This window comes from Streptomyces cyaneofuscatus, assembly GCF_000718135.1.
Lineage (GTDB): Bacteria > Actinomycetota > Actinomycetes > Streptomycetales > Streptomycetaceae > Streptomyces > Streptomyces cyaneofuscatus.
The window spans coordinates 1-55,924 of sequence record NZ_JOEM01000023.1 but is presented as its reverse complement, the minus strand read 5'-3'; the positions used below and the strand labels follow the sequence as shown (position 1 = coordinate 55,924).

The following is a 55,924-nucleotide window of genomic DNA, read 5'->3' as shown; positions in this document are numbered from 1 at the left end:
TACGCCTCGCTGCCGGCCCGGATCTGGTGGAAGCCCTGCGTGTACGAGACGACCTTCGAGGCGTACAGGGCCTGCTCGACCCGGTCCGCGAACGCCGACGCGTCCGCCCCCTCCAGCGGCTTCGCCACCGGCCCCGGCAGCTCCCGTGACGCCTCGCGCAGGTCCGCGTGGCCGGAGAGGGAACGCGCGAAGACCGCCTCGGCGATCCCGGAGACGGGAACGCCCAGGTCGAGCGCGATCTGCACCGTCCACCGCCCGGTGCCCTTCTGCTCCGCGCGGTCCTGCACGACGTCGACGAACGGCTTGCCGGTGGCCGCGTCCGTATGGGCGAGGACCTCGGCGGTGATCTCGATGAGGTACGAGTCCAGCCGGCCGGTGTTCCAGCTCCGGAAGGTGTCGGCGATCTGCGCGGGGGAGTACCCGGCGATCCGGCGCAGAAGGTCGTACGCCTCGGCGATCAGCTGCATGTCCGCGTACTCGATGCCGTTGTGCACCATCTTCACGAAGTGCCCGGCCCCGTCGGGGCCGATGTGCGCGGTGCACGGGGTGCCGTCCTTCGCCTTCGCGGCGATCTTCTCCAGCATCGGGCCCAGCGACGCGTACGACTCGGCCGATCCGCCCGGCATGATGCTCGGGCCGTGGAGCGCGCCCTCCTCCCCGCCGGAGACGCCCGCCCCGACGAAGTGGATCCCGCGTTCCCGCAACTCCTTCTCCCGGCGGCGGGTGTCCTCGAAGTGGGCGTTGCCACCGTCGATGATGACGTCGCCGTCCTCCAGCAGCGGCGCGAACTCCTGGATCACCGCGTCCGTCGGATCCCCGGCCTTCACCATGATCACCAGTCGGCGGGGGTGTTCCAGAGCCGCGACGAACTCCTCAGGGGTGTGCGCGGCGACGAACGTGCCCTCGTCACCGAACTCCTTCACGAGGGCGTCGGTCCGGGAGGCCGTGCGGTTGTGCACCGCGACGGTGAAGCCGTTGCGGGCGAAGTTCCGGGCCAGGTTGCGGCCCATCACCGCGAGTCCGGTGACGCCGATCTGGGCAGTGCCGGTCATCTGTGTGCTCCTGCGATTCCGGGGGGGGCGTTCGGTCAGGGGAGTACGGGACGGGGGACGGCGGCGTTCACGCGCCTTCGGCGGAGCCCCCGACAGAGCCCTCTACGGGGGAGCTGTCAACAGGAGCGCCGTCCTCGGCGGCACCGTCGACGAGCGCGCCGTCGGGCAGCGAACCGTCCAGAAGGCTCTCGTCGTCCCCCTCCTCGGGGATCACGTGCATCGCGGCTTCCTCGGCCGACGCCGCCGCGCCGTCGATGCCCACATCGCTGGCGGTGAGGGTGGCCGGGACAGTGCCGTCCGCCTGCTGGGTCAGCCGCCCGGCACGGGCGACGCCGACCTTGCCGTCCCAGAGCTCGCCGTCCCCGCCCGCCAGGTCTCCTACACCGTCGCCGGTGAAACCGGGAGTCTCGGGAACCTCCCTGGTCAGCCGGGTTTCGAGCGACTCACCCGTGAGGCTCTCGGCAGCCGTGGTGCCGAGGCCTTCGACCACCCAGGGGCGGTCCGGCGGTGAATAGCCCTCGTCGAGCGGATCGCCGGTGCCGGAGGGGTCCAGCAGCGTGTCCTCGGAGCCGAGCTGTTCATCGGGGTCGGCAGCCTCCTGCTCCTGAGGCTGGTAGACGTCGTCCCCCCAGTCGGTGTCGCTCATGGCGCGCATCCTTTCCTCGGGAGAACCACTGTCCCCTGTACGCAATTCCACTCCGGTCCCGCTCCGCCCGCAAAGGGAAGATCGGGCTCTGACATGTCCCGGCCTGCTCAGGGCGGGCCGGGACAGGCCGGGGCGGACGTACACTCGGCTCATGGGTCGTAGCGCCGAACTGGGGAAGTGCCCGCACCGGGCCCCCTCCGCGCTGCCCCCGGTCGCGGTCCCCGCCGCCGCACCGGCACCCGCCGACGCGGCTCCCGGAACGGGCCGTACCGCGCTGCACGGCCACGGCTAGCGGCCTTCGGCGTCCGCGGATCCGGGCAAGGGGACGCCCCGGTCCGCCGCCCCTCCCACGAACGAATCCGGCCTCTCCGCGCCGGAGAGCCGCCGCCCCCGGCGCGCGCGTACGTAACGCAACACCCACCACGTAACGCAACATCCGACACGTCACGCATCACGCATCACGCATCACGCGGCACAGGCGCACCCGCCCGTGCCGCTGACCGGCGACGGCCGCAGAGACGCGCCGAGCCGCACTCGAAGGGACCATCGTGAAGCTGAGCGACCTACTGGCCGGGCAGGACCACCACGTGCTGCAGGGAAGCCCCGAGCGCACCAGGATCACCGCCGGCACGACGTACGACGCGGACCGGGTCACGCCCGGCTCCGTCTTCGTCGCGGTACCCGACCACGCGGCCGGCGGTCCGGACGCCGTCGCACCGGCCGTCGCGCGCGGCGCGGCAGCCGTCGTCGTCGACGCCCAGGCACCACCTCTCCCCGCGGCGGCGGGCGACGTGTGCGCGATCCGGGTGCCGGACGCCCGCAAGGCCGCCGCCGTCATCGCCTCGCGCTACTTCGGTGAGCCGGGCCGTGCGATGGACCTGGTCGCGATCACCGGGACCAACGGCAAGACCTCCGTCTCGTACATGGTCGAGTCGGTGCTGCGGCTCGCCGAGGGCGCCCGGGTCGGGGTGATCGGCACGGCGGGGAGCCGGATCGGGGACGAACCGATCCCGATGCCGCCCTCCGCGCTCTCCACCCCCGAATCGCCCGACCTCCAGTACCTGCTGAGCCGTATGCGCGACAGCGCGGCCGGCAGCGTCGTCCTGGAGGCCACCTCGATGGGCCTGCTGACGCACCGTCTGGACCGGACCTTCATCGACGTGGGCGTCTTCACCAACCTGTCGCAGGACCACCTCGACGACCACGGCACCATGGAGCACTACCGCGATGCCAAACTCCGCCTCTTCCAGGGGCTCTGCCGGCGCGCGGTCATCAACGCGGACGACCCGGTCGGCGCCGGCATCCGGGAGCTGATGCCCGACGCGGTGACCACGTACGCCCTGGACGGCCCGGCGGACTACCGCGCCACCGACCTGTCGGTGGACGCCTCGGGGACGCGGTTCACCCTGCACCACGACGGCCGGAAGTACCCGGCGGCGATCCCGTCCCCGGGCCGGTTCTCGGTCTCCAACGCCCTCGCGACGGTGGCCGCCTGCCACCTGCTCGGCCACGGCCTGGCCGGACTCGTCGACGCGCTGGAGCGCATGCCGCAGATCCCCGGCCGCTTCGAGCGCCTCCACACCCCCGAGGGCACCTCGGTGATTGTGGACTACGCCCACTCGCCGGACTCCCTCAACAAGGTCCTGACCACGATCCGCGGCTTCGCCGAGGGCCGGGTCATCACCGTCTTCGGCTGCGGCGGCGACCGCGACACCACCAAGCGCGCCGAGATGGGCACCATCGCCGGTACCCACTCGGACCTGTGCGTGCTCACCTCGGACAATCCCCGGTACGAGGACCCCGAGGCGATCCTCGACCAGATCGCGCCCGGCATCGCGGCGACCGGAACGCCGTTCGAACGGTTCACGGACCGCCGTGCGGCCATCGCCTCCGCCCTCGCCTCGGCGGGACCGGCCGACGTCGTGCTCATCGCGGGCAAGGGCAGCGAGCCCCACCAGATCGTCGGTGACGAACTGCTGCCCTTCAGCGACATGGCGACGGTGCGCGAACTGATCGGCCAGTAGGCGACCGATTCCCGGACCCACCCCGCCCACCTGCGAAAAGGCGTTGGCGCGAGGGGCGTCCCGGCTGACATCCTGCCCACCGCACGCCCGAACGCCGGGCGGGTGGTCGGGCGGAGCAGGGCGGGGGAGCGGCAGCCGTGGATGTGTTCACCACGCGGGCGGGACGAGTACGAGGGCGGCGCTCCGAGCGGGACCCGGGGATCGTGACCGTACGCGGACTCCCTTACGCCGCACCGCCGTTCGGCGCCGACCGGTTCCGGGAGCCGCGTCCGGCGCAGCCCTGGGACGGCGTACGGGAGTGCACCGCGTACGGTCCCGTGGCGCCCCAGTCCGCCGAACTGCCCGGCTCCCCGGCCTGGTCGCCCGGGGACGAGGACATCCTCACGCTGAACATCTGGGCACCGGCCGACGGCCCCGGAGACCTGCCCGTGTTCGTCTGGATCCACGGCGGCGCGTACGTCTTCGGCTCCTCCGCCCAGCCCGACTTCGACGGCACCGCCCTCGCCGCCCGGGGGCTCGTCGTCGTCACGCTCAACCACCGCCTCGGCTTCGAGGGGTTCGGCCATGTTCCCGCCGGCGGCGAGGGGCCCGCCTGCCCCGACAACCGCGGGCTGCTCGACCAGATCGCCGCCCTGGAATGGGTACGGGACACCATTGCCGTTTTCGGTGGCTCACCCGGGCGCGTCACCCTGGCCGGACAGTCCTCGGGGGCCACCTCCGTGGCCTGCCTGATGGCAGCCGACCGGGCGCGCGGCCTGTTCCACCGGGCCATCCTGCACAGCGCCGTCAACGCCTGCGCCACGGTCGGACAGGCGGCCCGCACCACCGCCGAGGTCGCGGCGGCGGCCGGGGTGCCCGCCACCCGCGCGGGGCTGCTCGCCGCATCACCGCAGACGCTGGTGAGCGCGTCCGACCGGGTCGTCGAGCGGTACCGGCAGGACCCCGGCTCCGGGCAGCGCCACTACGATCCGGCGATCTACGGACCCGTCGCCGACGGGGACCTGCTGCCCTGCGACCCGCTGGAGGCGCGGGCCGCCGGGGCCGGAGCCGGCGCGGACGTGGAGCTGCTGGTCTGCCACACGACGGAGGAGTACTGGCTCCTCGACGCCGTGGGCAGCAGCGCCAAGGTGACCACGGAACAGCAACTCCACACGTTCGCCGCAGACTTCGGCCTGCCACCGCAGCTCGTCGACGCCTACCGCGACCGTCTGCCGGACGCCGCTCCCGTCCTCGACGTCTATCTCGCCCTGTACGGAGACCTCCTCTTCGCCGAATACAGCAGCCGGCTCGCCGAGGCCCACGCCCGGGCCGGCGGACGGACCTACCTCTCCCGCTTCGACCGCCGGAGCGGCGGGGACGCTGGGGACGGCGGCGACGGCGGGCGGGTCCGGGAGTGGCACTGCGCGGACATCCCCTTCGCCTTCGGGAACCTCCACGAGGAGAGCCTCCACTTCCTGATGGGCGGCCCGCCCGGCCCGGCCGACCACGAGCTGGCGCACCGCATGACCGGCGCCTGGGCCGCCTTCGCCGCCCACGGAGATCCGGGCTGGGCCCCGCTGGACGGCGGCGGAGAAGGAAGTGCGGTGCGGGTGTGGCGTACGGCCGGGGAGGAAGCCCGGGAGACCGACGCGTTCCGTGATCTGTGGGCTGCGGCGGGGCTGCCCCTGCTGGCACCCTGACGCGGCTCAGTACGGCGGCAGCCGCAGCGCCCCCGTACCCTCGCGCACGTCGTGCACGATGCGGATCTTCCCCACCGGGTTGCCGCGCTCGTCGGCCGTGACCAGGACCGCGTCGTCGCTGTTGACGCAGCGTCCCCGCTCGCCCGGCTCGGGGCAGAAGAGCAGATAGCCGGTCTGCCGGTCGGTCCGGCCCGGCTCCAGGCGCCAGACCCACTGATAGTCGCTCATGACCACGTTCGGGTAGGTGGCGCGCAGCTCCTCCCGTACGGCGTCCTGGACCGTCTTCCCGAACGCCTGGCTCTCCTTGAACGGCCGCACCACCCGGGCGCTGCCTGTTGTGTCCACCCGCCCGTCCACGATGTCGTAACTGGCCGAGTAGTAGGTGTGCTTGGTGAGCGAGGCGACCAGGTTGCTACGGGTCAGGCGCAGCAGGGTGGGCCAGGAGTCCTTGCCCCGGTTGCGCTTCTCGGCGACGGCGGGGGAGACCACGTTCACGTACGAGGCCTTTGCCTTCGCGAGCGGAGTGTCGGCTCCGCTCGCCGTGACCCAGCGCTGGACGCAGCCCCCGATGTCGGCGAGCACCCGCTGCACGGTGGCGTTGGTCAGTTCGGCCACCACGTAAGGCGGCGTCCCGGTGGGGCCGAGGGCGATGACCTCGTAGCCGCATGCGTCGAACGCGTCCCGCAGGGTGCGGTACGCGGCCGCGTCCGCCCGTCCGCGCGCCACCGCCTCCGTGAGGACCCCGGCGCACTCCTTGCTGTCGCAGGTGCCCTTGTCCGCGTCGATGCGCAGCCGGACCACGGCGTCCCGGTCGTCGGCCACGGCGAAGGTGACCTCCGAGCCTCCGGTGCCCGGGAAGAGTGTGCGTGCCCCGATCGCCTTGATCTGGCCGGGGAAGTGCTTGTCGGCCACTTCCTCCGCTGCCCGGCGGTCCTCCTTGGTGGTGACCACCCCGCAGGCCCCGACCAGGGCCACCAGCGAACCTGCCAGTACGCAGGTGGCGGCGGCTCTCCACTGCCTGCGGTGTGATCCAGCCATGGTCTGCTCCTCGGGGTGGTGCTGCCCTGTGTTCCTGTGACAGTAGGACCGGAAGCCGTGAGGCCGGATGAGTACGCCTACTCAAACCCCTCCGCACCACCTCCCGTCATTGGCATGGACCTGACTATAGAACTCCGCTACAGTCCGGGACGACGCATCTGAGAGCGCTCTCAAAAGCTCGATCCGATGTGCTCCCGGATGGATCCCGTTCCACCCCCACGTCGCTGGAACAACAGGAAGGGTCACTCCCTTGAGACACGCAACCGCCCTGCGGACCGGTCTGTCCGCGCTCCTGGTCCTCGGTGCCTGGACCGCCGTCGGCCCGTCGGCCGCATCCGCCGCCCCCACCGACTTCGCGGAGCTCCCCGCCTCCGCCGCCCTGCTCTCCGCCATGCAGCGTGACCTCGGCCTGACCGAGGGCCAGGCCCGTACGCGGCTGGCGCAGGAGAAGGCGGCGACGGCCCTGGAGCCGAAGGCGCAGCGCGCCGCGGGCTCGGCCTACGGCGGGTCGTGGTTCGACTCCGCGACCGGCAAGCTCACCGTGGCGGTCACCGACGCCGGCAAGGCCGGTGCCGTACGGGCCGCCGGCGCGCAGGCCCGGATCGTCGAGCACTCGGCCGCCCAGCTCGACGCCACCATGAAGCGCATCGACGCCCTGAGCGCGCCCGACGGGGTGGCCAGTTGGCGCGTCGACCCCGCCACCAGCCGCGTCGTCGTGAACGTCGTCGACTCCGCGCAGGGTGACAACGATGTCCGCGCCTTCGTCGCCAAGGCCCGCAAGGCCGGGCCCGTCACGGTGGAGCGGACGGCCGAGGCCCCGCAGACCTTCGCCGCCGGGACCGTCGGCGGCGACCCGTACTACACCGGCAACGTCCGCTGCTCGATCGGCTTCTCGGTCCACGGCGGCTTCGTCACCGCCGGGCACTGCGGGGGCACCGGACAGCAGGTCCGCGGCTGGGACAACTCCTACATCGGCAACTTCCAGGGCTCGTCGTTCCCCGGCGACGACTACGCCTGGGTGAACGTCGGCAGCGGCTGGTGGACCGTCCCCGTCGTCCTCGGCTGGGGCACCGTCCCGGACCAGCTGGTGCGCGGCTCGAACGAGGCCCCGATCGGCGCCTCGATCTGCCGCTCCGGCTCCACCACCCGCTGGCACTGCGGCCGGGTCCTCGCCAAGAACGAGACCGTCAACTACAGCCAGGGCGCCGTGCACCAGATGACCAAGACCAGCGTCTGCGCCCAGGGCGGCGACTCCGGTGGGTCGTTCATCAGCGGCGACCAGGCCCAGGGCGTCACCTCCGGCGGCTGGGGCAACTGCTCCAGCGGCGGTGAGACCTGGTACCAGCCGATCAACGAGATCCTCAACCGCTACGGGCTGAGGCTGCACACCGCCTGATCCGGGGGAGCCGCACGCCCGGCTCCCGTGGACGAGGTGAACGCGTACGACAGGTGTCCGAGCGGCCCCGCTCACGGGTGGGGCCGCTTCCGTGTGCCGGTGGCCGCCCGTACGCATACCCGCCTCGCCTCCGCCTCCCGGGCGATTCGGCACCCGCCGTCGCATTGGCCCGTTACCTCAACGCCCTTTGCGCGGCGCATCGTTCACAGGCTATTGACACCCTCTCAGCCTCGACGCAACACTGACAGCGCCTTGGAGAGCGCTCTCCCAGACAGTCTCCGGCCGCTTTCCGGCCTCGTGGACGCCCTGGGGCGGTGGCCCTTCCCGGCTGTACCACCAGCTCAACTCTCCCCCCACCGTGCACCCGATGTGCATGGATGCAGAGCGGCATGGAGGTCCGCATGGCGACAAGACTCAACAGAACGACCCTGGTGTCCACGCTGATCGTGGCGACCGCCCTGGCCCTGGTGGCCCTGGGGCTGACCGCGATCACGAACGCCGGGGCCACCACGGCCGCCGCCACCCGGTCCGCGGCCGATCAGCCCGCTGCGGCGTCCCACGTGATGCAGGGTCACACGATGCCGGCCGCCAAGCCCGCCGCCTTCGGGGACGACCCCGACGGCGACGGGTACATTCCGGCGAATCCGCCGGTCACCGGGGTGGAACCGTCCCGGGAGATACCCCCGCACCGCTACTTCCACGAGTTCCAGGCGAACTGTTCGGTCACCCACACCGCCCCGGACGACCCGATCGTCTACCCGGGCCAGGCCGGCGCGTCGCACGACCACACGTTCATGGGGAACGACACCACCAACGCCGGCAGCACCACCGCCTCGCTGAGCGCGGGCGGTACGGCCTGCGTGGCGCCGGGTGACCTCTCCGCGTACTGGATGCCGACCCTCTACAACGGGAACCAGGAGATCCGCCCGACCGGACCGCAGGTCATCTACTACAAGGCCGGGGTCACCGACTACCGCACGGTCCGGCCCTTCCCCAAGGGGCTGCGGTTCGTCGTCGGCAGCCCGACCCAGACCAAGGAGCAGTTCCGCGACCACCCCGGCATGGTCGAGGGGTACGAGTGCGGTGAGAGCTACCACAACTACGACTTCCCGGCGGCCTGCCCCACCAGCCCGGACACCCAGCTGAACCTGCGTATGCAGGCGCCCAGTTGCTGGGACGGGAAGTACCTGGACACCCCCGACCACAAGGCCCACATGGCCTATCCGATCGTGACGGGGGCCAATCAGGACGTCTGCCCGGCGAGCCACCCGGTCGCCCTGCCGATGATCGAGTTCAAGATGGCGTGGCCGGTCAACGGAGACATGTCGCAGGTGAGACTGGCCAGCGGGACCGGCCACTCCTTCCACTACGACTTCTTCAACGCCTGGGACGACGCCACGCTGAAGGCCCTGGTCGACCACTGTGTCGTCGGCGGCCTCCAGTGCAACGCCCGTGGCTACGACGAGAACAACCCCGGCCGGGGTGCCGCTCTGGACGAGAACTACGAGCTGCCCTGACCGCGGAGGGACCGCCTGGCGGACCCTTGAGCGCTCTTCCCCGTGGGCGCACCCTGCCTACGGGGGAGAGCGCTCTCCCTTCCCCCGGGCCCCTTCCCCCCGGCCCCTTCCCCACTGAGGAGCACTCCCCCCATGAACCTCCCCCCTCTCCGACGGTCACCCCGCGCACGGCGCCGGGCCACCGCACGCCTCGCCGCAGCCGCTCTCCTGGCCGGGGCCGTGGCCGCCCTTCCGGCGCCCGCCGCCCACGCGGCGGGCAGCGTGGTCGAAGTGACCGGCTCGCAGGGCGACTGGCAGCTGACCGTGGACGGTTCGCCGTACACCGTGAAGGGCCTGACCTGGGGCCCGTCCGTCGCGGACGCCGAGCGGTACATGCCCGATGTGAAGTCGATGGGTGTCAACACGATCCGCACCTGGGGCACCGACGCCACCACGAAACCCCTCCTGGACACCGCGGCGGCCAACGGCATCAAGGTGATCGCCGGCTTCTGGCTCCAGCCCGGCGGCGGCCCCGGCAGCGGCGGCTGTGTGAACTACCTGACGGACACCGCGTACAAGAACGACATGCTCGCCGAGTTCCCGAAGTGGGTGGAGACCTACAAGGACCATGAGGGCGTCCTCATGTGGAACGTCGGCAACGAGTCGGTGCTCGGCCTGCAGAACTGCTACAGCGGCGAGGCCCTGGAGCAGCAGCGCGACGCGTACACCTCCTTCGTCAACGAGATCGCCAGGAAGATCCACGACGTCGACCCGAACCACCCGGTCACCTCCACCGACGCCTGGACCGGGGCCTGGCCGTACTACAAGAAGAACGCGCCCGACCTCGACCTCTACGCCGTGAACTCCTACGACGCCGTCTGCGACATCCGCTCCACCTGGGAGCAGGGCGGGTACGACAAGCCCTACATCGTCACCGAGGGCGGCCCGGTCGGCGAGTGGGAGGTGCCGGACGACGCCAACGGCGTACCGGAGGAGCCCACCGACGTGGAGAAGGCGGCGGGGTACAAGAGCGCCTGGGACTGCGTCCAGGACCACCCGGGCGTCTCGCTCGGGGCGACGCTCTTCCATTACGGCACCGAGTACGACTTCGGGGGCGTCTGGTTCAACCTGCTCCCCGCCGGCCAGAAGCGGCTCTCGTACTACGCGGTGAAGGAGGCGTACGGTGCCTCCACCTCCGGTGACAACACCCCGCCCGTCATCAGCGGGTTCACCGTCGACAACGCCTCCGCCGTGCCGGCCGGGCGGACCTTCCGGGTGAGCGCCTCCGTCACCGATCCGGACGGCGACGCCCTCAGCCACCAGGTGCTGTTCAGTTCCAAGTACGTCGACGACAACGGCAGCTTGACGGAGGCGGAGTTCACCGACCGCGGCGACGGCACCTTCGACGTGACCGCCCCGGACCGGCTCGGCGTCTGGAAGGTCTACCTAAAGTCCACTGACGGCCATGGCAACGTCGGCATCGAGACCACGTCCTTCAAGGTGGTGCCGCCGCAGGTCGACGGGGACAACCTGGCGCTCGGCAGGACCGCCACGGCCTCGACCTTCCAGGCGGACAGCACCGGCTGCCCCTGCCCGGCGGCCAACGCCGTCGACGGGTCCTTCGACACCCGCTGGGCCAGTGAGTGGGCCGACCAGCAGTGGATCCAGGTCGACCTGGGCTCCACCACCTCCTTCGACCACGTCCAGCTGGCCTGGGAGGCCGCCTACGCCAAGGGCTACACCGTCCAGACATCGGACAACGGCGACGACTGGACCACCGTCCACACCGAGACCGCGGGCAACGGCGGCATCGACGACATCGACGTCGCCGGGAACGGCCGCTACGTCCGTGTGACCACCTCGGAGCGCGGCACCCCGTGGGGCAACTCGCTCTACGAGTTCGGCGTCTACCGCAGCTGATCCCGCCGGACTCCACGACGACCTGCCGCACCGTTTCTCCCCGCTGCCGGTGCGGTGGGACAGGCCGTGGCGGCCACGGAAATCCGTGGCCGCCACGGCCTTCCCCTTTGTACGGTGACCTCTTCCGGCTACGACAAGATCACTGCCTTCCGCCGGACGGAGAAGACGATGACCGACAGGACGGCCGTACGTACGGGCCTGCTCACGGTGGACGGCGCCACCCTCCACCACGAGGTGCGCGGCGAGGGGCCGTTGCTGGTGATGATGCCCGGCGGAAGCGCCGACGCGGGGATCTACGACGCGATCGCGGCGGATCTGGCGGACCGCTGGACGGTGGCCACTTTCGACCCGCGGGGCTACTCGCGCAGCGCGCTGGACGGGCCGGTGACGGACCAGTCGCCCGCGACGCACGCCGATGACATCGTCCGGCTGATCGACCTGCTGTCACCGGACGGAGCTCCGGCCGCGCTCTTCGGCTCCAGTTCGAGCGCCGTCGTCGCGCTGGCCGCCCTGGCCCGCCACCCCGCCCGGCTGAGCCGGGTCGTCGCCCACGAACCGCCCGTGGTCGCGCTGCTGCCCGACCCGGAGGCGGGACGCGTGCTCTTCGCGGCCGTACGGGAGGCCTTCCGGCGGGACGGGGTGGCGGCGGCGATGGCCACGATGGCGGCGGGGCTCGCGCCGGAGGAGGGGGCCTCATCGGGCCCGGAGGACCAGGCCCCCACCCCCACCCCGGAACAGGCCGCCACCTTCCGCCGGATGCACGCCAACCTGCCCGTCTTCCTGGAGCACGTGCTCTGCCCCTTCAGCGGTTACGTCCCCGACCTCGTGGTGCTCAAGACCGCCGCCGCGCGCCTGGTCGTCGGCGTAGGCCGGGACTCCCGCGCCCTCCTGCCCGCCGTCGCGGCCGAAGGGCTGGCCCGGCGCGTGGGCGCCGGGGTGGCGGAGTTCCCCGGCGGGCACATCGGCCTCACCGAGGCCCCCCGGGCGTTCGCAGCCCGCCTGCGGGAGGTCCTCCTCGCCACGTGAAACAACTCCCGGCCGTGGCGGCGTACCACCACGGCCGGGAGCCCGTAGGCAACGAAGAGAAGCTCAGGCGAGCAGCCCCGCGCGGCGCCCCGCGTGTTCCCGGATCAGCTCCGCGTACCGGCGGCCGCTGCTCTTGACCGTACGGCGCTGGGTCGCGTAGTCCACGTGCACCAGGCCGAACCGCTTGTCGTAGCCGTACGCCCACTCGAAGTTGTCCAGCAGCGACCAGGCGAAGTACCCGGCCAGCGGCGCGCCCTTGGCGACCGCGCGGGCGCAGGCGGCGAGGTGCTCCTCCAGGTACGCCACGCGCTCCGGGTCGTGGACCGAGCCGTCCGCCGCGACGGTGTCCTGGTAGGCCGAACCGTTCTCGGTGACGTAGATGCGCTGCACGCCGTACTCCTCGGTCAAACGCAGCAGCAACTGCTCCAGCCCGTCCGCGTACACCTCCCAGTCCATGTAGGTGTGGCGTGCGTCGGCCACCGGGACCTGGGTGAACCCCGGCGCCGGGCCGGACGGATCGGCGGTGACGATCTGGCGGAAGTAGTAATTGAGCCCCAGCCAGTCCAGCGGTGCCGCGATGGTCTCCAGGTCGCCCGGTCGCACCGGGAGTTCGACGCCGTACGTCTCGACCATGTCCTGCGGGTAGCCGCGCCCGAGGACCGGGTCCAGCCACCAGCGGTTGATGTGTCCGTCCGCGCGGCGGGCCGCGGCCAGGTCGGCCTCGCTCGTGCTCGCCGGCACGATCGGGCTGAGGTTGTTCACGATGCCGACCCGGGCGTCCGAGGCGGCGGCGCGGATCGCCTGCACGGCCAGGCCGTGGCCCAGGTGCAGGTGGTACGAGGCCCGTACGGCGGCCGTGAGGTCGGTGAGGCCCGGGGCCATCCGGCCCTCCAGGTGCCCGATCCACGCCGAGCAGAGCGGCTCGTTGAGCGTCGCCCAGTCCTTGACCCGGTCGCCGATCCGCTCGACGACGTGGGAGGCGTACGCGGCGAAGTGCTCGGAGGTCTCCCGCACGGTCCAGCCGCCCCGGTCCTGGAGCACCTGCGGCAGGTCCCAGTGGTAGAGCGTGGCGAACGGGGTGACCCCGGCCTCCAGGAGCCCGTCCACCAGCCGGTCGTAGAAGTCCAGGCCCGCCTTGTTGACGGGTCCGTCGCCACCCGGCACGACCCGCGGCCAGGCGATCGAGAACCGGTAGGCGTCCGCGCCGACCTGCTTGATCAGGCCGATGTCCTCGGGGGCCCGGTGGTAGTGGTCACAGGCGATGTCACCCGTGTCCCCGCCGTCTATCTTGCCGGGGGTGTGCGAGAACGTGTCCCAGATGGAGGGGGAGCGGCCGTCCTCGGCCACGGCTCCCTCGATCTGGTACGAGGCGGTGGCGACGCCCCAGGTGAAGTCGGCCGGGAAGGCGTTGAGGTCGGTCACGTGCTGCCTTTCTGCGGAGGTCACTTGACGGCTCCCGCGGTGAGTCCGGCGACCAGGTAGCGCTGGAGGAGGAGGAACCCGGCGACGATCGGCACGCTCACCACGAGCGAGGCGGCCATGACCTGGTTCCAGTACACGTCGTTCTGCGTCGCGTACCCCTGGAGGCCGACGGAGAGGGTGCGGGTCGCGTCGTTCGTCATCACGGAGGCGAAGAGGACTTCGCCCCAGGCCGTCATGAACGAGTAGACGGAGACGGCGACGATGCCCGGCACGGCGGCCGGCACGACGACCCGGAAGAGGGCGCCGACCGGTCCGCAGCCGTCCACCAGGGCGGCCTCGTCGAGATCCTTCGGGATGGAGTCGAAGTACCCGATCAGCATCCATATGGAGAACGGCAGCGAGAACGTCAGATAGGTGAGTATCAGGCCGCCGCGTGAACCGTAGAGGGCGACGCCGGTGGAGCTGCCGATGTTGACGAAGATGAGGAATAGCGGCAGCAGGAAGAGGATGCCCGGGAACATCTGTGTGGAGAGCACCGTGACGGTGAAGACCCGCTTGCCCCGGAACTTGTAGCGGCTCACCGCATAGGCGGAGAACACCGCGATCGTCACCGACAGCACCGTCGCCGAACCCGCCACGATCAGCGAGTTGACGAAATACTTCGCGAGCGGAACGGTCTCCCAGATGTCGAAGTACGGCTGGACCGTCAGCGTGGAGGGGATCCACTGGAACTTCCCCGACACGTCCTGGAGCGGCTTCAGCGAGCTGCTGACCATCACGTAGACGGGCAGCAGGACGAAGCCGGCCAGCAGTGTGAGGACGATCCGGCGGGTCCACAGGAAGGACTGCGGCGCCGCCATGGGGGAGCGCCGCCGGGACCGGGAGGCGCCCGGAGTCCGCGTGAGGCTAGACATCGGCGCCCTTCCTTCCGCGCGAGGTGAGGATCAGGTAGACGGCCGTCACGAGCAGCAGGAAGAGCAGCAGCAGGACGGACATCGCCGAGCCGGTGCCGAAGTTCCAGGTGACGAACGAGGACTGGTAGATGTGGATCGAGATGAGGTCCGCGCTCTCCGGCGCCGACTTCCCGAACAGGACGTACGGCGTGTTGAAGTCGTTGAACGTCCAGAGGAAGAGCACGAGGACCAGCACCTGGTTGACCGGGCGCAGCGACGGCAGGGTGATCTTGCGGATCTGCTGCCAGATGCCGGCGCCGTCGATCGAGGCGGCCTCGTACAGCTCACGCGGGATGTTCTGCAGGCCCGCCATCAGCATGAGGAAGGCGAACGGCCAGCCCTTCCACACCGACACGATGATCAGCGTGTAGATGCTGTTGTCGCCGATCAGCCAGAAGGAGGGCTCATCGGTGATCCCGAGCTGGTCGTGCAGCACGTGGTTGATCAGGCCGTTGTCCCGCTGGAACATGAACGCCCAGGTGATGACGGCGGCGTAGACCGGCAGGGCGTACGGGACCAGGAAGATCGCCCGCAGGATGCCCCGGCCCCGGAAGCTCTCCTGGAGCAGGATCGCCGCCGCCGTCCCCAGCAGCCAGGCCAACCCGACCGAGAAGAACGTGAAGACGCAGGTCACGAAGAACGAGTGGAGCAGGGCCTCACCGATCGGCGCGTCGAAGTCGACGGCGATCCTGTAGTTGTCGAGGCCGATCCAGGGCGCCGCACCCCAGTTGTTGATGAAGAACTGTGTGAGCTGACGGAAGCTCATCACGATCCCGATGACCATCGGAACGATGTGGATGAGGAGTTCCAGCAGCACGGCGGGCAGGAGCAGGAGATAGGGCAGTCCGCCTTGGCGGATCCGGTCGGGGATGCGCGGCAGTCTCCTGCGCGCACCCCCGGTGCCCCGGCTCGTACCCCCGGTGGCCGACTTGTCGACCTCGGGGTTGGTGACGGTGGCGGTCATGGATCAGGGCCTCACTGCTGCATCGACTGCTGGGCCTTTTCGAGGCGTGCCTTGACGGACGCCTCCGTCACCGGACGTCCGGCGGCGGCGTCCGCCCACAGCTCCTTGACCGCGGTGCCCACGGCCGTCTCGAACTGCGACTCGTTCGGGACCTGGGGGAGCGGGGCGGCGCTGGTGGAGAGGGTGTCGCGCAGGACCTTGAGGTCGGGGGCGCCGAAGGCCGCGTCGGCCTGGGCCTCCTTGACCGGCGGGATCGACCCGTAGGTCTTGTTGAGGTGCTTCTGCTCCTCGTCGCTGGTCATGAACTTCACGAACTTCTTGGCGCCGTCGATGTTCTTGGTGTTCTTGAACACCGCGATGTTGATGCCGGCGACCATGGAGTTGACCTGCTTGCCCGTGCCCGAGGGGACCGGCACCGGGGCCGCGCCCCAGTCCTCGGGCTTCATGCCCTGGGCGGCGAAGGTGGAGGCGGCCGCCTGCCACAGCACCATCGCGGTCTTGCCCTTGGCGAAGTCGGTGAGCGACTGGTTCTGGGCGTACTCCGCGTTGCCCGGAGCGATGATCTTGTCCTTGGCCATGAAGTCGATGTACTGCTTCACGGCGGCGACGGCACCGTCCGAGGTGAAGGTCGCCTTGCCGTCCTTGTCGAAGAAGTCGGCGCCGTGCTGCTGGCCCAGGACGAAGGTCTGGTGGATGTTGTTGGAGAGGTTGCCGCCCTCGGCGCCCAGCCCCCACTTGCCGCCCTTGGATATCTTCTTACCCGTCGCGACGAGGTCGTCCCAGGTGGCCGGAGGGCCGTCGACGCCCGCCTCGGCGAACATCTTCTTGTTGTAGTAGAGGGCGTACGCCAGCGAGTACAGCGGGACGGCGGCGGGCGGCTCGCCCTCCTTGCCGGCCGAGGCGACCGCCGAGTCGACGAAGCGGTCCCGGCCGCCGATCGCCTCGAAGTTCTTCTCGTCCCACGGCAGGAGCGCGCCGGTCGCCTGGAGCGAGGCCGACCAGGTGTTGCCGATGTTCAGCACGTCCGGTCCCTGACCGGACGCGGTGGCGGCGAGGATCCGGTTCAGCAGGTCGGCCCACGGCACGACCTCCAGCTTCACCTTGATCCCGGTCTCCTTCTCGAACTTCTTCAGCTCGGGAGTGAGGATCTCCTTGTCGGCCTCGATGCTCGGGCCCTGGTTGGACGCCCAGTACGTGAGGGTCTTCGGGGACTCGTTGCTCCCCGTGTCGCCCGTTCCGCCGCCGCAGCCGGTGGCGGCGACGGTGATGGCGATCGCGAGGGTGATGGCGCTTGCGGCTCTGAGGTGACGCATGTGAGGTGGCCCCTTTCCGGGGATGGCTGCGTTCGGCGGACCGAACGGCCTCCATGACTTAATTTATGCCGTGATTTAAGAGGTGAGAGAAGTTCGCGTCAAGGTCTGGGACCAGGTATGTTCCTGGACGGGAAGGAGCACCATGGCCGAGCGCAACAGACGAACCGTGCGTGACCTGCGGCGGGGCAACCGGGCGAGGGTATTGCAACGGTTGTATTTCGACGGTCCGCTGAGCCGCCAGGAGCTCGGACCGGCCACCGGGCTGAGTTCGGGCTCCATCAGCAACGTCGTCGCCGAACTGGCCGCCGAGGGCCTGCTCCAGGAGGCCGGCATCGTCGACTCCGACGGCGGTCGCCCCCGTACGCTGCTGAAGGTCGCCCCGGACGGCGGGCTGCTGGTCGGCATCGACATCGGGGAGACCCGGGTGCGCGTCGAGCTCTTCGACCTCTCCCTCACCGAACTGGCCCGCACCGAAAGGCTGCTGGCCCAGCACGGGTACGACGTCGAGCGCATCGTCGCCCATGTCCGTACGGGCGTCGCCGACGTCCTGCGCGACGCGGGAGCCGACCCGCACCGGCTGCTCGGCATCGGCGTCGGGGTCCCCGGCATCATCGAACGCGAAGGCCCGGAAGGCCCCGACGGCAGGCGCACCGCCGTCGTCCACGGCCAGACCATCGGCTGGCAGGCGGTCCCCTTCGAGCAACTGCTCCGCGAGGCCGTCGACGTACCGCCCGAGGTGCCCCTCTTCATCGACAACGGCGCCAAGACGCTCGGCCGGGCCGAGATGTGGTTCGGCGGCGGGCGGGGCGCGGGCGCCGCCGCCATCGCGCTCATCGGCTCCGGGGTGGGCGCCTGCGTCGACCACGGCGACATCCTCGCCGAGGATCGCACGAGCCTCGCCCTCGAATGGGGCCACACCACCATCCAGCTGCGCGGCCGCCGGTGCCGCTGCGGCTCCATCGGCTGCCTGGAGGCGTACGCCGGCGCGGAGGCGCTGCGCGAGCGCTGGCGCGAGGCGGGCGGCCCGCTCCCGGAGGACGCCGACGACGAGACGGCCCTCGCCGCACTCCTCGCCGCCGCCTACCCCCCGCCGGGCGGGCCCGCCCCGGACCAGGTCGCCCTCTCCCTCCTCGACGAGACCGCCGAATGCCTGGGCGCGGCCCTCGCGGACCTGGTCAACCTCTTCCTGCCCGAACGCATCCTGCTCGGCGGCTGGGCGGGTCTGCTCCTGGGCCCCCACCTGCTCCCCGACATCCGCCGGTACGCGAACGAGTACGCCCTGCGCCACGCGGCGGCCCGCACCACCATCGAGATGGGCCGGCTCGGCCCGGACGCGGTCACCGTCGGCGCCGCCACGCTCCCGCTGGCCGACTTCCTGACCCGCGGCGGCAGCCGCCCGGCCCCCGGCGCCCGGCCGGACGGCACCGGCACACCACCGCGCACGGCGACGGAGACCGTGCGCAACCGGAGCCGTACGACGACGGGTTGACGACGGGGAGCGGGCGAAGCCGCTACGCCGACCCCCGCACCACCAGCTCCGGTTCGAAGATGACCGAGGTGGCGGGGGCAGCCGGGCGGGCCATCCGGTCCAGGAGCAGGCGGGTCATCTCGGCGGCCATCTCCTCCACCGGCTGGCGGACCGTGGTCAGCGGCGGTCGGCACGCCAGCGCGGCGCTGCTGTCGTCGAAGCCGACCACCGCCACGTCCTCGGGCACCCGGCGGCCGTGCTCCCGCAGGACATGGCAGGCGCCCATCGCCATCAGGTCGTTGGCGGCGAAGACCCCGTCCAGATCCGGATGCTCCGCGAGCAGCCGCTCCATCGCCGCCTCACCGCTCTCCTGGGTGAACTGGCCCTCCGCGATGGGGGTGTACGGGTGCCCGTGCCGCGCCATGGTGTCCCGGAAGCCGGCCAGCCGGGCCTGGCCCGCCGGCACGTCCAGCGGGCCGCTGATCGTCGCGATCCGGCGGCAGTCCCTGGCCAGCAGGTGCTCGGCCGCCAGCCGGGCGCCGTCCTGGTGGGCGAGGTCGACGTAGCTGATGGGGACGGGCCGGGCGGGGCGCGCGTAGAGGACCGCCGCGAGCCCCGCCTTCGCGAGCAGGCCGGGCAACGGGTCCTCGGCGTGCGTGGAGACGATGAGCGCCCCGTCCGCGCTGCCCTGCCGCAGATACGCCACCACCTCGTCGCGGGCCCGCGAGGTCTCCGCGAACATCAGCACCGGATGCATCCCGCGCGGCCTCAGGTAGTTGACCACCCCGGTGACCACCCGGCCGAAGAACGGGTCGGCGAAGACCTGCGCGGTGAAGGAGCCGTCGTCCCCGGCCGCCCGTGAGCCGGAGCCCTCCGGGCCCGGTCCCGACTCGACGCCCGCCCCCGACACCACCAGCGCCACGGCGTCCGCCCGCCGGGTGACCAGGGAGCGGGCCGCCCGGTTCGGCGCGTAGCCCGTGACGGAGACCGCCTGCCGTACGACCTCCTGGATCGCCGGATCGACATTGCGCACACCGTTGATGACCCGGGAGACGGTGGCGCGCGAGACACCGGCAGCCCGCGCCACGTCCTCCAGGGTTGGTGCTCCGGCCGACCGCAGATCATCCGTCATGAGCGCCTTTATAGCACCTGCGGAGAGCGCTCTCCATCGCAACTGTCCAGGCTTTCCGCCCCCTTGTACAAGGAGCGGGCGGGGGCGCCCTGTTGGGCCCAGGGGCGGAATCCGGCCACAGACCCGGCCATGGCGGCCGACTATCTCGTTTCCCTTGTGATCAGTCTTCGCGCCGCCCTACGTTTGCCGCTTGCGACGTGTCCCAACGCCAGTGGGGGAGCTCAGTCATGGCCGCAAACGGTCGGCACCGCAGATACCAGCCCAGCCGGATCAACCGTGCCTCGCTCACGGTCACCGCGGGCGGTGCGGGCCTAGCACTCCCGCTCATCACCGCCACCTCGGCGGGAGCCGCCTCGGGGGAGGTCTGGGAGAAGGTCGCCGCCTGTGAGTCGAGCGGCAACTGGGCCATCAACACGGGCAACGGCTACTACGGCGGGCTGCAGTTCAGCGGTCCGACCTGGGCGGCCTTCGGCGGTACGCGGTACGCGCCGCGCGCCGACCTCGCCACCCGGGACCAGCAGATCGACATCGCCGAGCGGGTGCTCGACGGCCAGGGGCCCGGAGCCTGGCCGGCCTGCTCCGTGAAGGCAGGGCTCACCCGGGGCGGGGACGCCCCCGACACCACCCCGCAGAGCGCGGGCACCCGGCCCGTCCAGGCCGCGGCGCCGCAGAGCGCCCCGCCCCGGAAGCCGAGGACGACACCCGCCGCGGCGACACCGACGCACGTACCGGGCAAGCGCGACGCGTACACCGTCGCGAGCGGCGACTCGCTCTCCGGCATCGCCGACGCCCAGCGGGTCAGCGGCGGCTGGCAGAAGCTCTACGCGGCCAACCGCACGGTTGTCGGCGACGACCCCGACCTGATCTTCCCCGGCCAGCGGCTGAGCCTCATCCCGCGCGGCGGGGACGGGGCGAGCGCCCGCAAGCCCGCCCCGCCGCCCGAGCCGCAGAAGCGGCAGGCGGCGCCCCAGCCCAGGTCTTCGGAGCAGCAGGCGGCAGGGTCCCGGGCCGACGAGGCGAAGAAGGCCGAGCAGCGCAAAGCCGAACGGAAGCGGGCCGAAGAGAAGCGGGCCGAGCAGCAGAAGGCCGAGCAGGAGCGGGCGGAGCAGGAGCGGGCGGAGCAGAAGCGGGCCGAGCGGAAGAAGGCCGCGCAGAGGCAGGCCGCGCCCAAGCCGCAGAAGCAGGCGCCGGCGGAACGCGCCGTGAAGCGCTCCGGCATGAGCGCCCCCGTCGCCGCCTCCACCGGAACCGCCTACCGCCAGGCCGGCTCCTGGTCGAGCGGCTATCACACGGGCGTCGACTTCCCCGTCCCCACCGGGACCTCGGTGAAGGCCGTGGCCCCGGGCCGGGTCGTCTCCTCCGGCTGGGCGGGTGCGTACGGCTACGAGGTGGTCATCCGCCACGAGGACGGCAGGTACAGCCAGTACGCCCACCTCTCCGCCCTCCATGTGCGGGAGGGGCAGTCGGTCTCCGGAGGGCAGCGGATCGCCCGCTCCGGCTCCACCGGCAACAGCACCGGCCCGCACCTGCACTTCGAGGTCCGCCTGGGCCCCGGCTACGGGTCGGACATCGACCCGCTGGCCTACCTCAGGGCGGGCGGCGTCAGCGTCTGAACCGTCCGCTCCGAGCGCGGGGCGGCGGCCGGTTCACCGCGCCGGTCGTGCCCCGCCCGGCGCGGACCACCGAACTCCACCCGCGGAACCGCACCGCCGGGCCGCAGCGGCCGCGGCGGAACGTACGTCGACCCGACGGCGGGCGGCGCCTCCTCGGGCCACGCCTTCGCGCCCTGCGCACCGCTGCCTTCCTGCTCCGCGCCCTGAGCGCCGTGCGGCCTCAGGCGCCCCTGCCCGGCCTGCTCCGCGCTCAGCCGCTCCTTCGTCAGCAGGACCAGGCCGCCCGCCGCCAGCGCCCCGCAGAAGAGCGCGAGGACCGTGCCCGCGGCGCCCTGGCGGAAGTGCTCGCCGAACAGCGTGATCCCGATCGCGGCGGCCACCACGGGGTTGACCACCGTCACCGTCGCCAGCGGGGCGGCGAGCCCCGCACCCCGGTAGGCGGCCTGGGAGAGCAGCAGGCCCGCCGCCGCGAGCCCGGCGATCACCAGCAGCGTCGGGAGCCCCGAGCGCACCGAGCCGGACGTCCACTCCACGGCCACGGTCTTGGTGAAGACCGAGGCCATACCGAACGCCCCACCGGCCGCCGTGGCCAGCACCGCGCTCCGCAGCACCGGCCGGTGCAGCGTCCGGGCGAGCAGCATGAGCGCGCCCACCGTCCCGAAGGTCACCGTGGCCAGTGCCAGCTGCTCGGGCCCGCCCAGGGTGTGCGGCTCGGCGTCGCCCGTGAGGGCCAGCAGCCCCACGAGACCGGCCGTCGCCATGAGCGCACCGCGCCAGGCCCGCGCCCCGGCCCTGCGGCCGACGAAGAGGGCCGCCATCGGCAGGGCGAAGACGATGGTGAGCGCGCCGAGCGGCTGGACCAGGCTGAGGGGCCCGTAGGCGAGGGCCACCACGTGCAGGACCGCGCCAACCCCGTTGAGCAGCACCGCCATCCACCAGACCGTGTTGCGCACCAGGGCGTGCGGGGAGTTGCCGCCCCGCGCGGCCACCCGCTCCTGGACGATCGCCCCGGCCGCGTAGGCGACCGCGGAGACCAGTGACAGCAGCACAGACAGCGCGAGGGAGCTCATGTACACCACGATGTCCTGTCCGGGGCGCCACGTCGTCGTCCTTGAGACGTCACTTCCGCGTACTGCCCCAGTAGTACGGGCGGAGGACCGAGGTCCTCCCCTCGACGGTAGTCCTGCCGGGCCCGGCCGTCAGAAGTTGTGCACCGGCGGATACGGTGAGCTGCGCGGACGGCACACGGCGTCGCCGGACGCGGGCCGAGCTCCGGCGCCGACCCGGGGATCGTGGCGAGTGAGGAGCGGGGCATGGACCTGGAGCGGACGGCCTCGGTGGGCGGCTTCTTCGCGCTGCGGACCGCGCCGGTCACGGGCGGCTCCCACCGGCCGCTGGCGGAGCTGTACGCGGGCGGGACGGCGCCCCTGACGGCACGGGTCGACAAGGTCGCGGCGCGGCTGGGCGCCCCCGAACGCCGGGTCGCCGCCTCCATCGCCCATCTCGGCCTCGCCGCCCGGCTCTGGTCCATCGCACTGGGCCCGGCCGCGCTCTTCGGCCGCATCCCCGCCCTCGTACCGGACACCCTGCACTGGGACCCGCAGCGCACCTCGCCGGACGACCTGTGGCTCGCGGACCCCGAGGAGCTGCCCGGCACGGCCGACCGCATCCGCGAGCAGGTCCAGTACGGGCATCTCGTGCCGCTGGCCGAGGCCGTCCGGCGCGACGGGAACATCTCCCCGCAGCTGCTGTGGGGCAACGCCGGGTCCGCGCTCGCCGGGGCCGTGCGCGAGCTGGTCACCTGGGCGCGCGGGCAGGACCGCCCGGACGTGGCGCAGCGGGCCCGGGCGCTGGCGGCCGAGCTGTTCGACCACCCCGACCTGCGTTCCACCGGCTCCCCGCACGGTCCGGCGTTCCGGCGGCGGAGCTGCTGTCTGTACTGGCGTTGTCCGGGCGGCGGGCTCTGCGGCGACTGCGTCTTCGACCGTGCGCCGGGTCCGTCCGGGGCGGCCCGGTAGTCGCGCGGCGGGGCCGCTCCGAACGACCGCGCCCCGTCGGCCCACCGCGCCGGTGGTGTCAGGAGGGCAGGGCCGCGTCTATGGCCTCGTCGACGTCCTGCAGCACGGGGATCGCACTGTCGAGCCCGATCATCCCGATCAGCCGCCGCACGAACGGGGAGGGCGCGGCGAGCCGCAGCCGGCCGCCGAGCGCGGTCTGCCCCTGGAGGAGCACGTTGACCGTGGTGGAGTCCGCGAAGCCCACACCCGAGAGGTCGACGACGACGGGTCCGGAACCCTCTTCGGCCGCCGTTTCGAGTGCCCGGCCGAGCGGCGGGACGCTGTCGATATCGAGGTCACCCGACACGGTGAGGACCAGAGCACCCCGTTCCTGACGGGAGATGATTCTGACGGCTCTGTCTTCGCTGGGCGGTGGTTGCACGGAAGGCACCTCGGGCGGTTCGGGCGGACGAAGGACGCCGGTGTGCCGGACGGGTCGGCCTGTTCCGTCCCTGCTCACGGCGGGGTACGAGGGTAACGATAGAAGGAACAGTTGCCATTTGACAACATTCTCCATTGGGTAACAATCTGATCCGCAACGGTTGAAGGACCAGCCGTCGGCGGTGACGCACCGAGAGAAACGGAAGCAGGAGCTGGATGAGGCTAGGCGCTGTCGGCGACATCATCGCGGAGCAGGGGGCCCGTCGCACCCGTTTCCGGCGAGAGCCTGTCCGAGGCCGCCGCGTGGAAGGCCGCCAGGCCCTCCGCGAGCGCGGCCACGGCGGCCGGTTCCATACGTTCCAGCACGGCGCTCACCTCGCGGGCGCGCAGGGCCCGGTACTCTTCGAGAAGGGTCCGGCCGCGCAGGCTCAGCCGCAGCACCACCTCGCGCCGGCTCGTCGGGCTCGGTGTCCGCTGTACGAGCCCCATCGCCTCCATCCGGTCGCAGAGACGGCTGACCGACGGCGCGCGCGAGCCCAACGCCTCGCCCAACGAGCGCAGATTGGTGCCCTCCTGCTTCTCGATCACGAGCAGGGCCCGGAGCTGGGAGGGCGATACGGTGCCCGAAGCGGCCGCTTCCTGGCCGCGGCCCCAGAGCACTTCCAGCAACTCCGAGGCCGCGGAGGCGTCGGCGGACACCTCTGCGCGGGTGCGCGGGCGGCGTGCGGAGTGGGGCATTCATCCACTCTGTCATCCGTCGGCCCCGCTTGTCAGCCCGGACCCAGCCCCTACCACGTCGCAGGACGAAGAATGTACGAGAGACCGTGAACAGAAGACCGGACATCGAGACGGCCGTCAGGGCCGCCGCTCCGCACGCGCTGCTGTCGACGCTGCGCACCCTGCTGGCCGAGGCCTACGGGGCTCTGGCGGTGGAGCTGCATCTGGCCGACTACGGTCTGAGGGTCCTCAAGCGCCTGGACGGGACCGACGGCGAGGAGGAACCGCTCTCCCTGCACAACAGCCCGGAGGGGAGGGCCTTCGGCAGCCAGAAGCCCCGCGAACAGCAGGTCAGGCACGGCGACGCGGTCGACCACTTCCTCCCGGTGACGGTACGCGGCGAACGCCTCGGCATCCTCACCGTGCGGCTGCCCGCCGAGCGGTCGGTGCCGGAGCTGGTGGGGGAGCTGACCCATGTGGCCGATCTGCTGGGCCACGAGATCCTGGTCGCCGAACGGGACACCGACGTCTACCAGCGCGCCCGGCGCACCACCCGGCTCACTCTCGCCGCCGAGATGCAGTGGCAGCTGCTGCCGGCCCGGGCCTGCACCGCCGCCGAGTTCGCCATCGGCGCCCAGCTGGAGCCGGCGTACTCCATCCACGGCGACAACTTCGACTGGGCGGCGGACGCCGACGAGCTGACCCTCGCGGTGACCAACGGCATGGGCGAGGGCATACAGGCCTCGCTGCTCACCAACCTCGCGGTGAACGCCCTGCGCAACGCCCGCCGGGCCGGCATCGGCATCGCCGACCAGGCGGCCCTCGCCGACCAGGCGCTCTACGACCAGCACCGCGGGGCCTCCCACGTCTCCACCCTGCTGCTCCGCTTCGAGCTGGCGACCGGCCGGGTCGGCGTCGTGGACGCCGGATCGCCGCAGCTGTGGATCCAGCGCGGCCGCACGGTCCGGCGCATGGAGCTGGAGGCCCAGCTCCCGCTCGGCATGTTCGAGGAGTCGCACTACACGGTCCAGGAGTTCCACGTGGAGCCCGGCGACCGGCTGCTGCTGCTCAGCGACGGCGTCTACGAGACGGTGTCCCCGGCGGGGGAGAGGTACGGCGAGAAGGCGCTGGCCCGGGCCATCCAGTCGACGCGGTTGCTGCCGGCGGCCACCGTCCCGCGCGCGATCCTCGGCGAACTGGCCGAATACCGCGTCACGGAGACACTCGACGACGCGCTGGTGGTCTGCGTGGACTGGTTCGGCCGCCAGGACGAGGACGGCAGCTGAGACCGGGACACGGCGGCCGGGAAACACGAAGCCCCCGGGGACGCGCCACGCGTCCCCGGGGGCTTCGCCGCGTCCGGGTCAGGTGGAGAGCTGGAACTCCGCGCGGATCCGCTTGCCGACCGGCACCCGCTCCGCCGTGAGCCGGTCGCACAGGGCCACGACGATCTCCATGCCGTGCCCGCCCAGCCGGGAGGGGTCGGGGCCGTACAGCACGGGCATCGCCGTACTGCTGTCGTACACCGTGACGCTCATGACCTCGGCGTTCCCCTCCAGCTCCAGGAGGTACGGGCCGTGGCTGTAGCGGTCGGCGTTGGTGACCAGCTCGCTCACGGCCAGCATCAGATCGCTGCGGGTGTGTTCGCCGATCGGCGCCAGGCACTCCACCGCGAGCCGGGTGAGGAAACGGTCCGCCAGGGCGCGCGCGAGCGCGATGCATCCCGGTTCGCCGTCGAAGACCTCGGCGCTCAGCAGTACCTCCGTGGACCGCAGACCCTGGCCGGGGTCTTCCGGTGGTGAGGTGACCTCTGTGTTCATGTGCTCCAGCCAGGCGCCGCAGTGAGGTCGGAGACCCTGTTCCGCCATTCGTCTACCCGCGTCGAAGGATCCCACTCCAGGCGATCCGGACCGATCCTACGCACGTCCGGGCAGCCGCACCACGGTCACGAAGAATTCATCGATCTGGCGTACCGCCGCGATGAACTGATCCAGATCCACCGGCTTGGTCACGTACGCGTTGGCGTGCAGCTTGTAGCTGCGCAGGATGTCCTCCTCGGCCGAGGAGGTGGTGAGGACGACCACGGGGATGAGCGACAGCTCGGGGTCACCCTTGATCTGTTCCAGGACCTGCCGCCCGTCGTACTTGGGCAGGTTCAGGTCGAGGAGCACCAGGTCGGGGCGGGGGGCGTCGGGGTACTCGCCGCGCCGGTAGAGGAAGTCCAGCGCCTCCTGGCCGTCGCGCACGACGTGCAGGGTGTTGCGGATCTTGTTGTCCTCGAACGCCTCACGGGTCATGAGCTCGTCGCCGGGATCGTCCTCGACCAGGAGGACCTCGATGGGCTGTACGGGGCTGTTCAAGAAGGGTCTCCCGGCTGGCTGACGGTCAGGGCGGGGGCGAGGAGCTCCGCCGTGGTGTGCTCCGGCGCCTCGGGCGCCGCGGGCAGAGTGAAGTGTATGCGGGTGCCTTCGCCCGGTTCGGCGTCCAGCCAGATCCGGCCACCGTGGAACTCGATGATCTTCCGGCAGAGCGCGAGACCGATGCCCGTTCCCTCGTACTCGTCGCGCGCGTGCAGCCGCTGGAAGATCACGAACACCTTGTCCGCGAACTCGGGCGCGATCCCGATCCCGTTGTCCGAGACGCTCAGGTGCCAGTCGTCGTCCTCGCGTACGCAGTCGACGGTGATCCGGCACTCCACGTCCTCCCGGCGGAACTTGACCGCGTTGCCGATGAGGTTCTGCCAGACCATCGTGAGCGCCGTGCCGTCACCGAGCAGCTCGGGCAGCTCCCGCGGCCGCTCGATCACGGCCCCGGACTCCTCGACGGCCAGCGTCAGGTTGCCCAGCGCACGGTCCAGGGCCCGGTCCAGATCGACCGGCTGCCGGCCCTCGTGGACCCGGCCCACCCGCGAGAAGGTCAGCAGATCGTTGATGAGCACCTGCATCCGCTTGGCACCGTCCACCGCGAAGGCGATGTACTGCTTGCCCCGGTCGTCCAGCTCCTCGCCGTACCGCTTCTCCAGCAGCTGGCAGAAGGAGGCGACCTTGCGCAGCGGCTCCTGGAGGTCGTGCGAGGCGACGTACGCGAACTGCTCCAGCTCGGAGTTGGAACGGCGCAGCTCCTCCGTCTGCTCCGCGAGCAGGGTCTCGCGGCCCTGCGCCCCGTCCAGCTCGTCGACCAGCCGCCGCCGCATGTCCTCCACCGCGCTCGCCACGGCCTGGACGTCGGAGGGCCCCTTGATCTCGATGCGCTGGGCGAAGGCGCCCTCCCGTACCCGCTCCGAGGCGGCGCGCAGCCGGTTCAGCGGAACGCCCACCACCCGGTGGAGCAGCACGCTGAGCGCCACCACGGTCAGGACGAAGACGGCCACCAGGGCGAACAGCACCTGGTCGCGGGTGGTGCGGGCGTCGTTCAGCTCGGCCCGTACGGTGTCGCGGGCCTCGGAGAGGTGGGTCTGCTGGGCGCCGTAGGCCCGCCGCAGCGCGTCGAAGTCCGTCTTGCTGCTCTGGAGCTGCGCCGAGGCGCCGTCCACGCTCGGCCCCTGTTCGCGGACCATCTTCAGCAGCGGCTCGGCCTTGTTCTCGCGCCACTGCCGTGCGGCGGTCTCGATCGCGTCGAGATCCTCGGCGAACTGGTTCTGCCCGCCGACCAGCTGCCGGGCCTGGGTCAGCCGGTCCCGCTCGGCGGCCTTGCCCGCCTCGTACGGTTCGAGGAACGAGTCGTCGCCCGTCAGGGCGAAACCGCGGACCCCGGTCTCCTGGTCCAGCAGGGCGTTCTGCAACTGGAAGGAGACCGACCGCGCGGGCTGTATTCGGTCGACCAGATCGGTGGTGTGGTCCGACATCCGGGCCAGCACCAGCCCGCCGACCACCAGGCAGCCGCAGACGACCACGATGAAGCCGCCGAGGATCAGGTGCACCCAGTTCTGCACCGAGAGCCGGGCGGCCAGGCCGGAGCGCGCCGGGTCCTTCTCCGTGTCGTGTCGTGTGGACTGTTCCGTGCTCATGAAAGTTCCGATCCCCAGCCCAGATGCAGGACGGCCACATCATCCGCAAGTCCGCCGTAGGGGGCGGCTCCCTCGGCGGCTCCGGCCACCAGCGCGTCGACGAATCTCCGGCCCGGCAACGGCCCGTAGGCCCGGGCCATCTCCAGCAGCCCTTCCTCACCGAGGCGGCTGTCCGGACCGTTGCGCCCTTCGAAGAGTCCGTCGGTGAAGAGTACGAGACCGTCACCGGGGACCAGCGGCAGGTCGACCGTGGGCCACCGGCCCATCCCGGGGAGCAGCCCGAGCGCCATGCCGCCCTCCGGCTCCACCCAGCGGACCTCCTCGCCCCGGCGCAGCAGCAGCCCCGGGTGTCCCGCCCTGACGATCTGCACGCTCCGCCCGTCGGGCGCGAAGGTCAGGGAGGTCATCGTGGCGAAGACGTGCGAGTCCGAGCGCTCGGCGACCAGGATCTCCTCCAGCAGCTCGATCTGCTCCAGGTGGGAGGTCCCGCACAGCACGGCGGTACGCCACGCCACCCGGAGGCAGACCCCCAGCGCGGCCTCCGCCGCACCGTGCCCCGAGACATCACCGATCACCGCGTGGACCGCGCCGTCGGCGGTCTGCACGACGTCGTAGAAGTCACCGCTCAGCAGCCCGTGGACGCGCCCCGGCTCGTACCGGGCGCGCGCCTGGAACCGGTCGTCCCGCAGCAGCGGGACGGGCAGCAGCCCGCGCTCCAGCCGGGCGTTCTCCTGGGCGATCAGCTGATTGGACCTCAGCGCCGCCGCGGCCCGTTCCACTTCCTTGCGCTGGAGGGCGTAGCGGATCGCCCGCGACAGGATCTCGGGGTCCAGCCGCCCCTTGACCAGGTAGTCCTGGGCGCCTCCGGCGACCGCGCGCAGCCCCGTGCCCGACTCGTCGAGACCGGTGAGGACGACGATCGCGGCCTCGCTGTCGGACTCCAGGATCTGGCGTACGGCGTCCAGACCGTGGACGTCCGGGAGGTGCAGGTCGAGAAGGACGCAGACGGGGGTGGCACAGGTGCGCAGGAAGGCGCGGGCCTCGGCGAGCGTCTTGCGCCAGGTGAGGGCGGAGTCCAGCTCGCTGTCGGTGAGCATCTCCTCGACCAGCAGCGCGTCGCCTGCGTCGTCCTCCACCAGGAGGATGGTGGCGTCGACGTTCCACGGGAGGGCACTGAGGGAGGAGTCGCCGGTGATCTCCTGCTGGGAGGGGATGCCGGCGGTGCCCACAGGTTTCAGAGACATGCCCATGGGTGACTCGGCCAACCCCTCCACCCCCACACGAACGGCCAGCCCATCCGGCCGATCGTCGGGAAGCATATGTGATCGGCGGCCCCGGCAGATGCCACGGGCCGTCGGTCGGACAGGAAGCGGTCGGGCACCCAGGAGGGTGCCCGACCGGTCGAACGGCGGGTGCCGGGGGAGACCCCGATCAGGTCAGGAAGTGAGCGGACTCACGCCTCGACGCTCATTCCCTTGCGCAGTTGCTTGACGATCCGGGTCAGCAGCCGCGACACGTGCATCTGGGAGACGCCCAGCTCCGCGCCGATCTGCGCCTGGGTCATCTCGGCCCCGAACCGCATCTGCACGATCCGGCGCTCCCGGTCGTCCAGCTGCTCCAGCAGCGGCGCCAGGGTGTGCAGGTTCTCGACGGTCTCCATGCCCGGGTCCGCCTCGCCGAGCACATCGGCGTACGCGCGCTGCTCCTGCCCGGAGTCGCTGTCCGCCGAGGGGGTGTCGAGGGAGCCGGCGGAGTAGCCGTTGGCGGCCACGAGCCCCTCGATGATCTCCTCCTCGGGCAGGTCGAGGTGGGCGGCGAGTTCCTTGACCGTGGGGTCGCGGTCCAGCTCCGCGGAGAGCTGCTCCTTCGCCTTGGCGAGGTCGACCCGCAACTCCTGGAGGCGGCGCGGCACGTGCACGGACCAGGTGGTGTCCCGGAAGAACCGCTTGATCTCGCCCACGATGTAGGGGACGGCGAAGGTGGCGAACTCGACCTCTCGGGAGAGGTCGAAGCGGTCGATCGCCTTGATCAGTCCGATCGTGCCGACCTGGATGATGTCCTCGGTGTCGTCGCCGCCCCGGTTGCGGAAGCGGGACGCCGCGAAGCGCACCAGGGAGAGGTTCATCTCGATCAGGGTGTTACGGGCGTACTGGTACTCGTGGGTGCCCTCCTCCAGAACCTGGAGGCGGTCGAAGAACACCTTGGACAGGGCTCGCGCGTCCTTGGGAGCGACCTTTCCGGCGTCCTCGACCCAGGGCAGTTCCTCGGCGCCGACGTCGGTCCGCGCGCCGGCCAGGTCGTCGCTCAGAGGCGCCGTCGCTCCGCTGGCTCGCACAGACATCGCCGTCATGGTGTCACCCTCCCTGTCACCCAATGTGTCGGACGGTCGCCTTCCCGGTCGTTCCGAAGTCATGCGTGCCTTTTCGAGAAAGTTTTCCGGCCCCTGTTTTCGGGTCCCTGTCCGGGCCGTCGCCCGCCCAGCCCGCCCGAACGGAGCAGCCTCGCGCGCATGGCAAACTTGAGCGGGGTGTTTCGGCCTGCGGTGATCCCTGACCCGCGGCGATGAAGATGACAGAGGAACGGCAATGACGGTGACAGAGGACAGCCCGGAGCTCGCTCCCGGAATCGACGAGTTCGGTCCCGGCATCGACCCGGAGCGGCTGGCCGTCTGCCTGAGCGTGCTCGACGAGCTCGACCGCATCGAGGTCGACCACCCGGACGCCATCGCCGTCCGCCGGGCCACCGCCGGGATCTACCGCACCGTGAAGCAGCGCCGCCGCCAGGAGCGCCGGGCCGCCAAGACCGCCCACGACCGGGCCGTCACCGAGGCGACCGCGACCGGCTCGGCCGAGCGCATCGACGACGAGACGCAGGGCGTCCTGCCGTCCTCCTCCGCCCAGGCCGAGATCGCGGGCATACTCCAGCGCCCCCGCTCCTGCTACATCTGCAAGACCCGGTACGTCGAGGTGGACGCGTTCTACCACCAGCTGTGCCAGCCCTGCGCCAAGGAGAACCGCGCCCGCCGCGACGCCCGCACCGACCTCACCGGGCGCCGGGCGCTCCTCACCGGGGGCCGGGCGAAGATCGGCATGTACATCGCGCTGCGGCTGCTGCGCGACGGGGCGCACACCACCATCACCACCCGCTTCCCCAACGACGCCATCCGCCGCTTCAAGGCGATGGAGGACAGCGACGAGTGGATCCACCGGCTGAAGATCGTCGGCATCGACCTCCGCGACCCGGCCCAGGTCGTCGCGCTGGCCGACTCCGTCGCCGCCGAGGGCCCGCTCGACATCCTCATCAACAACGCGGCCCAGACGGTACGCCGCTCCCCGGGGGCGTACAGCGAGCTCGTCAACGCCGAGTCCGCTCCGCTGCCCGCGGGCGCGCTGCCCGCCGCCGAGGTCATCGGCACCTTCGGCAGCGGCACGGTCGACCGGGTGGCCGCCCTGCCCGCCGCCCGCAAGGAGAGCCTCAGCGCCCAGGAGGTCACCGACCTCGCCCTGGTCACCGGCTCCGCCTCCCCGGCCCGGATCGCCGCGGGCACCGCGATCGACGCGGGCGGGCTCGTCCCCGACCTGCACGACACCAACAGCTGGGTCCAGACGGTCGAGGACGTCGAACCGATCGAGCTCCTCGAAGTCCAGCTCTGCAACTCCACCGCGCCGTTCATCCTGATCAGCCGGCTCCGCCCGGCGATGGCCGCCACCGCCGCCCAGCACGCGTACGTCGTCAACGTCTCCGCCATGGAGGGCGTCTTCAGCCGGGGCTACAAGGGCGCGGGCCACCCGCACACCAACATGGCCAAGGCCGCGCTCAACATGCTCACGCGCACCAGCGCCCAGGAGATGTTCGAGAAGGACAACATCCTGATGACGGCCGTGGACACCGGCTGGATCACGGACGAGCGGCCGCACCCGGACAAGATGCGGCTGGCCGAGGAGGGCTTCCACGCCCCGCTGGACCTCGTCGACGGCGCGGCCAGGGTCTACGACCCGATCGTGCGCGGTGAGGGCGGCGAGGCGCTCTACGGCTGCTTCCTCAAGGACTACGCCCCCGCGAACTGGTAGCCCCCGCGAACGGGTGGACCCGTGTGTCGGCGTCACCCGACCGGCTCAACCGGAGCCGCACCTTCCGTGCGGCGGCCTCAGACCCGGCCCAGGATGGATCCTGGGCCGGGTTTTCGCTGTGCGAAGTGGCCGAAAGTGACCCACTGCACACGTTCTATCGAGCGCGGAGCCGCTCATTTGGTTACTGTGAGGCGAACGGACGCCATCGAGGAGCCCACGAAGGTTCCCCGACCGTCCCGGGACAGGTCTGCAACCCGACCGCCGTCCCGCCCCGACACGGCGCCACCGCGACCGACATATCTCAAGCCCCTGCCCCACTCCGGGGCGGTCGATCTCCGGCGCCGCAGCCGGAGCCCAGGCCCCGCCCCGGGTGACGCGACACAGAGGAGTGCGCGGTGACGACACCAGAACTGACGATGCGCGAGAAGCGACCCGCCGAACGGTACGGGGAGCGGACCGCACGGCCCGAGAAGCTCCGGAACATCGAGGTGTGGGCCCGGTCCGCACCGATCCGGCTGGCCGGTTACGAGGACGACCTCGCCGAGCCGCACATCCTGCCCGGCATCGACTGACCGCTCGCAGGCCTCTTGAGCAGGCCCCTTCAGCGCGTCCCACGGCCCGTGTCCCGGCCCTCCCGCTCCGGCGGGAGCGGCCGGGACACGGGCCGCATGAATTCCCGCACGTAGGTGCGGTCCCACCAGCACCCCGTGGCCCGCAGCTCGCTCGGCTCGGTGAACCGGTAGTGGAACACCCGGGCACGCACGTGCGCGGGAGGGGCGTCCGGGAACGGGTTGTGCGCCAGCAGCCGGAGCGTGTCCCGATCCCCGAGAAGCAGCCGCTCGGTGAACGGGCCGAACCAGGAGCGCGCGTAAGCGGGGGAGAGCGCCGCGAACCACATCATCCAGTCGAGCCGCAGGTGGTACGGGGCGAAGAGGCGCGGCAGCCGCCGCACATCGCCCGGTTTGCCGCGGAAACCGTACTCCCGCCACTCGGCGACCTCGTCCGCGACCGGATCCGCCGTGCCCTCCACCACCACTTCCAGCCGCATTCTGCTGATGGAGCCGAACGCCCCGTAGGTGTTGACGAGGTGCAGGGGGTCGAACGACCGGTTCATCACCTGCCGGCGCGAGAGCAGATTGCGCGCGGGGCGGTAGCTGAGGACCAGGACCAGGCCCGTCACCGCGATGACGACCACCTCGTACCAGAGCGGTGGCGCGGTGAGGGCGGGCGGCCGGCCGGCGAACGGGGTCCAGTCGATCACGGAGAGCGCCAGCGCGATGGTCAGCCAGTTCAGCCAGGCGAAGTTGCCCGAGAGGACGAGCCAGAGCTGGGTGAGCACCATCAGGGCGGCGGCCGCGCTCGCCACCGGCTGCGGGGTGAACAGCAGGAAGGGGACCAGCAGCTGGGTGACGTGGTTGGCGGCCACCTCGACCCGGTGCACGGGCCGCGGCAGATGGTGGAAGAACCAGCTGAGCGGCCCCGGCATCGGCTGGGTCTCATGGTGGAAGTCGAGGCAGGTCAGCTTCCGCCAGCACGCGTCGCCGCGCATCTTGATGAGCCCGGCGCCGAACTCCAGCCGGAACAGCAGCCACCGCAGCAGCCAGAGCGCCAGCACGGGCGGCGCGGTGTCCCCCGTACCGAGAAAGACGGCGAGAAACCCCGTCTCCAGGAGCAGCGACTCCCAGCCGAACCCGTACCAGACCTGCCCGACCTGCACGATCGACAGGTACAGGACCCAGGGCAGCGCCCACAGCAGCATCCCGCCCCCGAGCGGAAGGAACCCGTCCAGCCCGGCGATCAGGGCCACCGACACCGCGCAGCCGCCCCAGGCGACAGCGGCGAAGAAGCGGTCGGAGTAGTGCAGCCGGAACAGCCCCGGCGCCGCCTTCCAGGGGGTGCGCCGGAGCAGCTCCGGTACGGGCAGGATGCCGCGCTCGCCGATCAGCGCGCGGAACTGGAGGGCAGCGGAGAGGAAGGCGACCAGGTAGATCACGGCCAGCGTCCGCTGGAAGACCATCCTGCTCAGCCAGTAGCCGTCGGCGGAGAACCACTCCATCCCCGCCAGTATCGGCCAGAGCCCGTTCCGCGGCCCCCGCTGTCACCCTCGGCCTCCGTCACCCCTCGACCCCTGTCACCCTTCGGCGACGAGCCGGCGCAGCGTTCGGCCCAGCCGGCGCGCGTACCAGAGCTGCACGGGCGGTACGAGCGGTCCCGCGAGCCGGGCGTACCAGGCGGCGGGGCGGGAGAACGCCATGACCGTGAACCAGACGGTGCCGTCGTCCGCCAGGTCGACGACGAAGCACTCCTCGCCGTTCTCCGGGTGTCCGGCCAGGGTGCCGTAGCCGAATCCGGTACGGCCCTCCTCCCCGTATGCCGTCCAGATCACCTCGCAGGGGGCGGAGAGGCGCAGCGGGCCCACCCCGAGCGCCACCGTGACGGTGCCACCGGGCTCCGCCCGCCGGGCCGAGGCATCGACCCGGGCTCCCGAGGCCCGGTGCATGCGCCACTCGGTCACCGCCGCTCCCGCCACCGCGAAGTCGTCCGCGCCCCGGCCGACCCGGGTGCTGTGGTGCAGGTGGTTGTAGCCCTTGGGGAGCGGGCCGAGCCGGGTGGCGCCGACCTCGGGGTAGGTGAGCGTGCTCATGCTGTCCTGCTTTCGGGGTGGGACGGGTGGGACGGGTGGGGTGAGTCGGACGGGTGCGTCGTACGGATGCGCTGCCAGGCGAGGAGCGAGCAGAGGGCGAAGCCCAGCGCGTTGCCCAGACCATGGGTGGCGGCCATCCAGGTCAGGGTGGGGTGAGGCAGCCCGGTCGCCTCGCCGACCGCCCAGCTCAGGGCGAGCAGCATGGTGGCGACCAGGACGGCGGCGGAGGTGAGGAGCAGCAGCCGGGTCGTCCTGTCCCGGCCCTCCTCGTGCCCCAGGCGCCAGGTGAGCAGGCCGACGGTCCACATGCCGGCCGTCAGGACCACGGCCCCGGCCAGTTCGGCCCAGTCACCGATGAAGTAGCCGACGAGGACGAGCAGGGTGCCCAGCGGCACGCTGAGCGCGGCGAACCGGCCCGCGGGGCCCTCGGTGACACGGCAGACGAGCCCGGCCACCAGGGCCGCGGCGAAACCGGCGAAGTGGAAGTGCGGCACGGTCAGGGCGAGGATGCCCAGCTCGAAGCCGAACAGCTCGCGGCCCCACCGCTCCGCGACCAGGGCGAGCGCGGCGACGGCCGGGGTGACGAGAGCGGTGAGGAGGGCGATCCCGGCGGGGGAGAGGTCCCGGCCGCGGACCGCCCGGCGCGCGCCGAGTAGGGCGAGAAGGACGGTGCCCAGTGCGTAGCACGAGGCCAGCGCGGTGGCGGTAGGACCACGCGGCAGCCATAGGGCCACCGCGCCGGGTGCCGCGAAGAGGGGCCAGAGCCTGCGGATCCCGTCCAGCTCCCGCAGCCCGGCCAGCCGTAGCCCTGCCGGGACGACCAAGAGCATGCCCAGCATCACGATCGCGTTGACCAGCACGGTCACGGCCCCACCCCCGTCTTTGAACGTGTTCAACTCCCGGAATGAGAGTAGAGGTTTTCTTGAACGCGTTCAAGGCGGCTGTTCCGCGGTCCGGTGTCCGCGCCTGCTCTCCCCGCCGGTGTCCGGGCCTGCTCTCCGCGCCCGGTCTCCGCTTGCGGGCTGCCGACCGGTGCGGCACAGATGGTGACGGATCCATCCGTTCGCCATGGACAGGCAGGAGAGCTCTGTGCGCTCACCCAGACGTTTCCGGTGTGCCGCGCTCGCCGCGCTGACCGCCGGGGCCCTGTTCGCCGTAGCCGGCTGCGACAGTGCCGCCGACCGCACGACGAAGGGCACCACGGGCACCGCGGAGGCCGAGGACGTCCTCCTCCAGCCGCTCGCCGAGCCGGGCCCCGGGCCCTTCACGAAGTCGACCGCTCGGCAGACGCCTTCACCGTCGGCCACCCCTTCGCCGCGAGAGGGCGGCGGGTCCGCCACCCGGACGGTCCATCGTGTCTCGGGTGCTGTCCCCGGGCTCTACGGAGGCGTCCGCTCCGAGGCGTCCTGCGACGTCGAGCAGCAGGCCCGCCTGCTCACCGCCGACCAGGACAAGGCGCGGGCCTTCGCGGAGAAGGCGGGCATCGAGGCCGTCCAGATCCCGGGCTATCTGCGCTCGCTCACCCCGGTGACCCTGCGCGCCGACACCCAGGTCACCAACCACGGCTACAGCGCCGGCTCCGTCACCGCCTTCCAGGCCGTGCTCCAGGCGGGCACCGCCGTCCTGGTCGACAGCAAGGGCCTGCCGAGGGTCCGCTGCGCCTGCGGCAACCCGCTGGAGCGGCCGGTGATCGCGAAGGGGCAGGTCACCCACCGGGGCGAGCGCTGGGCCGGATACGACCCCGCGCGGATCCTGGCGGTCGACCCCGGCGTGAAGCCGCTCAGCAGCCTGATCATCGTGGACACCGCCGACAACACCTGGATCGAGCGGGCCGTCGGTGACGGCGTCGGGCGCGACCGGACCCCGGACGACCCGCCACCCTTCGAGCCGAGCGTGGACCTGCTCTTCCCGTCCCCGGCCCGCCCCTCCGATCCCGCCCCGACGGAATCCGCCCCGTCGGCCCCGTCCCCCGCCGAACCGGAGGGGACGGAGTGCCCGGACTCCCCGGGCGACCCCGCCGAGCTGCCCCCCGGCTGCCCGCCGCCCATGGAGCCCGACCCCGGCACCGAGGCGCCGGACGACTTCGACGGCATGCCGAGCGACGAGCCCTGGGAGATGGAGGAGGGTGAGCCCGGCGTGGTGCCGGAGCCGACCCAGGTCTCTCCCGGCGAACTCGACGAAGACGAACTCGACGAACTCGACGAACTCGAAGGGCTGGATGAGTCCGGCGAACTCGACGAGGGTGACCAACTCGACGAGTTCGGCGAGCCGGCGGACTCCGGCCTCCCCGAGCCGTTCGCCGGCTGACCGGCCGGGACCAGGTCTTCCCCAGCCCGTACGGCGACCACTCCGGCCGCCGTACGGATCACTCGAAGAATCGGACAAATGGTGGCAGAGTGGCCCACATGGATGATCGGGTAGCGGGTGCCCTGTCACTCCCGGACGACTGGCCCGCCCACCCGGACCTCAGCCTCGCCCTGAACCGTATGGGCAGCTTCGACTGGGATCTGGGCACCGGCCTCATGCACATGGACCAGGCCGCCCTCGACGTGTTCGACCTGACCCCCGAGGAGTACGACGGCCGCCCGGCCTCCCTCGCCCACCGCGTACCGACCGACGAGGCGCAGCGCCTGGACGGGATGGTCTCACAGGCCCTCAAGAGCGGCCTCACCAACTACGGCGCCTACTTCCGCATCCAGCGCCGCGACGGCACCCTGCGCTGGACCCACACCCAGGGCTTCGTCCGCCGGGACGGGACCGGCCGGCCCCACCGCATCATCGGGATCGTCCGCGACGCGACCCAGGAGCTGGCCGACTCCTCCGCCCGGCAGGACATGGACCTGGAGCGGCGCCGGCGCACCAGCCTGGTGGAAGGCACCACGGCGGCCCTGGCCCACGCCCGTACGGTCAAGGACGTCATCGCGGTCCTCAAGAACTCCCAGGGCCTCGCCCACCTGGGCGCCACCAGCCTCGTCATGGGCCTGCTGGAGTCCGGCCGCATCCACCTCGTGGCCGACGGACCCGAAGGCGCCTATGTTCCCGGCACCCGGTTCACCCGGGTGGACGAGCAGTACCCGATGAGTGAGGTCGTCCGCACCCTCACCCCGCGCTTCATCGAGTCCGCGGAGGACTTCGCCACCTCCTATCCGGTCCTCTGGCCCAACATCAGCCACCTGGGGATCACCGCGGCCGCCTATATGCCGTTGATCGCGCAGGCCCGCCCGATCGGCGCACTCGGCCTCCTCTACCGCGACAAGGGGGGCTTCACCCCCGACGAGCGCAACCTCCTCATGGCGCTCGGCACCTCGATCGCCCAGAGCCTCCAGCGGGCCATGCTCTACGAGCAGGAGCACGACCTCGCCGAAGGGCTCCAGCAGGCGATGCTGCCGCGCCGGATCCCCGCCGTCCCCGGGGCGCAGGTCGCCGTCCGCTACCGCTCGGCCCGGCTCGGCCGGGACATCGGCGGCGACTGGTACGACCTGATCCCGCTGCCCGGCGGGCGGGTCGGCGCCGTCATCGGGGACGTCCAGGGGCACGACACCCACGCCGCCGCCGTCATGGGACAGCTGCGGATCGTGCTACGGGCCTACGCGGCCGAGGGCCACAGCCCCGCCACCGTCATGGCGCGTGCCTCCGTCTTCCTGCACGAGCTGGACACCGACCGCTTCGCCACCTGCACCTACGCCGAGGTCGACCTGACCACCGGGGTCGTCCAGGTGGTCCGCGCGGGCCATGTCGACCCGCTGGTACGCGACGTCGACGGCAGTTGCCGCCGGATGCCGGCCGAGGGCGGGCTGCCGCTGGGGCTCTCCGCCGAGTTCGGGCGGCTGGAGTACCCGGTCGGTACGGCGGAACTGGACCCGGGACAGACGATGATCCTGTTCACCGACGGCCTGGTCGAGCTGCCCGGATCCGACCTCGACGAGGGCATGCAACTGCTGACCACGCTGGTCTCCAACGGCCCCCAGAACCTCCAGAAGCTCGCCGACGAACTGTGCGACGCCGTCGACGTGCGCGGCGGCCAGGACGACGTGGCGCTCCTGTTGCTCCGCCGGCGGGCCGCCCAGGCGCCCCAGCCCGGCGGCCGACTCCGGCAGCACGTCGCCCAGAACGACCCCGAGGCGCTCAGCTCGGCCCGGCACATGATCCGGGCGGCGGTACGCGCCTGGGGGGCGAAGGAGCGGGCCGACGAGATCGAACTGGCCGCCGACGAGCTGACCACCAACGCCCTGATGCACACCGACGGCGGGGCCGTCGTCACGATCCGGGTGATGGCCGGCTCCGAGCGGCGGCTGCGGGTCGACGTGGAGGACCGCTCCAGCGCCCTGCCCCGCCGCCGGGACGCGGGAGCGGAGGGTGTCTCCGGCCGCGGTCTGATGCTCGTCGACCGGCTGGCCGACGTCTGGGGCGTGGAGTCCCGGGGCAGCGGCAAGTGCGTCTGGTGCGAGTTCCTGATCCCCGAGCGGTCGTGATGAGCGGACGACCTGTGCTGTAACAGTACGTAACATGTCCGTGCTTGACCGTAACCGACCGCAAACGATTGACTGCGGAGGTACGGCCGTTCCGCCCCCCGACGACATGAGGCACCTGTTGGGTACCGAACTCCTGGCCCCGCTCGATCTGGCCTTCTGGCATCTCGAATCGGACGCCCACCCCATGCACCTGGGCGCGCTCGCCGTCTTCGCCCCGGCGCCCGGCGTCACCCCGCCGCACGTCCTGGAACTGCTCCGCACCCGGGCCGCCGCGATCCCCCGGCTGCGGATGTGCGTACGGGACGTCCTGCTGCCCGTCGGCGGTGCGGCCTGGACCGTCGACAAGGACTTCGACGTGCACCGGCATGTGCGCCGCGTCGCCGTGGACGAGGGCGACTTCATGGCAGGGGCCACCCGGCTGGCCGGGGAGCTGATGGAACAGCCGCTGGGCCGCGGGCTGCCGCCCTGGCAGATGTACCTCATCGGCGGCGCCGACGACGGGCCGTTCGCCGTGCTGGTCAAGCTGCACCACGCGCTGGCCGACGGGATGCGGGCGGTCGCCATCGGCGCCGGGATCTTCGACGAGATCGCCGCCACCACGGCCCGGTCCGCCGCCCGCGGCCGCCCCGCCGTCCCGCCCCGCTCCTGGCTCCCCGACCCCCGCGAGGTGGCCGGCATGGCGCTCGGCCGGATCGGCGAGGTCGGCCGGGCCCTGGGCGTGGGCGCCTCCGTCGTCCGCGCGGGCCGCCTCGACCTGCGCTCCACCGCCTTCACCGCACCCTCCAGCGGCACCCGGCGCCTGGCCACCGCCGACCTGGACGCCACGGCCCTCCAGCGGATCCGGCGGGCCGAGGGCGGCACCGCCAACGACATTCTGCTCGCCGTGGTCGCCGGGGCCCTGCGCCGCTGGATGGCCGCGCGCGGCGAGGCGCCTGCCGCCACCGACCCGCGCGCCCTGGTCCCCGTCTCCCGGCGCAGGCCCGGCGGCGCGGTGAGCGGGAACCGGCTCTCCGCCTACCTCCTCGACCTGCCCGTCGGTGCGGCCGACCCCCGGGAACGGCTCCGGGCGGTCCGGGCCGCGATGGACCGTAACAAGGCGGCCGGACCGCTGAAGGGCGCCGGTGCCGTCGCCGTACTCGCCGACCAACTGCACCCGCTGGCCCACCGGTTCGGCGCACCGCTCGCCGCCAACGCCGCCCGGATGCTCTTCGACCTGCTCGTCACCAGCGTCCCGCTCCCGCGCTCCGCGCTCTCGCTCGGCGGCTGCCCCCTGAGCGCCCTCTACCCGATGGCACCGCTGGCCCGGGGCCAGTCACTCGCCGTCGCCCTGTCGACGTACAGCGGCCGTGTGCACGTGGGTCTGGTGGCGGACGGCAAGGCGCTGCCGGACCTGGACCGGCTGGCCGGTGCGGTGGAGGAGGAGTTCGACGAGATCGGGGCGCTGTTCACCGCGGGCCGGGTGGCGGCGCCGGTGTCCTGAGGGGCTTCCGGGCCCCTGGCCCCGGTCTCCTGGCAGGCAGCCGTACGCGGCCTGCGGCAGGCTGGTGCCATGCCCGAGCTGCCCGAAGTCGAAGCCCTGCGGGTCTTCCTCGACGACCACCTGGTCGGCAAGGAGATCGCCCGCGTCCTCCCGCTGGCGATCAGCGTCCTGAAGACGTACGACCCGCCGCTGACCGCCGTCGACGGGACCACCGTCACCTCGGTGGCCCGCCACGGCAAGTTCCTCGACATCGAGGCGGGCGGCCTGCACCTCTGCACCCACCTGGCACGGGCGGGCTGGCTCCGCTGGAAGGACTCCTTCCCGGCCGCCCCGCCGCGCCCCGGCAAGGGCCCGCTCGCCCTGCGCCTGGTGACCGTGGACGGCGACGGCTTCGACCTCACCGAGATGGGGACCAAGAAGAGCCTCTCCGTCCACCTCGTCCGCGACCCGATGGACGTCCCCGGCATCGCCCGCCTCGGCCCCGACCCGCTCGCCGACGCCTTCGACCGGGACACCTTCGCGGGAATCGTCGGCGGGGCGCGCCGCCAGATCAAGGGCGCCCTGCGCGACCAGACGCTCATCGCGGGCATCGGCAACGCCTACAGCGACGAGATCCTGCACGTGGCGAAGATGTCCCCGTTCAAGCGGACCGCCGACCTCGACGAGGACGACATCACCCGCCTGTACACCGCGCTGCGCACCACGCTCAAGGACGCCGTGGCACGCTCCAGCGGGGTGGAGGCGGGAAAGCTCAAGTCCGAGAAGAAGAGCGGGATGCGGGTCCACGGGCGTACGGGGGAGGCCTGTCCGGTCTGCGGCGACACCATCCTGGAGGTCTCCTTCAGCGACTCCTCGCTCCAGTACTGCCCGACCTGTCAGACCGGCGGCAAGCCCCTGGCGGACCGGCGGCTGTCCAAGTTCCTGAAGTGAGCCCCGGGCTTCCTGAAGTGAGGCCCGGGGCCGCTCACCGCTCCACCGTCATCAGCCGCCGCCCGTCCGCCGTCCGCACCTCGAAGTGGTCGATGCCCTCCGGCCGCAGCGCCGCCCCGCCGGACACCTCCACCAGGCCGTCCCCCGCACCCCCGGCCGACCAGCTGCTCACCGTCTCCTCGCTGCCGTCCCGGCCCACCGCGATCAGCGCGCACACCCCGACGACCGGCACCCGGACGACCTCCAGCGCCACCGACGTACCCCACTCGTGCCCCGCCGCCGTCACCACCGCGGCCGCCCCCGACGCCTGATCGGCCCCCACCCACCGCTGCACCACCGCCCCGCCCGCCGGACCGCCCGGGCCGCCCGAGGAACCGGCCACCGCCAGCGGCCCGCCCACCGCCAGCACCACCGCGGCCGCCACCAGCGCGAGCCGCCGCCTGCCCGCCCTGCGCCGCCCCACCGCCACCGCCTCCACCAGCCGGTCCGCGAGGCCGGGGGAGGGCCGCACCACCGGCCGGGCCACGGCAAGACGGGCCGCGACCGGGGCCAGCTCACGGGCTCGGACACGGCACGGCGGACACTCCTCCAGATGCTCCTCGAACCGGAAGGCGTCGGCCCTCCCGAGGACGCCCAGGGCGTAGGCCCCCACCCGGATGTGGGGCTCGGTCAGCTGCATGTACTGCGGTACGGGAACAAGCCGGGATTCACTCAAGCCAGGAGGCCCCGGAGCACCTAAACTCCGGGCTCATGCTGCGCGTACTCGCCGTCGACGACGAACCACCCGCCCTGGAGGAGCTCCTCTACCTCCTGCGCGCCGACCCCCGCATCCGCAGCGCCGAAGGTGCCACCGGGGCGACCGAGGCGCTGCGCCGCATCGGCAACGCGGTGGACGCGGGCCCCGACGACCCGTCCGCGATCGACGTCGTCTTCCTCGACATCCACATGGCGGGGCTCACCGGCCTCGACGTCGCCCAGCTCCTCGCCGGATTCGCCTCGCCCCCGCTCATCGTGTTCGTGACCGCGCACGAGGGCTTCGCCGTGCACGCCTTCGACCTCAAGGCCGTCGACTACGTCCTCAAACCGGTCCGCCGCGAACGCCTCGCCGAGGCCGTACGCCGGGTCGCCGAGCAGGTGGGGGAGCGGTCCGCCCCGGTCAACGACACCGCCACCGACCAGATCCCGGTCGAGCTCGGCGGCGTCATCCGCTTCATCCCGATCGACGAGATCGCGTACGCCGAGGCGCAGGGCGACTACGCCCGGCTGCACACCGCGGCCGGCAGCCACCTCGTCCGCATCCCGCTCACCACCCTGGAGGAGCGCTGGCGCTCGCGCGGCTTCGTCCGGATCCACCGCCGCCACCTCGTGGCACTGAGCCGGATCGACGAGCTGCGGCTGGACGCCGGGAGCATGAGCGTACGGATCGGGGAGGCTGAGCTGGCCGTCAGCCGCCGCCACACCCGGGCCCTGCGCGACCTGCTGATGCGCCAGGGCGGCCGCTGACCCGGGTACCGGCGGACGACCGCCGCGCCGGGCCCGGCAGCCGCCGCTGACCTGGGGCGACCTCCGCCGAAGGCGCTCCGGTGAAGCCTTCCCAGCACCGCCCCCCGCCGCCTACACTCCGAGCCCATGTCACCGGAGACCGCACCCCGGCGCGAAGTCGTCACGGGAGAGCCCCGCCGGGTGCGTCCGCTGCCCCGCTACCGCACCCAGGCGGAGATCGAGGAACAGACCGCCCTCGGCGGCGCCTACGTCCGCTCGCTGATGCGGAGCCAGCTCCGCGCCGGGCTCACCGTCTTCGCCGTGCTCGCTCTCGTCGCGGGCACCCTGCCGCTTCTGTTCGCAGCCCTGAACAGCGCCGCCCTCGTCTGGGCGGTGCTCGGCTTCGCCACCTACCCGCCGCTCACCCTGGCCGCCTGGTGGTACGTGCGCCGGGCCGAGCGCAACGAACGCGACTTCGCCCGGCTGGTGGAGGGCCGCCCGACGCCGTGAGCACCCCCGACCACACGGCGTCCTGGGTGGCGGTCGCCCTCGTCGTCCTCGCCACCGTCCTCGTCGGGGGCTTCGGCCTGCGCATCTCCCGTACGACCTCCGACTTCTACGTGGCGTCCCGGACCGTGCGCCCCCGCCTCAACGCCGCCGCCATCAGCGGGGAGTACCTCTCCGCCGCGTCCTTCCTCGGCGTCGCGGGGCTCGTCCTGCTGCACGGCCCGGACATGCTCTGGTACCCGGTCGGCTACACCGCCGGATATCTGGTGCTGCTGGTCTTCGTCGCGGCCCCGCTGCGCCGCTCGGGGGCGTACACCCTGCCGGACTTCGCCGAGGGGCGGCTCGAATCGCTCCATGTGCGGCGCTTGGTCAGCATCCTGGTGGTGGGTGCGGGGTGGCTGTACCTCGTGCCGCAGCTCCAGGGCGCCGGGCTGACGCTGAAGATCCTCACGGGGGCGCCCGGCTGGCTCGGCGACGTCCTCGTGGCGACCGTGGTGATGGTGGCCGTGGCGGCGGGCGGGATGCGGTCGATCACCTTCGTCCAGGTCTTCCAGTACTGGCTGAAGCTGACCGCGCTCCTTGTTCCCGCGCTCTTCCTCGTCCTCGCCTGGCAGGGCGACGGCCGGCCCCGGGTCAGCTTCGACGACCAGTTCGCCGTCTTCCGCGCCGACCACCCGCTCTACGCGACGTACGGACTGATCGTGGCGACCTTCCTCGGCACCATGGGCCTGCCGCATGTCGTCGTCCGCTTCTACACCAGCCCCAACGGCCGCGACGCCCGCCGCACCACCGTCGCCGTCCTCGCCCTGGTCGGCCTCTTCTATCTGCTGCCGCCCATCTACGGGGCGCTGGGCCGGCTGTACGCCCCCGAGCTGCGGCACGGCGGTGACGCGGACGCGGCCGTGCTGCTGCTGCCCGCCCGGGTCATCGGCGGGCTCGGCGGCGATCTGCTCGGCGCGCTGATCGCGGGCGGGGCGTTCGCCGCGTTCCTGTCCACCGCGTCCGGGCTCACCATGGCCGTCGCCGGGGTCATCACCCAGGACGTGCTGCCCTCGCGCGGCGTGCGCCACTTCCGGCTCGCCACCGTCCTCGCCATCGCCGTGCCGCTCGCCGGTTCGCTGCTGGTCAGCCGGGTGCCGGTGGCCGACGCGGTGGGCATGGCCTTCGCCGTCTCCGCGTCCTCCTTCTGTCCGCTGCTCGTCCTCGGCATCTGGTGGCGGCGCCTCACCCCGCCGGGCGCGATCGCGGGGCTCCTCCTCGGCGGCGGGTCCGCCCTGCTCGCCGTCGCGATCACGGTGAGCGGGGCCGTGACCCCGCCCGGCTGGCCGCACGCGTTGCTCGCCTGGCCCGCCGTCTGGTCCGTCCCGGTCGGCTTCCTCGCGATGATCCTCGTCTCGCTCGCGACGCCCGGGCGGATACCGCCGGGCACCAACGCGGCCATGACTCGTTTCCACCTCCCCGAGGCGCTCACCTCCGCGCGCGGCGCCGGGAGGGAACGATGACGGGGGCCGGGGTCGCCGTCCTCGTCGTCCTGGTGGCGCTGCTGCTCGGTACGGGGTTCCTGCTGGGCCGCCGTACCGCCCGCCCGGTCCGTCCGAGCGATGTCGGCACCCCCGTCGAGCACGCCACGTTCGAGACCCTGCACACCGCGTCCCTCGCCGCGCCCCCGTTGCGCGCAGGTCTCACCGAGGAGAGCGCCCGGCGCTCGGCCCGCCGGCTGCGCTCGCTGCTCGGCACCGACGCCCTCTGCCTCACCGACCGGGAACGTGTCCTGGTCTGGGACGGCGCCGGACACCATCATGGCAAGGACGTGATGGGCCACATCGAGGAGCTGCTGGAGGGCGGGCGCGGCACCGCCTTCGACAGCGGCTGCGCCGACCTCGACTGCCCGCTGCGCTGGGCGGTCGCCGTACCCCTCACCGTCGAGAACCGGGTCCTGGGCGCGCTCGTCGCCTACGCCCCGCGCGAGTCGGCGGTGCTGGCCCGGGCGGCGGGCGAGGTCGCGCGCTGGGTCTGCGTACAGCTGGAGCTGGCCGAGCTGGACCGCTCCCGTACGCAGCTGATCGAGGCCGAGATCAAGGCGCTCCGGGCACAGATCTCCCCGCACTTCATCTTCAACTCCCTAGCCGCCATCGCCTCGTTCGTCCGCACCGACCCCGAGCAGGCGCGTGAACTGCTGCTGGAGTTCGCCGACTTCACCCGATACTCCTTCCGGCGGCACGGGGAGTTCACCACCCTGGCCGACGAACTCCACTCCATCGACCAGTACTTGGCCCTCGTCCGGGCCCGCTTCGGTAAACGCCTCTCCGTCACCCTCCAGGTCGCCCCCGAGGTGCTCCCGGTCGCCCTGCCCTTCCTCTGCCTCCAGCCGCTGGTGGAGAACGCGGTGAAGCACGGTCTGGAGGGAGCCTCCACCCCGCCCCGCGAACAGCCTGCGGACACTTCCTTCCGCATCACCATCAGCGCGCTCGACGCCGGATCGGAGGCCGAGGTCGTCATCGAGGACAACGGCAGCGGCATGGACCCCGACCGGCTGCGGCGCATCCTGCGCGGCGAGGCCACCACCTCCACCGGTATCGGCCTGCTCAACGTGGACGAGAGGCTCCGCCAGGTGTACGGGGACGGGTACGGGCTCGTCATCGAGACCGGGATCGGCGCGGGCATGAAGATCACGCTCCGACTGCCCAAGTACCGCGCGGGCGTGCACGGTTCATGAAGCCCGGGCCCCATCCCGGTCCGTGCCCGGCCGCCTCAGCAGAGATGGACGGCCAAGTGCCCCAGTGGAAGCCCCAGTTGCCATGCCGGAGTCCACACCTGGACCTCGCCCCCCTCCTCGTGCCCGCCCCCGGCCACCGGCTCCCAGGGCGCGGGCACGATCGCGTCGAGGTCGGCGGCGAGGAGCTCGGTCTCCTCCAGCCACCGCCAGGCCGCCCGGGCCAGTGCCACGTCGGGGTCGCCGGGCCCGGCCCGGCGCTCGGACTCCGTGAGCCGCTCGCAGACCCAGCTCCGCCAAGTGGCCCCGTACGCCGTGAGCACCCGCAGCTCGTCGGCGCGCGCCTCGGACAGCGTGCCGGAGACCGGGGCCTCGCCCAGGAGGCCGGAGAGGAACATCGTGAGCGCGAGCGCGTCGCGCCCGGCCCGGAACTCCAGGGTCGTCGGCTCCATCAGGTCGCCGGTGCGTAACAGCTCGTCCGCGACGTACTCGGTGTACAGCCAGGCCATCGGTACCGGCAGCCCGCCCCCACCGGTCCCACGCGTATCCTCGGGACGCATCCCGTCTCGCCTCTTTCCTTGCTCGGTACCGGGCTTCACGCAGCATTGAACCGGGGGCGGGCGCCCCGCGTGGGCAGAAGCGGAGGATCGCCCAGGAGATGCGAGGCTGTGAATGAGTGCCGACCCCGGCGACGACCCGCATGTGAGCCTGCTGCTGGGTGCGTACGTCCTGGACGCGCTGGACGCGGAGGAGACCTGCCGGGTCGCCCGCCACCTCCAGCTCTGCGACGTCTGCACCCGGGACTATGTGGAGGTGGCGGAGGCCTCGGCCCTGCTCGCCCTGTTGCGGGCGGAGGACCTCGGTGAGTAGCCGGGCAGATTACGTGAGAGCAGCCGCAGGGCGTAGTACGAACGGGACTTGACGGTCCCGGCGGGGATGCCGAGCGCCTCGGCGGTCTCGCCGACGCTCAGCCCGCGGAAGTAGATCTGCACCAGCACCGCACGGTGTTCGGGGCTGAGCGTGCGGACCGCCTCGCGGACGTCCAGGGCGCGGACGGCGGAGTCCGCGGTGTCCTGGTCGGCCGGGGTGCTCTCCAGCACCAGATCGCTGACCTCGGTGGGGCGCGCCTGGCGGGAGCGCCGGGCGTCGATGGCGAGGCGGCGGCCGACGGTGAAGAGCCAGGGCCGCATCGACTCGTAGGGCGCGTCGAAGGCCTCCGGGTGCTGCCAGGCGCGTACCAGGGTCTCCTGCACCAGGTCCTCGGCCCGCTGCCGGTCACCGAAGGTCAGGCCCAGCAGGAAGTGGAAGAGGGCGGGGCCGTGTTCCCGCTGCAACTCCGCGATGGCCCGCTCATCGGTCGTCGTCGTGGTCTTCATGAACGTCCTTTCCCGCGGGAGGCCCCCGGACGGCCTCGCTGCCGCCTGGCGTATACGAACGCATTCGGCGGCGCAGGAACAGGCGGTGCACCGAGGCGTGCGACGAGCGGTCGCTCAGTGCGGCGAATGGTGCGGCGAACGGTCAAGGGGCCGTCGGGGTCGGACGGTACGACCAGTTCAGCTAGGTATGCGGCAATGCTCCTTGCTTCAGCGGTATGACGATATGTGTAGTCGGATGGTCGTAATCATCCGAACATGGAGTCGAGCAGATGACGCAGCGCATCCGACCGGGCGCCGTGGCCGCCCTCGCCCTCCTGCTCGCCGCGGCCACCGGCTGCACCGGTCAGCAGCCCCAGGCGCCCGTCCCCGCCGCACCTCCCACCGCCGCCGGGGGCGCGGGCGGCCAGGACGCCGATGCACCCCGCCCCTTCACCCTCCTCGCCTCGGGTGATGTCCTGCCGCACTCCTCCGTCATCGACCGGGCGGCGGCCGACGCGGGCGGGCAGGGCTACGACTTCACCCCGATGCTCAAGGCCGCGGCCCCCGTCGTCTCCCGCGCCGACCTGGCCATCTGCCACATGGAGACGGTGTACGGGAAGGACGGCGGCCCCTACACCGGCTACCCCAGCTTCAAGTCACCGCCCGAGGTCGCCACCGCCCTGCGCGCCACCGGCTACGACTCCTGCTCCACCGCCTCCAACCACACCCTGGACGACGGGGCCGAAGGCGTCGCCCGCACGCTCGGGGCCCTGGACAAGGCAGGCATCCGCCACGCCGGATCCGCCCGCTCCGCCGCCGAGGCCGCCCGCCCCACGATCCTGCCGACGGGACCGGGGAAGAAGGCGGCGAAGGTCGCCCACCTCGCGTACACCTACGGCACCAACGGCATCCCGCTGCCCGCCGGGAAGCCGTGGGCGGTCAACGTGACCGACGAGCGGAAGATCGTGGCGGAGGCGAGGAAGGCTCGGCTGGCGGGCGCCGACGTCGTCGTGCTCTCCGTGCACTGGGGCACCGAGTGGCAGGACGAACCGGACGCCAGGCAGCTGGAGCTGGCCGAGCGGCTCACCGCCTCCCAGGACCGGGGCCTCCCCGACATCGACCTGATCATCGGCACCCACGCCCATGTCCCGCAGGCGTACGAGAAGGTCAACGGAACCTGGGTCGTCTACGGCATGGGCGACCAGATCGCCGGCGCGATGATCAACTACCAGGGCGTCCAGGACCCGCGCGGCAACCAGAGCTCCATGGGCCGCTTCACCTTCGCGCCGCCCGCGCGGCCGGGCGGGCGCTGGACGGTGGAGAAGGCCGAGTTCGTGCCGCAGTGGTACGACACGGGCACCGGGCGTGTCGTCGACCTCAACACGTCCATCAAGGCCGGGGCCGACCACCACCGCCAGGTCCGCGACCGGATCCGGGACGTGGTGCTGGGCCGGGGCGCGGCGGCCGACGGCCTCGTGATGGGGGAGTAGCCCCGGCCGTACCAGCGGCTACGGCACCACGGTGACCGGCCAGCGTCCCGCCTTCACCAGCCGCACCGCCACCGAGCCGATGAACCGGTGCCCCGCCGACTCCGACGCACCCACCACCACGGCGTCGGCGGTGAGTTCGTCGGCCGCCGTCACCAGCCCGTTGTACGGGTCGCCACGGAAGGTGTGGAACTCCCAGCGCACGTCCCAGGTGTCCTTGAGCCGCTCCGCCGACTCGCGGATCTCGTCGGCCAGCTCCTGGGCGACCTCGCCCGTGGTGTCGCCGACGGGCACGCCCAGGGCGGCGCCCGAGGGGATCACGGGCTGGACGTAGACGAGGGCCAGCGTGGCGTTCTGCCGCCGGGCGAGACCGGCGGCGTAGGCGGCCGCGCGCATGGACGAGTCGGAGCCGTCGACGCCCGCGACGATCACCTTGGGCCCGTCCGTACCGCGTTCGAACTGATGGGGCTGCTGCTCTGTCACGGCTCCGAGGCTATCGGCTCGCCCGGAAGCCTCGGAGGAGGGGCCGCGGCCCCGGCAGGCCGCTGCGTCGAATGGGTACAAAACGGACAACCCTCGGTGTCGTCGGCCGGGGTGGGAGCCCGGCCGTGCGAGCAGTTGGCCATGAGAAGTGATCACATCCGGCCCGACCGCCGCACCCTGCTGAAGGTCGCCCTCGGCCTCGGGACCGCCACCACGCTGCATCTGATCGCCGCCGATCCGGCCTCGACGCCCACCCGCCCCGCACGGGCCGCGGGCACCCCGCCCGCGGCGGCCGCCGGGCCGCCCGCCGGACTGCCGGCCAGGCCGCCCGCGTACCGCCTGCAACCCATGACGGCGGGGACCCCGCCCCGCTTCCGGCCGGCCAGCCCCCCGGTGCGGACCCGGCCCTTCGAGGAACTCCCCGACCTCGGGCACTCGATGGTGCTCAGCTTCGACGACGGCCCCGACGCCCGCTACACCCCGGACATCCTGGCCACCCTGCGCAAGCACCGGGTCCGCGCGATGTTCTTCGTCTGCGGAGAGATGGCCGACGCCCACCCGGACCTGCTGCGCGAGATGGCGGACGACGGCCATGTCGTGGGCAACCACTCCTGGTCGCACCCGCTGATCCCGGGGCTCTCCCGCGCTGCGATCCGCGACGAGCTCGGCCGTACCAGCGGTGTGGTCGAGAGGGTGCTCGGCGCCGCGCCGCTCTGGTACCGGGCCCCGTACGGCGCGTGGAACCGCAACTCCTTCGAGATCGGCGCCGACCTCGGTATGGAGCCGATGGCCTGGACCGTCGACACGCTCGACTGGACCACCCCGGGGACGGGAACCATCGTCCGCCGGGTCATGGACGGGGCGGCGCCCGGAGTGGTCGTCCTCTCGCACGACGCCGGCGGCAACCGGTCCCAGAGCGTGGCCGCCCTGCGGCGCTACCTCCCCCGGCTGCTCGACGAGGGCTACCGGATCACGGTGCCGCAGCGGGTCTGAGAGGCCGGTCCGCCCGACGCGGCCCGCCGAAGATACGGTTCCTCCGATACGCGCCCGGGATGGAGCCCCGGGCGCGTCGACGCACCACCTGTGGGGGGAACCATGACCGAGCGGTACGGGGCGTACGGCCTGGCGGGCAACCCGGCGGCTCCGGCAGGCGTGCTGCTGAGGCTGCTGGCGCTGAACGACCGGTCGATCACCCATCGGCTCTCGTACCACCCCGCGCTGACCGGCGAGGTCGCCGAGGCCATGCTCACCCACCCCGAGCGCTGGGTAAGGCACCTGCTGGCCGAGAGCTTCACCGCCGCCCCCGAACTGCGGGCCCGGCTCCTGGACGGACCGGCGTCCGACGCGATGGCGGTCGCGATGGGCCCCCACCCCTACCGCATCCGGGTGCCGCCGCTGCCGGACGGGGCGTACGAGCGCCTCCTGAACCACGAGCGGGGCAGTGTCCGGTACGAGACGGTCGGCGCGCCGTCCACGCCGGACCACGTCCTGGTTCCGCTCGCCGGGCACGCTGACCCGTACTTCCGGCGGGCGGCCTGCCGGCGCGTCTGGCACCTGCTCGACGCCGGCGCGCGCTCGGCACTCCTCGCGGACCCCGACCACGACGTACGCACCGCCGCGTCGCTCCAGGTCATGGACGAGGACGAGGAGCGCACCGAGGAACTCGTCCGGACGCAGACGGACGCCTGGCATCTGGGGGAGGTGGTGGAGCGCGGCAGGCTGGGGCGGGCCCTCGCGGAACGCCTGGTGGCCGAAGGGCTACTGCTCGCGCGGCTCGCCCTCAACCCGACCCTCCCCGCCGACCTGGCCGCGGGGCTCGCGGACCACGAGAACCCGGCCGTCCGGCTGGCCGTCTCGGCCCGTCCGGAGCTCTCGGAGGACGAGCGGACAGCCATCGACTGGCGGATCGACGCCGAGGACCGGCTGCCCTGCCTGCGGTGGGCGTGGGACGCGCGACATGATCCGGAGACCCTGCGGCGGTGCGCGACATCGGCCCACACCTGGCTGCGGCGCAGCGCCGCGATGTGCCCCGAGCTGCCGCAGGACTGCGTCGAACTCCTCGCCGGGGACGCGGACTTCGCCGTACGGCTGCTGCTCGCCGAAGGCCACCCCGAGGCTCCGGCGGAACTGCTGCTCGACCTGTATCTGCACGGCGCGCACCGGGCTGTGGGGTCGCTGACCTCGCGGCCCCGGTTTCCGGCGGCGGGCCTCGCCCGGCGGTTCGCCGACGCGCCGGACCCCCGGGCGCGCGCCCTGGCCCTGCGGGACCCGGCGGCCACCCCCGAGCTCGTCGAACGGCTGAGCCGGGACCCGGACGCGGGGGTGCGGGGGACGGCCGCCTACGACCCGCGGCTCCCGGCGCTCAGGCTGCTGGAACTGCTGGCGGACCCCGCCACGGCGATGGCCGCGGCCGCCAACCCCGTGCTGCCGCCCGCGGAGATGTACGCGCTCCTGGACCGGGAGGGCATCCCGCGCTGAACCGTGCGGCGCGGCGTTCGGTGACGTTCCGTCAGCGCGTCTCGACGAGCCGGGCGAAGACCACCACGTTCCCGTCGTAGCCGCCCGCCTTCGAGTAGCCTCCGCCGCAGGTGATCACCCGGAGCTCCGCATGGCCGGTGTCGCCGTAGACCCGGGCGCCGGGGAAGTCGTTCTTCGAGAAGACCTCCACCCCGTAGACCTCGAAGACGCCGACCCGCCCGTCGTAGCGCTCCACCTCGACGCGGTGGCCCTTCTGGAGCGAGCCGAGGCCGTAGAAGACCGCAGGCCCGGAGTTGTTGTCGACATGGCCGACGACCACGGAGGTGCCGCGCTGCCCGGGCGCGATGTCGTTCTGGTACCAGCCGGCGAGGTTGGGGTCCTCGGCCGGCGGGGCGTCGATCCAGCCGTTGGCGTCCAGGCTGACGTCGACGATCGGGGCGTCCACGTTGATGGTCGAGATCTTCACCCGGGAGGCGGGGGCGTACGGCAGCGGCTGCACCGGCTCGCCCTCCACCGGCGGACCCGCGGCGTCGCTGCTCAGGTCCAGCGAGGCGGCGGCCGCGGGCTGCGGCGGGCCCTCCTCCCCGAACTCCGCCCCGTTGCGCAGGAGGGCGAGGCCCGTGAGCATGACCAGGGCGACAGCACCCCACGGCACGCGTCTGGTCCGCTCGGCGCCGGCGTAGTGCTGCTGGCCCATGGTGCTCCCTTCGTCGCGACGCTTGGAACGTTAAGGGCGGTACGGCCGGGCGGCGATCAGGGAGAGGCGAACGGGTGGCGGGCGCGACCCGGGCCTTTACGGTGACGGCATGCGGGCCCTCGGTGTGGCGGCGTGCGGGCCCCGGGGTGACTGCCCTTCGGAGTAATGAGCAGATAAAACTTCTGATGGCCTGTGACCTGCGACTCCGTCAGATCCAGGGGTTTTCGTACGGCGTGTCGCGTCACCGGGGTGGAGCAGTGCCGAAGTGCGAGCCGGTGATCGGCTGGTGAGTGTTCGTCATGGGAGGCGTTCACGTCGATCGATTCCCGGAGGACAGGACTCCGGGGCGTTTCCCGCTGGAGGTCCACACGATGCGTGCTTCACGCGTTCTCGCGGTCACGGTGACCGCTTTCGCAGCTGTCGGGCTCGCTGCCCCCATGGCCGCCGCCACCAACGGTCCGGTCAACGTCGCCGTCAACCCGCAGGCGGTCCACCAGGGCGGCACGCTGAAGATCACCGCCCGGGGCTGCGGTCACGGCGGCACGGTCTGGTCGAACGCGTTCCCGACGACCAGCCTCTCGGCGGGTGACGGCACCAACTACGCCCACGCCCGCGTCCGCAACAACACCACCCCGGGTCACTACCACCTCTCGGTGAAGTGCAGCGACAACGACCGGATCGCGACGCACAAGTTCACCGTGCTCGCCGGCAACGGCGCGCAGGGCGGTCTCGGCGGCTCGATGGGACCGAACTCCACGGAGATGCAGGTCGGCGGCGGACTGGTGGCCGCGGCGGCCGTCGGTGGCGCGGTCTTCCTCGTCCGGCGCCGGCGGACGAGCCATGCGGCCTTCTAGGACGCCGGACCTCCCGCCCGGCCCGATACGCCCGTCGCCCCGAGTCCTGTGGTCAGGACCCGGGGCGACTGTCGTGCGTTCCACCTGGACCTCGCGCCGTCAGTGCCGGCGGCCGGCGCCGCGGCGGCGTGCGAACCAGAGGGTGCCGGTGGCGGCCGCGAGCACGAGGGCTGCGCCCGCCGCGACCTCCACCGTGTTCATGGTGCCGGCGCTGCCGCCGAGCCCGCCGCGCACGCCGCTCGGCGCGATGGCCGTGGAGCTGACGGTCGGTGCCGTGGTCGGAGCGGTCGTGGGCGTCGGGGTGCTGGTGGCGCCCCCGGTGATGGTCAGGTTGACGTTGCGGGTGGTGCCGGTGGAGCCGCAGGCGAACGTCACCGCGTAGACCGCGCCCCGCCGGGCGTCCGCGTCGACGGTGGCGGTGGCGGTGGTGGAGCCGCTCGGGATCACGGTCGTGTCGAAGATGCCCGAGGTGACGGTCGTCTCGCCGGTGCACCCGCCGCCGCCGAGGGTCACCCGGCCGCCCGGAGCGATCACCGAGGGGGAGATCGTCGGGTTGAACGTGTTGATGGCCCCGTCCGGCGCGGCATGGGCGGCGGACGGAGCCAGCAGGGTGAGGGCGGTGGCGCCCAGGAGTGCGAGGGGTGCGACACGTATCGCGCGCATGGTGGATCCTCCGGGTTCCCCGAGGGGCAGCTGCGGAATGAATTTCCACATAGCAGGAAAAATGCACCTCGATGCGCGACACGCTAGGAGGGGTGCTGACCGACCGCTATCGGGGTCGGGCGAACGGGTCATTCCGTCCCCCGGCCGGCCTACTCGGCGGCTCACCGGCCGGGGCGACGGAGTATCAGCGGGTGGCCTCCGGGAACAGGTCGAGGAAGGGCTCGGCGGTGGCCGAGATGCCCCGGCCGAAGGGCGCGTCGAAGTCCCAGATCAGGAAGAGCAGGAACGCGATCAGCGCGCTGAAGAGCCCCGCCAGCAGCAGTTCCCGGAACGTTCTGCGGATCTGGAGGGTGAAGATCAGCCCAACTGTCACCAGCGCCCCGATGATCAGACCGAACCACACCACCCCGGGCATCGTCTCGCCCGCGTTCTGCCCCCGCGAGGTACGGGCGTCGTCCGCCGCCGCCACCTGGTCCACCAGAGGCTGGTAGGCCTGCCCCTCGTGGTCCGTCCGCGGCTCGTACTCGGTGACGTCCGCCCGCACCCGGTCCAGCAGCTCCGTACCGCGTTCGGTGAGGGTGCCCTGGTCCGACATCACCTTCCACTCGGTGTCGATGACATGGGCGACGTAGGCGTCGACGTCCGCGCGGATGCGGTCGCGGACCTCCGCCGGGTAGACGGAGGACCGGGCCTGCACCTCGTGCAGTGCCTGCGCCTCCAGCCGTACGGACTCCTGGGCGGCGCTGCGGCCCTCCCAGACCCCGGCGATGGCCAGACCCAGCACGATCGCGTAGACCACGCCGATCATCATCGTCATGTACTCGATGACGTCGGGTGTCTCGGACGGATCGTCGTCATCGGCGATCCGGCGGTTGTTGAGGACCGCGATGGTGAGCACGACCGCACAGGCCGACGCCATGGCAATGCTCAGGACGAGCCATTCGGACATGGATATCTCCTCGTCAGCGGGACGATCGCGGCCGCAGTACGGCGACGGCGAACACCGCCGGGGCGGTGATCAGCAGGGTCGTGGACACCAGGGACGGCCCGCTCCGCGGCTCCTTGCGGGTCGCTTTGCGGTACGTCGGAAGCGCCACGGGCCGGGGCTCCGGCGGCTTCGGCCGTACCGAGGGGGTCGGTGACGGCTTCGGCGCCGGCCTGGGCGCGGGCGCGGCCCTCTGGACGGGCGGCGGCGGAGGTGATGGTGGCGGGGGAGGTGGCGGCTCCGTTGGTGGTGGCGGAGGAGGTGGCGGGGGCGGTGGTTCGGGTGCGGGGGGCGGCGGGGGAGGAGGTGGAGGCGGTGGTG

General features: G+C 72.1%; 53 protein-coding genes (1 of these 53 cut by a window edge). 26 read left to right on the top strand and 27 right to left on the bottom strand.

Annotation, left to right across the window (positions count from 1 at the left end):
• Both gndA and IF17_RS0130455 read right to left on the bottom strand, forming a co-directional pair.
• Positions 1-1,052 carry the 5' portion of an NADP-dependent phosphogluconate dehydrogenase gene (gndA, locus tag IF17_RS0130460; protein ID WP_030572826.1) on the bottom strand. It extends 391 nt beyond the left edge of the window, so 1,052 of the gene's 1,443 nt are visible here — the first part of the coding sequence; its start codon is at positions 1,050-1,052; its stop codon lies beyond the left edge, outside the window.
• Positions 1,053-1,119: 67 nt separating this feature from the next.
• Complete coding sequence (locus IF17_RS0130455) at positions 1,120-1,698, bottom strand: DUF5709 domain-containing protein (RefSeq protein ID WP_030572824.1); 579 nt, start codon at positions 1,696-1,698, stop codon at positions 1,120-1,122.
• 151 nt (positions 1,699-1,849) lie between these two features.
• On the opposite strand from IF17_RS0130455, the gene IF17_RS1000000139080 reads away from it, so the two are divergent.
• The 3 genes from IF17_RS1000000139080 to IF17_RS0130445 all read left to right on the top strand — a co-directional run bounded on the left by IF17_RS1000000139080 (position 1,850) and on the right by IF17_RS0130445 (position 5,401).
• Positions 1,850-1,990: a hypothetical protein gene (locus tag IF17_RS1000000139080; RefSeq protein WP_157851185.1), complete on the top strand. Its 141-nt coding sequence runs from the start codon at positions 1,850-1,852 to the stop codon at positions 1,988-1,990.
• 256 nt (positions 1,991-2,246) lie between these two features.
• A complete protein-coding gene (locus IF17_RS0130450) occupies positions 2,247-3,722 on the top strand; it encodes a UDP-N-acetylmuramoyl-L-alanyl-D-glutamate--2,6-diaminopimelate ligase (RefSeq protein ID WP_030572820.1) in 1,476 nt (491 codons plus the stop codon).
• A 137-nt stretch (positions 3,723-3,859) separates the two neighbouring features.
• Positions 3,860-5,401, top strand: a complete 1,542-nt coding sequence (locus tag IF17_RS0130445; protein WP_030572816.1) for a carboxylesterase/lipase family protein — start codon at positions 3,860-3,862, stop codon at positions 5,399-5,401.
• A 6-nt stretch (positions 5,402-5,407) separates the two neighbouring features.
• Here IF17_RS0130445 and IF17_RS0130440 read toward each other — a convergent pair whose 3' ends face one another.
• The gene (locus tag IF17_RS0130440; protein WP_030572813.1) at positions 5,408-6,439 is read right to left on the bottom strand and encodes an SCO7460 family lipoprotein; all 1,032 of its coding nucleotides are present in this window, start codon (positions 6,437-6,439) and stop codon (positions 5,408-5,410) included.
• 250 nt (positions 6,440-6,689) lie between these two features.
• On the opposite strand from IF17_RS0130440, the gene IF17_RS0130435 reads away from it, so the two are divergent.
• From IF17_RS0130435 to IF17_RS0130420, 4 genes are all read left to right on the top strand, one after another.
• Positions 6,690-7,835, top strand: a complete 1,146-nt coding sequence (locus IF17_RS0130435) for an alpha-lytic protease prodomain-containing protein (protein WP_030572810.1) — start codon at positions 6,690-6,692, stop codon at positions 7,833-7,835.
• 401 nt (positions 7,836-8,236) lie between these two features.
• On the top strand, positions 8,237-9,352 hold the full coding sequence (locus IF17_RS0130430; protein WP_030572807.1) for a DUF1996 domain-containing protein: 1,116 nt from the start codon (positions 8,237-8,239) through the stop codon (positions 9,350-9,352).
• Positions 9,353-9,484: 132 nt separating this feature from the next.
• Positions 9,485-11,251, top strand: a complete 1,767-nt coding sequence (locus IF17_RS0130425; protein ID WP_030572804.1) for a discoidin domain-containing protein — start codon at positions 9,485-9,487, stop codon at positions 11,249-11,251.
• Between the two features lie 168 nt (positions 11,252-11,419).
• Positions 11,420-12,277 (top strand): alpha/beta fold hydrolase, encoded by an 858-nt coding sequence (locus IF17_RS0130420; protein WP_030572801.1) that lies wholly within the window; start codon positions 11,420-11,422, stop codon positions 12,275-12,277.
• 63 nt (positions 12,278-12,340) lie between these two features.
• On the opposite strand, the gene IF17_RS0130415 is transcribed toward IF17_RS0130420, so the two are convergent.
• The 4 genes from IF17_RS0130415 to IF17_RS0130400 are packed head-to-tail and all read right to left on the bottom strand — an operon-like array spanning position 12,341 to position 16,929.
• Positions 12,341-13,699 carry a GH1 family beta-glucosidase gene (locus tag IF17_RS0130415; protein WP_030572798.1) on the bottom strand — a complete coding sequence of 453 codons (1,359 nt, stop codon included), beginning with the start codon at positions 13,697-13,699 and terminating at the stop codon, positions 12,341-12,343.
• A 20-nt stretch (positions 13,700-13,719) separates the two neighbouring features.
• A complete protein-coding gene (locus tag IF17_RS0130410) occupies positions 13,720-14,613 on the bottom strand; it encodes a carbohydrate ABC transporter permease (RefSeq protein ID WP_076966434.1) in 894 nt (297 codons plus the stop codon).
• Positions 14,606-15,616 carry a carbohydrate ABC transporter permease gene (locus tag IF17_RS0130405; RefSeq protein ID WP_030572793.1) on the bottom strand — a complete coding sequence of 337 codons (1,011 nt, stop codon included), beginning with the start codon at positions 15,614-15,616 and terminating at the stop codon, positions 14,606-14,608. The genes IF17_RS0130410 and IF17_RS0130405 overlap by 8 nt, the downstream gene beginning before the upstream one ends.
• A gap of 11 nt (positions 15,617-15,627) precedes the next feature.
• Complete coding sequence (locus tag IF17_RS0130400; RefSeq protein WP_030572790.1) at positions 15,628-16,929, bottom strand: ABC transporter substrate-binding protein; 1,302 nt, start codon at positions 16,927-16,929, stop codon at positions 15,628-15,630.
• Positions 16,930-17,071: 142 nt separating this feature from the next.
• Here IF17_RS0130400 and IF17_RS0130395 point away from each other — a divergent pair, with 142 nt between their 5' ends.
• On the top strand, positions 17,072-18,418 hold the full coding sequence (locus IF17_RS0130395) for an ROK family transcriptional regulator (protein ID WP_078616090.1): 1,347 nt from the start codon (positions 17,072-17,074) through the stop codon (positions 18,416-18,418).
• Between the two features lie 22 nt (positions 18,419-18,440).
• Here IF17_RS0130395 and IF17_RS0130390 read toward each other — a convergent pair whose 3' ends face one another.
• Complete coding sequence (locus IF17_RS0130390; RefSeq protein WP_030572785.1) at positions 18,441-19,529, bottom strand: LacI family DNA-binding transcriptional regulator; 1,089 nt, start codon at positions 19,527-19,529, stop codon at positions 18,441-18,443.
• Between the two features lie 227 nt (positions 19,530-19,756).
• Between IF17_RS0130390 and IF17_RS0130385 the strand changes: the two genes are divergently transcribed.
• A complete protein-coding gene (locus IF17_RS0130385) occupies positions 19,757-21,142 on the top strand; it encodes a transglycosylase family protein (protein ID WP_030572783.1) in 1,386 nt (461 codons plus the stop codon).
• Here IF17_RS0130385 and IF17_RS0130380 read toward each other — a convergent pair.
• Positions 21,112-22,212: a DMT family transporter gene (locus IF17_RS0130380; protein WP_030572781.1), complete on the bottom strand. Its 1,101-nt coding sequence runs from the start codon at positions 22,210-22,212 to the stop codon at positions 21,112-21,114. The two genes, IF17_RS0130385 and IF17_RS0130380, sit on opposite strands and share 31 nt — an antisense overlap.
• Positions 22,213-22,455: 243 nt before the next feature.
• On the opposite strand from IF17_RS0130380, the gene IF17_RS0130375 reads away from it, so the two are divergent.
• Entirely contained in the window at positions 22,456-23,160 is a 705-nt protein-coding gene (locus IF17_RS0130375; RefSeq protein WP_030572776.1) for a (2Fe-2S)-binding protein, read from the top strand.
• A gap of 58 nt (positions 23,161-23,218) precedes the next feature.
• Here IF17_RS0130375 and IF17_RS0130370 read toward each other — a convergent pair whose 3' ends face one another.
• Positions 23,219-23,590: an STAS domain-containing protein gene (locus tag IF17_RS0130370; protein ID WP_373036921.1), complete on the bottom strand. Its 372-nt coding sequence runs from the start codon at positions 23,588-23,590 to the stop codon at positions 23,219-23,221.
• A gap of 212 nt (positions 23,591-23,802) precedes the next feature.
• Positions 23,803-24,318, bottom strand: coding sequence for a MarR family winged helix-turn-helix transcriptional regulator (locus IF17_RS0130365; RefSeq protein ID WP_030572771.1), 516 nt, complete (start codon positions 24,316-24,318; stop codon positions 23,803-23,805).
• A gap of 86 nt (positions 24,319-24,404) precedes the next feature.
• Between IF17_RS0130365 and IF17_RS0130360 the strand changes: the two genes are divergently transcribed.
• Positions 24,405-25,583 carry a PP2C family protein-serine/threonine phosphatase gene (locus IF17_RS0130360; protein ID WP_030572768.1) on the top strand — a complete coding sequence of 393 codons (1,179 nt, stop codon included), beginning with the start codon at positions 24,405-24,407 and terminating at the stop codon, positions 25,581-25,583.
• A 78-nt stretch (positions 25,584-25,661) separates the two neighbouring features.
• Here the strand turns inward: IF17_RS0130360 and IF17_RS0130355 are convergent, their stop codons facing one another.
• From IF17_RS0130355 to IF17_RS0130335, 5 genes are all read right to left on the bottom strand, one after another.
• Entirely contained in the window at positions 25,662-26,117 is a 456-nt protein-coding gene (locus tag IF17_RS0130355) for an ATP-binding protein (RefSeq protein WP_030572765.1), read from the bottom strand.
• Positions 26,118-26,213: 96 nt separating this feature from the next.
• Positions 26,214-26,657, bottom strand: coding sequence for a response regulator (locus IF17_RS0130350; protein ID WP_030572762.1), 444 nt, complete (start codon positions 26,655-26,657; stop codon positions 26,214-26,216).
• The gene (locus tag IF17_RS0130345; protein WP_030572759.1) at positions 26,654-28,303 is read right to left on the bottom strand and encodes a sensor histidine kinase; all 1,650 of its coding nucleotides are present in this window, start codon (positions 28,301-28,303) and stop codon (positions 26,654-26,656) included. The genes IF17_RS0130350 and IF17_RS0130345 overlap by 4 nt, the downstream gene beginning before the upstream one ends.
• On the bottom strand, positions 28,300-29,553 hold the full coding sequence (locus IF17_RS0130340; RefSeq protein ID WP_203611215.1) for a PP2C family protein-serine/threonine phosphatase: 1,254 nt from the start codon (positions 29,551-29,553) through the stop codon (positions 28,300-28,302). The genes IF17_RS0130345 and IF17_RS0130340 overlap by 4 nt, the downstream gene beginning before the upstream one ends.
• A gap of 203 nt (positions 29,554-29,756) precedes the next feature.
• Entirely contained in the window at positions 29,757-30,653 is an 897-nt protein-coding gene (locus IF17_RS0130335; protein ID WP_030572755.1) for an RNA polymerase sigma factor SigF, read from the bottom strand.
• 235 nt (positions 30,654-30,888) lie between these two features.
• Between IF17_RS0130335 and IF17_RS0130330 the strand changes: the two genes are divergently transcribed.
• Both IF17_RS0130330 and IF17_RS1000000139075 read left to right on the top strand, forming a co-directional pair.
• Entirely contained in the window at positions 30,889-32,373 is a 1,485-nt protein-coding gene (locus IF17_RS0130330) for an SDR family NAD(P)-dependent oxidoreductase (protein WP_030572753.1), read from the top strand.
• Between the two features lie 395 nt (positions 32,374-32,768).
• Positions 32,769-32,945 (top strand): hypothetical protein, encoded by a 177-nt coding sequence (locus tag IF17_RS1000000139075; RefSeq protein ID WP_015612873.1) that lies wholly within the window; start codon positions 32,769-32,771, stop codon positions 32,943-32,945.
• Positions 32,946-32,974: 29 nt separating this feature from the next.
• On the opposite strand, the gene IF17_RS0130320 is transcribed toward IF17_RS1000000139075, so the two are convergent.
• The 3 genes from IF17_RS0130320 to IF17_RS0130310 all read right to left on the bottom strand — a co-directional run bounded on the left by IF17_RS0130320 (position 32,975) and on the right by IF17_RS0130310 (position 35,883).
• A complete protein-coding gene (locus IF17_RS0130320) occupies positions 32,975-34,429 on the bottom strand; it encodes a lipase maturation factor family protein (RefSeq protein ID WP_030572751.1) in 1,455 nt (484 codons plus the stop codon).
• A 75-nt stretch (positions 34,430-34,504) separates the two neighbouring features.
• Positions 34,505-35,017 carry a DUF1990 domain-containing protein gene (locus tag IF17_RS0130315; RefSeq protein ID WP_030572749.1) on the bottom strand — a complete coding sequence of 171 codons (513 nt, stop codon included), beginning with the start codon at positions 35,015-35,017 and terminating at the stop codon, positions 34,505-34,507.
• Positions 35,014-35,883, bottom strand: a complete 870-nt coding sequence (locus IF17_RS0130310) for a YndJ family protein (RefSeq protein WP_030572746.1) — start codon at positions 35,881-35,883, stop codon at positions 35,014-35,016. The genes IF17_RS0130315 and IF17_RS0130310 overlap by 4 nt, the downstream gene beginning before the upstream one ends.
• A gap of 223 nt (positions 35,884-36,106) precedes the next feature.
• Between IF17_RS0130310 and IF17_RS0130305 the strand changes: the two genes are divergently transcribed.
• The 4 genes from IF17_RS0130305 (at position 36,107) to IF17_RS0130290 (ending at position 41,899) form a co-directional block, all read left to right on the top strand.
• Positions 36,107-37,324, top strand: a complete 1,218-nt coding sequence (locus IF17_RS0130305; RefSeq protein ID WP_030572743.1) for a DUF6777 domain-containing protein — start codon at positions 36,107-36,109, stop codon at positions 37,322-37,324.
• Positions 37,325-37,422: 98 nt separating this feature from the next.
• A complete protein-coding gene (locus IF17_RS0130300) occupies positions 37,423-39,489 on the top strand; it encodes a SpoIIE family protein phosphatase (RefSeq protein ID WP_030572740.1) in 2,067 nt (688 codons plus the stop codon).
• Between the two features lie 118 nt (positions 39,490-39,607).
• A complete protein-coding gene (locus tag IF17_RS0130295) occupies positions 39,608-40,969 on the top strand; it encodes a wax ester/triacylglycerol synthase family O-acyltransferase (protein ID WP_030572738.1) in 1,362 nt (453 codons plus the stop codon).
• A gap of 69 nt (positions 40,970-41,038) precedes the next feature.
• Complete coding sequence (locus tag IF17_RS0130290; protein WP_030572736.1) at positions 41,039-41,899, top strand: Fpg/Nei family DNA glycosylase; 861 nt, start codon at positions 41,039-41,041, stop codon at positions 41,897-41,899.
• A gap of 34 nt (positions 41,900-41,933) precedes the next feature.
• On the opposite strand, the gene IF17_RS0130285 is transcribed toward IF17_RS0130290, so the two are convergent.
• A complete protein-coding gene (locus IF17_RS0130285) occupies positions 41,934-42,578 on the bottom strand; it encodes a zf-HC2 domain-containing protein (RefSeq protein WP_030572733.1) in 645 nt (214 codons plus the stop codon).
• Between the two features lie 71 nt (positions 42,579-42,649).
• Between IF17_RS0130285 and IF17_RS0130280 the strand changes: the two genes are divergently transcribed.
• From IF17_RS0130280 to IF17_RS0130265, 4 genes are all read left to right on the top strand, one after another.
• Positions 42,650-43,402 carry a LytR/AlgR family response regulator transcription factor gene (locus IF17_RS0130280; protein WP_018513093.1) on the top strand — a complete coding sequence of 251 codons (753 nt, stop codon included), beginning with the start codon at positions 42,650-42,652 and terminating at the stop codon, positions 43,400-43,402.
• A gap of 126 nt (positions 43,403-43,528) precedes the next feature.
• Positions 43,529-43,891 (top strand): hypothetical protein, encoded by a 363-nt coding sequence (locus tag IF17_RS0130275; protein WP_051884166.1) that lies wholly within the window; start codon positions 43,529-43,531, stop codon positions 43,889-43,891.
• Positions 43,888-45,390 (top strand): sodium/solute symporter, encoded by a 1,503-nt coding sequence (locus IF17_RS0130270; RefSeq protein WP_030572726.1) that lies wholly within the window; start codon positions 43,888-43,890, stop codon positions 45,388-45,390. Before IF17_RS0130275 ends, IF17_RS0130270 begins: the two co-directional genes overlap by 4 nt.
• Positions 45,387-46,604 (top strand): sensor histidine kinase, encoded by a 1,218-nt coding sequence (locus tag IF17_RS0130265; protein ID WP_030572723.1) that lies wholly within the window; start codon positions 45,387-45,389, stop codon positions 46,602-46,604. The genes IF17_RS0130270 and IF17_RS0130265 overlap by 4 nt, the downstream gene beginning before the upstream one ends.
• Positions 46,605-46,639: 35 nt before the next feature.
• On the opposite strand, the gene IF17_RS0130260 is transcribed toward IF17_RS0130265, so the two are convergent.
• Positions 46,640-47,161, bottom strand: coding sequence for a hypothetical protein (locus IF17_RS0130260; RefSeq protein WP_030572720.1), 522 nt, complete (start codon positions 47,159-47,161; stop codon positions 46,640-46,642).
• Between the two features lie 112 nt (positions 47,162-47,273).
• Between IF17_RS0130260 and IF17_RS0130255 the strand changes: the two genes are divergently transcribed.
• Positions 47,274-47,471, top strand: a complete 198-nt coding sequence (locus IF17_RS0130255) for a zf-HC2 domain-containing protein (RefSeq protein WP_030572717.1) — start codon at positions 47,274-47,276, stop codon at positions 47,469-47,471.
• Here IF17_RS0130255 and IF17_RS0130250 read toward each other — a convergent pair.
• Entirely contained in the window at positions 47,405-47,977 is a 573-nt protein-coding gene (locus IF17_RS0130250) for a sigma-70 family RNA polymerase sigma factor (protein ID WP_030572714.1), read from the bottom strand. The genes IF17_RS0130255 and IF17_RS0130250 overlap by 67 nt on opposite strands.
• 269 nt (positions 47,978-48,246) lie before the next feature.
• Between IF17_RS0130250 and IF17_RS0130245 the strand changes: the two genes are divergently transcribed.
• On the top strand, positions 48,247-49,446 hold the full coding sequence (locus tag IF17_RS0130245) for a CapA family protein (protein ID WP_030572710.1): 1,200 nt from the start codon (positions 48,247-48,249) through the stop codon (positions 49,444-49,446).
• 18 nt (positions 49,447-49,464) lie between these two features.
• Here IF17_RS0130245 and IF17_RS0130240 read toward each other — a convergent pair whose 3' ends face one another.
• A complete protein-coding gene (locus IF17_RS0130240) occupies positions 49,465-49,926 on the bottom strand; it encodes a universal stress protein (protein WP_030572708.1) in 462 nt (153 codons plus the stop codon).
• Positions 49,927-50,067: 141 nt separating this feature from the next.
• Between IF17_RS0130240 and IF17_RS0130235 the strand changes: the two genes are divergently transcribed.
• Together IF17_RS0130235 and IF17_RS0130230 are read left to right on the top strand one after the other, a co-directional pair.
• Entirely contained in the window at positions 50,068-50,919 is an 852-nt protein-coding gene (locus tag IF17_RS0130235; RefSeq protein WP_030572706.1) for a polysaccharide deacetylase family protein, read from the top strand.
• 102 nt (positions 50,920-51,021) lie between these two features.
• On the top strand, positions 51,022-52,404 hold the full coding sequence (locus IF17_RS0130230; protein ID WP_030572702.1) for a hypothetical protein: 1,383 nt from the start codon (positions 51,022-51,024) through the stop codon (positions 52,402-52,404).
• 31 nt (positions 52,405-52,435) lie between these two features.
• Here IF17_RS0130230 and IF17_RS0130225 read toward each other — a convergent pair whose 3' ends face one another.
• Positions 52,436-53,101, bottom strand: coding sequence for a class F sortase (locus IF17_RS0130225; protein ID WP_030572699.1), 666 nt, complete (start codon positions 53,099-53,101; stop codon positions 52,436-52,438).
• A gap of 371 nt (positions 53,102-53,472) precedes the next feature.
• Here IF17_RS0130225 and IF17_RS0130220 point away from each other — a divergent pair, with 371 nt between their 5' ends.
• Positions 53,473-53,955 (top strand): hypothetical protein, encoded by a 483-nt coding sequence (locus IF17_RS0130220; RefSeq protein WP_030572695.1) that lies wholly within the window; start codon positions 53,473-53,475, stop codon positions 53,953-53,955.
• A gap of 99 nt (positions 53,956-54,054) precedes the next feature.
• Here the strand turns inward: IF17_RS0130220 and IF17_RS0130215 are convergent, their stop codons facing one another.
• From IF17_RS0130215 to IF17_RS1000000140160, 3 genes are all read right to left on the bottom strand, one after another.
• The gene (locus tag IF17_RS0130215) at positions 54,055-54,618 is read right to left on the bottom strand and encodes a hypothetical protein (RefSeq protein ID WP_018513080.1); all 564 of its coding nucleotides are present in this window, start codon (positions 54,616-54,618) and stop codon (positions 54,055-54,057) included.
• A 184-nt stretch (positions 54,619-54,802) separates the two neighbouring features.
• The gene (locus IF17_RS0130210) at positions 54,803-55,567 is read right to left on the bottom strand and encodes a bestrophin-like domain (protein ID WP_030572693.1); all 765 of its coding nucleotides are present in this window, start codon (positions 55,565-55,567) and stop codon (positions 54,803-54,805) included.
• Positions 55,568-55,580: 13 nt separating this feature from the next.
• On the bottom strand, positions 55,581-55,715 hold the full coding sequence (locus IF17_RS1000000140160) for a hypothetical protein (protein ID WP_018487417.1): 135 nt from the start codon (positions 55,713-55,715) through the stop codon (positions 55,581-55,583).
• Between the last annotated feature and the right edge of the window lie 209 nt (positions 55,716-55,924).

Excerpts from the sequence above, each read along its gene's own strand:
- IF17_RS0130330 (WP_030572753.1), top strand. The coding sequence starts at position 30,889 with ATGACGGTGACAGAGGACAGCCCGGAGCTCGCTCCCGGAATCGACGAG.
- IF17_RS0130340 (WP_203611215.1), bottom strand. The coding sequence starts at position 29,553 with ATGGGCATGTCTCTGAAACCTGTGGGCACCGCCGGCATCCCCTCCCAG.
- IF17_RS0130220 (WP_030572695.1), top strand. The coding sequence starts at position 53,473 with ATGCGTGCTTCACGCGTTCTCGCGGTCACGGTGACCGCTTTCGCAGCT.
- IF17_RS1000000139080 (WP_157851185.1), top strand. The coding sequence starts at position 1,850 with ATGGGTCGTAGCGCCGAACTGGGGAAGTGCCCGCACCGGGCCCCCTCC.
- IF17_RS0130230 (WP_030572702.1), top strand. The coding sequence starts at position 51,022 with ATGACCGAGCGGTACGGGGCGTACGGCCTGGCGGGCAACCCGGCGGCT.
- IF17_RS0130385 (WP_030572783.1), top strand. The coding sequence starts at position 19,757 with ATGGCCGCAAACGGTCGGCACCGCAGATACCAGCCCAGCCGGATCAAC.
- IF17_RS0130320 (WP_030572751.1), bottom strand. The coding sequence starts at position 34,429 with ATGGAGTGGTTCTCCGCCGACGGCTACTGGCTGAGCAGGATGGTCTTC.
- IF17_RS0130290 (WP_030572736.1), top strand. The coding sequence starts at position 41,039 with ATGCCCGAGCTGCCCGAAGTCGAAGCCCTGCGGGTCTTCCTCGACGAC.
- IF17_RS0130215 (WP_018513080.1), bottom strand. The coding sequence starts at position 54,618 with ATGCGCGCGATACGTGTCGCACCCCTCGCACTCCTGGGCGCCACCGCC.
- IF17_RS0130250 (WP_030572714.1), bottom strand. The coding sequence starts at position 47,977 with ATGAAGACCACGACGACGACCGATGAGCGGGCCATCGCGGAGTTGCAG.
- IF17_RS0130395 (WP_078616090.1), top strand. The coding sequence starts at position 17,072 with ATGGCCGAGCGCAACAGACGAACCGTGCGTGACCTGCGGCGGGGCAAC.
- IF17_RS0130315 (WP_030572749.1), bottom strand. The coding sequence starts at position 35,017 with ATGAGCACGCTCACCTACCCCGAGGTCGGCGCCACCCGGCTCGGCCCG.
- IF17_RS0130410 (WP_076966434.1), bottom strand. The coding sequence starts at position 14,613 with ATGTCTAGCCTCACGCGGACTCCGGGCGCCTCCCGGTCCCGGCGGCGC.
- IF17_RS0130275 (WP_051884166.1), top strand. The coding sequence starts at position 43,529 with ATGTCACCGGAGACCGCACCCCGGCGCGAAGTCGTCACGGGAGAGCCC.
- IF17_RS0130210 (WP_030572693.1), bottom strand. The coding sequence starts at position 55,567 with ATGTCCGAATGGCTCGTCCTGAGCATTGCCATGGCGTCGGCCTGTGCG.
- IF17_RS0130430 (WP_030572807.1), top strand. The coding sequence starts at position 8,237 with ATGGCGACAAGACTCAACAGAACGACCCTGGTGTCCACGCTGATCGTG.
- IF17_RS0130265 (WP_030572723.1), top strand. The coding sequence starts at position 45,387 with ATGACGGGGGCCGGGGTCGCCGTCCTCGTCGTCCTGGTGGCGCTGCTG.
- IF17_RS0130235 (WP_030572706.1), top strand. The coding sequence starts at position 50,068 with ATGAGAAGTGATCACATCCGGCCCGACCGCCGCACCCTGCTGAAGGTC.
- IF17_RS0130225 (WP_030572699.1), bottom strand. The coding sequence starts at position 53,101 with ATGGGCCAGCAGCACTACGCCGGCGCCGAGCGGACCAGACGCGTGCCG.
- IF17_RS0130400 (WP_030572790.1), bottom strand. The coding sequence starts at position 16,929 with ATGCGTCACCTCAGAGCCGCAAGCGCCATCACCCTCGCGATCGCCATC.
- IF17_RS0130440 (WP_030572813.1), bottom strand. The coding sequence starts at position 6,439 with ATGGCTGGATCACACCGCAGGCAGTGGAGAGCCGCCGCCACCTGCGTA.
- IF17_RS0130300 (WP_030572740.1), top strand. The coding sequence starts at position 37,423 with ATGGATGATCGGGTAGCGGGTGCCCTGTCACTCCCGGACGACTGGCCC.
- IF17_RS0130425 (WP_030572804.1), top strand. The coding sequence starts at position 9,485 with ATGAACCTCCCCCCTCTCCGACGGTCACCCCGCGCACGGCGCCGGGCC.
- IF17_RS0130285 (WP_030572733.1), bottom strand. The coding sequence starts at position 42,578 with ATGCAGCTGACCGAGCCCCACATCCGGGTGGGGGCCTACGCCCTGGGC.
- IF17_RS0130280 (WP_018513093.1), top strand. The coding sequence starts at position 42,650 with ATGCTGCGCGTACTCGCCGTCGACGACGAACCACCCGCCCTGGAGGAG.
- IF17_RS0130245 (WP_030572710.1), top strand. The coding sequence starts at position 48,247 with ATGACGCAGCGCATCCGACCGGGCGCCGTGGCCGCCCTCGCCCTCCTG.
- IF17_RS0130355 (WP_030572765.1), bottom strand. The coding sequence starts at position 26,117 with ATGAACACAGAGGTCACCTCACCACCGGAAGACCCCGGCCAGGGTCTG.
- IF17_RS0130455 (WP_030572824.1), bottom strand. The coding sequence starts at position 1,698 with ATGAGCGACACCGACTGGGGGGACGACGTCTACCAGCCTCAGGAGCAG.
- IF17_RS0130375 (WP_030572776.1), top strand. The coding sequence starts at position 22,456 with ATGGACCTGGAGCGGACGGCCTCGGTGGGCGGCTTCTTCGCGCTGCGG.
- IF17_RS0130260 (WP_030572720.1), bottom strand. The coding sequence starts at position 47,161 with ATGCGTCCCGAGGATACGCGTGGGACCGGTGGGGGCGGGCTGCCGGTA.
- IF17_RS0130255 (WP_030572717.1), top strand. The coding sequence starts at position 47,274 with ATGAGTGCCGACCCCGGCGACGACCCGCATGTGAGCCTGCTGCTGGGT.
- IF17_RS0130345 (WP_030572759.1), bottom strand. The coding sequence starts at position 28,303 with ATGAGCACGGAACAGTCCACACGACACGACACGGAGAAGGACCCGGCG.
- IF17_RS0130335 (WP_030572755.1), bottom strand. The coding sequence starts at position 30,653 with ATGACGGCGATGTCTGTGCGAGCCAGCGGAGCGACGGCGCCTCTGAGC.
- IF17_RS0130420 (WP_030572801.1), top strand. The coding sequence starts at position 11,420 with ATGACCGACAGGACGGCCGTACGTACGGGCCTGCTCACGGTGGACGGC.
- IF17_RS0130390 (WP_030572785.1), bottom strand. The coding sequence starts at position 19,529 with ATGACGGATGATCTGCGGTCGGCCGGAGCACCAACCCTGGAGGACGTG.
- IF17_RS0130380 (WP_030572781.1), bottom strand. The coding sequence starts at position 22,212 with ATGAGCTCCCTCGCGCTGTCTGTGCTGCTGTCACTGGTCTCCGCGGTC.
- IF17_RS0130405 (WP_030572793.1), bottom strand. The coding sequence starts at position 15,616 with ATGACCGCCACCGTCACCAACCCCGAGGTCGACAAGTCGGCCACCGGG.
- IF17_RS0130365 (WP_030572771.1), bottom strand. The coding sequence starts at position 24,318 with ATGCCCCACTCCGCACGCCGCCCGCGCACCCGCGCAGAGGTGTCCGCC.